Here is a 54,453-nt window from a genome sequence, read left to right as displayed (position 1 = left end):
ACCTGGCCTGTTGCGCTCGGCGTTCAAACATCTGTTCGCGGCGCGCAAGAGCGAATGGGATCGTTTCGACGGTCTGTTCGATGCGTTCTGGCTCGGCAAGCGCGTGCGCTCGCGCTCGCTGGTGTCGGGCGCCGCGCCGGCCGCGAACAGTCCATCGTTGAAGAGCCTGCAGGACGCCAATGCGGGCCAATCCGGCCCGCAGGGCGCGACGGATCAGATCCCCTCCGACGACCCGCCGCGCGATGCCGGCGGCGAAGGCCGCAGCGAGGGCGCTTCGCGGGTTGAGACGCTGGCCGACACCGATTTCCGCAGGCTCGCCGATCCCCAACAGGTCGCGCTGGCGCATGAGGCGGCCGCGCGGCTTGCCAGGGTGATGCGGACACGGCTGACGCGGCGTGATCAGGTCAGGCGCAAGGGCCAGCGGCTCGACCTGCGCCGGACGATTCACCGGAGCATCAGCCATGGCGGCGTGCCGATTGCGCTGGTGCACCGGCGCCGCAAGTCCAAGCCGCTGCGGCTGGTGGTGCTGCTCGACGCCTCCGGCTCGATGAGCGCCTACACGGCGGTGTTCCTGCGCTTCATCCATGGCGTGCTCGACACGTTTCGCGAGGCCGAGGCGTTCCTGTTTCACACCAGGCTCGCCTACGTGTCCGATGCGATGAAGGAGAGGGACGCGGCGCGCGCGCTCGACCGGTTGTCGATGATGGCGCAGGGGGCGGGCGGCGGCACCAGGATCGGCGAGAGCCTGCAGACCTTCAATCGCTGGCACGCCGCGCGCGTGCTCCATTCGCGCAGCTGCGTGATGATCGTGTCCGACGGCTACGACACCGGCGATCCGGCCCTGCTCGGCCGCGAGATGGCGCAACTGCGCCGCCGCTGCCGCCGCATCGTCTGGCTCAACCCGATGCTCGGCTGGGACGGCTACGCGCCGGAGGCGCGCGGCATCAAGGCCGCGCTGCCTCATGTCGATCTCTACGCCCCGGCGCACACGCTGCGTTCGCTCGCGGCGCTGGAGCCCTATCTGGCGAGGTTGTGAGGCCATGTCGTCGCGAGGAACAGACTCATGATGGGCGCCACCGAACTGCTCGATCTGGCCGCGCAGCTCAAGGCCAGGGAAGAAAGCTTCGTGCTCGCCACCGTCGTGCGCACGGTGTCGGTGACCGCTGCGAAAGCCGGAGCCAAGGCGATCATCCGGTCCGATGGCACGATCGTGGCGGGGTGGATCGGCGGCGGTTGCGCCCGCGGCGCGGTGCTGAAGGCGGCGCGCGAGGCGCTGGCCGACGGCATCCCGCGCATGATCTCGGTGCAACCGGACAATCTGCTGGCCGAGCTCGGCGTCAGGCCCGGCGAGACCCGCGAGGGCGTGCGCTTCGCCGCCAACATGTGTCCAAGCCAGGGGACGATGGACGTCTTCGTCGAGCCGGTGCTGCCGCATCCGTCGCTGGTCATCTTCGGCGCGAGCCCGGTCGCGCTGTCGCTCGCCGCGCAGGCGCGGCCCCTGGGCTATCATGTCACCCTGGCGGCGCCGGCCGCCGACCTCGTCGCGACACCGGAGGTCGATGTGTGCGTCGATGGCTTTGCGCTGGAGCAGCTGGCCGGCGGCGCCCGCTTCATCGTGGTCTCGACGCAAGGCAAGGGCGATGAAGTCGCCCTGCGTGCCGCGCTCAGCTGCGATGCGACCTATCTCGCTTTCGTCGGCAGCCGCCGCAAGATGGACAGCCTGCGCGACAAGCTGATCAAAGACGGCATCGACGCTGCGCTGCTCGACAGGGTGAAAGCGCCGGCGGGGCTCGATCTCGGCGCCATCACGCCGGAGGAGATCGCGATGTCGATCCTCGCCGAGATCACGCTGACGCGCCGGCGCGGTCAGCGCGGCTGAACGAAGCTCACGGCGTCAGCGGCAGATCGAACGTCACCTTGACACCATCGGTGGCGAAGTCGCGCGTCACCTCGCCCTTCAGTGCCGCGCCGAGAATACGTTCGAACAGCAGCGAGCCGAAGCCGTTGCGCGCAGGCGGCGCGACCGGCGGCCCGCCGCTTTCCTGCCAGGATAATTTGAGGCGGCCATCGTCGACCGTCCAGCTCAGCGCCACGTGTCCCCCGTCATTCGACAACGCGCCATATTTCACCGCATTGGTGATCAGCTCGTGCAGGCCCATCGACAGATAGAGCGCAATCCCCGGCGCAAGCTGCACGGCGGGCCCCTCGACTGCGACGCGGTCGCATTGCAGCGGCGCAAGCTCGGCCTGGACCAGCTCGTCGAGGCCCAGCGCCTCGCGACCGCGATCCAGCGCCAGCGCGTGGCTGCGGGTGAGCGCGGCGATGCGGCCGCGCAGCACCTCGCCGAACTCGGTCAGCGCGGTGTCGGCGCGGATGCTGAGCGCGATGACGCTGTCGACCAGCGCGAGCGTGTTCTTGACCCGGTGATTGAGCTCGTGCACCAGCACGCGCTGATGCTGCTCGATGGTGCGTCTGCGCGCATTCTCGGTGCGCAGCGCGATCTCGTCCATCACGATCTCGCTGAGCTCGGTGAGCTGCGCGATATCCTCCTCGTTCCATGGACGCGGCACGTGGTCGATGGCGCAGAGCGCGCCGATCACCTCGCCGCTCGGCAGCTTCAGCGGCACGCCGAGATAAGCGATCACGCCGAGGCTCGGCACTGCGAGATTGTCCTTCACCAGCGGATGCTCGCTCGCGTCGACCACCACGAGCGGCTGAGCCGTGGTCACGACATGCTGACAGAACGAGTGGCTGAGCGGCGTTTCGCGCAGCGACGCCCACGGCTCGCACAGGCCGACGGAGCTCTTGAAGAACTGCCGGTCGCGGTCGACCAGCGCGATGATCGATGCGGGCGCAGCCAGCAGCCGTGTCGCAAGCCGCGTCACGCGATCGAAACCGGGCTCGGGCGGCGAGTCGAGCAGCTCGGTCTGCAACAGGGCAGCCAATCGGTCTGGCGCGGAGGCGTCGCGATCGGACGTCATGCAACTTTCGTCGGTCTGGCGTTCAGCCGGTGATGGATCTGCACGACGAACCGAACGGGGCGCCAATCCGAGCCGGTCGATCGCGCGGGCACAGTGGTATTCGGCTGGAACGAAGCCGGCACAGAAACTCTTTGAAACCTTTGAAGATGATCTCTCCACGCGTCAAGCACGGGAACGAATCCCGGTTCCATTTAGGTAACCATGGAGCGGAACATGGCTTGACGAAGGCGAACGGCGTGCGCGCCGCAAATTGTCCGCGATCCGTTCTCCATCGAGCGGAATATGCGCGGTCGCGGCCGCAATGATGGCCAATCGTTCGTCAACCGCCCTTGACTGCCCCCGCCGTCAGCCCGGCCACGATCTGACGCTGCGCGAAGACCGTCAGCAGCAGCACCGGCAATGTCACGATCAGGGCCGCTGCGGCGAGCGGGCCCCAGGAGAGTTGGTCGAACGAGATCATGTTGTAGACCGCGACCGGCAAGGTGCGTGTCTCGCGTCCGGCCAGGACGATGCCGAACACGAAATTATTCCAGGAGAAGATCACCGCGAGAATGAAAGCGACGGCCAGACCCGGCTTGGCCACCGGCAATGCGACGTGGCGGAAGACCTGCCAGCGCGTGGCGCCGTCGATCCGCGCGGCCTCCTCGAGCTCGATCGGCGTGGTCTCGAAATAGCCGATCATGATCCAGATCACGATCGGCACGGTGACGACGAGATGGATGATGATCTGTGGCCACAAGGTACCGAGCAGGCCGAGCCATTGGAACAGCAGAAACAGCGGGATCAGGTAGGACAGGCCGGGCGTGATGCGCGCGATCAGGATCACGATCGCTGATTTATGTGCCGCCATGCGGGCGATGCCGTAGCCGGCGGGCACGCCGACCAGCATCGCCAGCGCCGTGGCGCCGCCGGTCACCAGCAGGCTGTTCTTGAAATAGGTGAAGAAGCGGTTGGACGACAGCACATCAGTGTAGTTCTTCCAGGCGAAATGCTCCGGCCAGAACACCGGCGGATAGGCCGCGTTGTCGACCTCGAACTTCACCGACAGCGAGATCATCCAGAGGAAGAACAGGATCGCCGGCGAGACGATGAGGAACACGCCCAGCGCCAGCCCGAGCCGGCCGAGGATGGTGTGCGCGCTCATGTGTCGGTCCCCAGCGCATTCCACTGCGCGCGCCGGCGCAGCACCAGCAGCAATGCGGTCAGCGCCACGATCAGCGCGAAGAACACCACCGCGATCGCCGAAGCATAGCCGAGGTCGTAATAGACGAAGGCGACGCTGTAGAGATAGAGGTTGATGGTCTCCGACGCCGAGCCCGGACCGCCTTGCGTGATCGCAAAGATGATGTCGAAGCTCTTGATCGCGTCGATGGCACGGATCATCGCGGCGATGAACAAGAACGGCATGATCAGCGGCAAGGTGATGTAGCGGAACATCTGCCAGGTCGAGGCGCCGTCGATCTGCGCGCTCTCATAGGGCTCGGTCGGCAAAGAGGCGATGCCGCCGAGCACGATCAGCATGACCAGCGGCGTCCATTGCCAGGTTTCGACCAGCACCAGCGACGGGATCACCGTGCCCGGATGAAACACCCAGAGCTGCGGCGGCAGGCCGACGAGCGACAACAGATAGTTCAATATGCCGAGCTGCGGGTGGAACATCATGGTCCACACCAGGGCGATCGCGACCGGCGTCGCCATCATCGGCATGATGAACAGCGCGCGCAGCAGGCCACGTCCCGGAAAGCGCGCGTGGAAGACCACGGCAGCCAAGGTGCCGAGCACCAGCGGCAGCAGCACCGACAGCGCCGTGTAGGACAGCGTGTGCCCGACCGACTCGACGAAGCGCGGATCGGCCGGCAAGCGCAGATAGTTCGATAGCCCGACGAAGGCCGTGGGCGAACCGACCTTCCATTCCTGGAAGCTCATCCAGATCGTGAACAGCCAGGGAAAGATGATCACCGCGAGCACGGTGACAAGCGCCGGCACCACGAACGGCCAGTAGGACGGCGGCCGCAATGCGCGTTCCGGCGCGGCGGCCTCGCTCGCCGCGCCGGAGACCTGCTCGACGATCGTGCTCACGCTTTCTCGCTGCGCTCCAGGATCGGGCGAAACTGTTCGTGGGCCTTCTTCAATTCGGTCGCGGGATCGGCGCCCGACAGCGTGGCGGTCAGCGCCGCACCGACGAGGTCGCGGAATTCGGCCACCGGAATGATGACGGGCAGGCCGAGCTTGGAGATCTTGCCGGAGTCGATCGCCGATTGCAGCCATTCCTTGGGCATCTTCACGCCGCTTTGGATCTCGGCATCGCCCAGCACCGAGTTGCGGAACGGCACGCCGCCGCCGGCCTGCACCAGCCGCGCGCCCTGCGCCTTGGAGACCATCCATTGGCACAACAGCCAGGCGGCTTCCTTGTTCTTGCACGCCGCGGGAATGCCGACGCCGTCGCCATAGGTCGCCGAATACTGCCCCTTTGGTCCGGCCGGCACCACGGTGTAGCCGACCTTGCCGACGACGCGCGAGGCGTTGGGATCTTCCAGCGGCGGTGCCCAGCCGACGCCGTCGATCCACATCGCCGAGCGCCCTTGCGTGAACGAGGCCATCGACTCCATCCAGTTGAAGCCGGCGACGCCCGGAGGCGCGCAAGTGGTCAGCAGCTTCTGATACAGCTTGGTGGCCTCGATCGCCTCGGGCCCGTCGGTCAGGATGTTGCCCTTGGCGTCGAGGAACTCGCCGCCATAATTGAGGAAGAAGTTGGTCCACAAGGTCATGTTGGCGTTGCGCAGGCCGCGGCCGACGAAGCCGAAGGTGCCGTCCTTGGGATCGGTGAGCTTCTGCGCCGCCACCACCATCTCGTCGAGCGTCTTCGGCACCTCGACGCCCTTCTTCGCCAGCAGCTCCTTGTTATAGTAGAGGATGAAGTAGTCCACCGACCAAGGCAGCGAGAACATGCGGCCCTTGTCGTTGCTGGCGTAAGTCAGGCCGGCGGCTGAGAAATCGCCCGGCACGAGGTCCGGGGCCGTGAGGTTCGGATCCTTCATGAAGTCGGTGACGTCGGTGAGCCAGCCGGCCTTCTCGAACTGCCGCTTTTGCACGTGATAGCTGAGATGCACGACGTCGAAGCTTGGCTTGCCGGACGACAGTTCGATCACCACTTTCTGGCGCTGCTGCTGCTCGGGGATCTGCTCGGATTCCACCTCGATGCCGGTCAGGGCGGTGAATTCCTTGATGTTCTTCTGCAGATTGTCGCCGCGCGGCCCCTTGGCCAGGATCACCTCGAGCTTGGTGCCGGCATATTTCTTCCACTGCGGTTCTGACCAGGCAGGTTGGCCGGTGAGCGCCCATGCGCCCGCTGCTGCCGTGCCCGCAAGCATGTTGCGGCGCGTGATCGCGGTCATCGTGTCCTCCCCAAATGATTCTTGAGATCATTCTTGTTTGGTCGGGAAGTGTAGCGCGATCCAGCGGCGCTGCAACAGGGCGTTGCGCGATGTGCGCAGATGTCACGAGCGAGCGTGATGCGATGCAGCGAGATCGCAGGCGCTTCGACTCAGGTCTGAGCGTCGGCTGTGAAGTCGGCCCGCTCCAACAGCCAGGAGGTGGCAAAGCCGGCGACCAGCCCCCAGAATGCGGCGCCGATATTCAGCAGCGGCACATCGGCTACCGTAACCAGGAAGGCGATCAGCGCACCGAGCGAGAACCGCGTCTTGAATGCGGTCACGAACGCCGTCTGCAGCACCCGCAGCATGGCCAGTCCGGCCAATGTGGTGATCAAGGATTTTGGCGCGATCAACAGCAGCGTCGTGAAGGTCGGCGCCAGCAAGCCGAAGCCGAGCGCCAGCACGCCGACCAGCATCGCGGCGGTATAATGACGCTTGCGCTCGCCGCCGGCGACGACGATCGCGTTGGTCGGGCCAGTGAGGCAGGTCGAGACGCCGCCGACGATCGCGGCCAGCGCCGAGCCGATGCCGCAGGCCACCGTGACGAGGTTGACCGGCGGCTTGTGGCCGGCGGCGCTCAGCACGGCAAAGCCCTGGCCGTTCTGCACCACCAGCACGGTGACTGCGAGCGGCACCACGAGCTCGATCATGGCCGCGAGCGACCAGGACGGCGTGGGGATCACCGGCGTGATCAGCGCGATCTGCAGCGAGGTGCTCTGATCATATTTGCCGAACATGAAGGCCGCGAGCGTGCCGATCACCAGCGCGCCGATGATCGGCGGACAGCGCCGCCCGAGCGCGGGCAGGGCTGTCAGCACCAGCCAGATGATGACCATCGGCCCGGCGATGGCGAAGTCGGCGAGCACGGCGCGGACCAGATCGAGACCGAAGCGCAGGAACACCCCGGCCACCATGCCCATCACGATCGGCATCGGCACCAGCTGCATCGCGCGCTTCACCCAGCCGGAGAGCCCCAGGATCAGCATCAACAGCGCCGTGCCGTAGAACGCGCCGACGACTTGCGCAAAGCTCAGATGCGTCAGCGACTGGCCGACCAGCACGGTGCCGGGAATGGTCCAGAACAGCACCAACGGCTCGCGATAGCGCCACGACAGCAGGATCGTGAGCAGACCGTTGATGAAGAACACGCCGAAGATCCACGACGCGATCTCGGCCTGCGACAGCCCGCCATTGGCGCCGACCGACAGGATGATGGCGACCGGCCCGGTGATCGCGAACAGCCAGCCGATGAAGCCGTGCGAGGCGTAGAGCGGGCCGAAATCGCTGATGATCTGGCCAAGGCCGGGCGGCGGGCCCGCGGGGCGTTCGATGGCATTGAACATGAGGGGCGGGGCTCGGGCCGTGTTCTTGTTGTTGTCCAGGGCGTCTCGTGGGATGTTGTGAACCAACCGCATGAGCTGTGCAAGGCGGCCGATGATCGCCGCGCAGCTGGCGTTCCGCGCGGTGACGACGGTTTCGATTGACGGAGTTGGACTCGTCGAGGCTATCATCGACCGTGAGTTGGTTCATGAGAAAACGTCTCCGCGCCATCTTTGGAGACTTTGTGCCCGCAGAGACCTTGCAGGCGCTCGAGCGGGGCGACGTGTCCATTCCTCCTCTCCAGCGCACGAGAGTGTGTCATGTGCTGCTTCAGGTTCGCGACGATACGAATGAGACGATCGCGAACGATCGCTCCGACGCCATCGAACTGATGCTGCGCGAGGGCGCCATCGTCGAGAGCGTCCTGTCCTCATTCGTGTCGGCTGTCTTCACGTTGGAGTCGGAGACACCTTTGGATCGGATCGGGGCGACGCTCGATCGGCTCGGCTCGAACGTCCGCGCGGTGTATCGCGTGGGCGACTATCTGCGCGGGGTGATCGCGTCACCCAGTCGCTTCGACTACGGCACCGTCGTTCCCAACATGAGTGCGGCGATGGAGAGATTGCTGCGTTTGGAGTTTGGTTCTGTCGAGCGGCTCGACGGTGATATGTGATCGGTGTCGTTCGAGCCCGTCAGGAAAACTCGAACCGTTCAGATCGGAGGCAGATGCACGCGCGACCTCAGGCGGCCTCGTCAGTCATCAGCCTCTTGGCGGCCACCGCAACGATTGTCGTCGAGGATAATGGCCGCGTCGCCTACGCCTATTGGCTGGACGCCGAGGGAGCGATCCGCGGTGACGTCTGGCTCTACAACCGTTGTCTAGCGTGCCGGTCGCTTGAGGAAGGGCAAGATCATGAGTGAAGGATTCCTGTGCGAGTTTGCCCCACCAGACGGCATCGGCAGCGGAATGCGATGGGCGTAGCGGATCGCAGCGCGGCTGATGTCGCGCCGACGAACGGTTCGTTGCGCACGGTCAAGTCGCGCGGTCCTGGCACCCCGATGCTGGTGTCACGCTTGCGCCGGCGCTGACGCGCCGCGCAGGCAACGGTGGCCAGAAAGCCCGGCGCACCGGGGAGAACGCGAAGCAGCCGTTAAAGCCACCGCGCAGGGAGGGCCGGGTCGTCCGGCTGGACCTGTGGTACCTGCCGCCTGCATTTTTTTGAGCAGGCGGGCCACGGGCCTCAGTCGAGGCCCGGCCTTCCCTGCGCCCTCTAAGTCAAGGGCGATGCTGACTCAGAGCTCGGACGCAAACGCGCTGCGAGATCGCAGAAGCTCATCTGCAAGATGCTGTCGGGGATTGTCGCGATGAAAGAGGCACGGCGTTATCACGAACGGCGAGATGTCCGCGTGTGGCACGATGCCCACCCTCCCCTGGAGGGCAGGGGCGCTAGCGAAGCGGATCGTGAAGCGGGGTGGGGTGATCTCTCCGCAAGCACCGGCATCCGTGGCATCACCCCACCCCGCTCGCCCGCGAGCGACCTTCCCCCTCCAGGGGAGGGTGGCCCAGATCGAGGCGATCGCGCGTTAGGAACGAGGTCGGATGAGGCCGGGGGTAATGCTGTTAGTTCAGCAACTCAGTCGAACAGGCTCGACACCGATTCTTCTGCCGCGGTGCGGCCGATGGCCTCGGCGATCAGCGGGGCGATCGGCAAAGCGCGGATGTTCGGGGCGTTGCGCACGGCTTCGGTCGGCATGATGGAATCGGTGATCACGAGCTCCTTCAGGCGCGACGAGGTGATGCGGGTCGCGGCCCCGCCGGAGAGAACGCCATGGGTGATGTAGGCGTAGACATCCTTGGCGCCGTGCTTGAGCAGCGCATCGGCGGCATTCACCAGCGTGCCGCCGGAATCGACGATGTCGTCGATCAGGATGCAGGTGCGGCCCGAGACGTCGCCGATCACGTTCATGACCTCGGATTCGCCGGGCCGTTCGCGGCGTTTGTCGACGATCGCAAGCGGCGTATTGATGCGCTTGGCGAGGCCACGGGCGCGCGCGACGCCGCCGACGTCGGGCGAGACGACCATCACGCTGGAAAGATCGAACCGGTCCTTGATGTCGCGCACCATCAGCGGCGCGGCATAGAGATTGTCGGTCGGGATGTCGAAGAAGCCCTGGATCTGGCCGGCATGCAGGTCGAGCGTCATGACGCGATCGACGCCGGCATGGGTGATGAGGTTGGCGACCAGCTTGGCCGAGATCGGCGTGCGCGAGCCGGATTTGCGATCCTGCCGCGCGTACCCGAAATATGGAACCACCGCGGTGATGCGGCGCGCGGAGGCGCGGCGCAGCGCGTCGGTGATGATCAGGAGCTCCATCAGCAGGTCGTTCGCGGGATACGAGGTCGACTGCAGGATGAAGACGTCGGAGCCGCGCACGTTCTCCTGGATCTCGACGAAGATCTCCATGTCGGCGAAGCGCCGGACCACGGCCTTTGTCAGCGGCAGGCCGAGCTCGGCGGCGATTCCGGCGGCGAGAGCCGGGTTGGAGTTGCCGGCGACGAGTTTGATGGAGCCGTTCTTGGCCGACATCGCGAATTCTCCTCGCGGCTCGCTGGAGACCTTGTTCAGCATATCGGGATATCCGTGGAACCGGCACTGTGTGACGGGCGAGGTGATATCAAGGACACTGCGCGCATGGCAACCCGCCGCAGCTGTTTTCCCGGTCAAAAAGCGGCGCAAATTGCGCCGCTAGCCTAATGGTCGGTGTAGCCCAGGGCGGCGACACTGGTGCCGGCGGTGGAGGGAGGCTCGGTCGTGGCCACCGCAGGGCCGCGGGTGACGGGGGCGGGCTGTGTCGGCGCGGTCTCGGCGGGCGCCGTGCCGTTGAGCATATTGGAGAGCCCGCTGAATCCGGCCTGGGCAATCTTCCGCAACACCATGTCGTCGACGGCGTTCCAGGGGTCTCGGCCGCCGCGTCCGACCGGCTCCTCTCCGGACAGGCGGAGCGCGCGCTGCTGGTTGCGATCATAGACGTCGAACACCCAGGCGATGACGCTCTTGCCGCTGACGACCTGGGCCGAAAGATAGGTGCGGACCCGATAGGCGGCAGGCGCCTCGCGCGACACGATGGCGAGGCTGCGTAGCTTGGACTCGCTGTCGAGCACGTTGACCATGCGGTCGAAGATTTGTGGCGGCGGCCCGTCGATCTGCTCGAAGGCGATGGTCGCGCCGTCGGAGGAGGGCGCCATCGCATAGGCGTTGGCGGGGCCGCTGGTGCCGCTGGTCGCGCAGCCGGCGAGCGTTGCGGCAGACATGATCAAAGCGGCAAGGACGCATGCGTGCTGCGTGGCGCGGCTGATCAGTCGCAATGGTGTCGACGCTCCCCTCATGGATGGGAGCGATATCGTTAAAATCGATTAACGTCTAGGTCGCCACTGCCACAGACCGGGACAGAGTGCAGCCTGTTGTTTAGAAAGGGTTAACCAACCCCCATGCGGCCACAATCACGCCCTGCTTCAGCCCTCGATCATGATCGCGTGGACATGCCGGCCGTAGTCCGGCTCCTTGCGATGCACGGAGCGGCGGTAACTGAAGAAGCGTTCATCCGCATAGGTGTCGAGCCCGAGATCGTCGATCAGCAGCACGCCGGCGCTCTCGAGCCGCATCCGGATGAAGCCGCCGAGATCGAACATCGCGTGACCCTTACGCTGCGAGGGCAGGAAGAAGCGGGCGTGCTCGGCGTCGTCGTCGATGAAACGCGCGACGAATTCGGCGCCGACTTCGTAGCTTTGCTGGCGGATCAGAGGACCGATCGCGGCGATGATCCGGCCGCGCTCGGCGCCGAGTTCCTCCATCGCCTGCAGCGTGGCCTCGAGCACACCGGTCAGCGCGCCCTTCCAGCCGGCATGAGCGGCGCCGACGACGCGCTTCTCCGGGTCGGCGAACAGGATCGGCCCGCAATCGGCCGTGGTCACGCCGATCGCGAGATTGGGCGTCGCGGTCACGAGCGCGTCGGCCTTCGGCCGGACAGGGCCGTCCCAGGGGACGGTCGCGATGACGACGTCGGGCGAATGGACCTGGTGCAGGCTGAGAAGCTGGTCCGGCGCGACGCCGAGCCGCTCCGCCATCCGGCGGCGATTTTCCCGCACGCTGTCGGGACTGTCATTCGATCCGAGCCCGCCATTCAGGCCGGCATAGATGCCGTCGGAGACACCGCCCTCGCGGGTGAAGAAGGCGTGTCGCACGCCGGGAATCGCGGACATCACATCCGATGACACCAGCATCATGCCCCTCCTGGTTTTCCGCCCGTATGTTCGTCGCTGATTCCAGCCAGAACGGGAATGCTGGCATCGGACAGGCCGAGCACCTTGAACAGCGAGCCCATGCCGCCGCGGCCGCCCTCGATCAGGCGTTTCAATCCGCTTGCGATGTCCCGGGAAATGTCGGGCGAGGCCTTTTGCATCAAGGTCAATGCGCGCGTCTCGATGCCGAGCCGGCGCAGGAACTCGCTTTGCGTGATCGGCCCATGGACGCGGGCGCCGACGGCGTCCGCCGCGCGCGCCAGCGCCTCGAAATCGACATGCGCGGTGATGTCGGCGAGCCCCGGGGTTTTCAGGGGATCGGCAAAGCTGTGCCGTGCGATGGCCTGGAACGTGTCGCCGACATCGCTGCGGACATGACCATAATCGATGATTACGGCGGCGCCGCGCTGTTCGCGGATGCGCTTGGCGATTGCCATGATCTCGTTGTTCGGGCGCCATTCGAAGATCGCCCCCAGCGGCGCCGCCCGCACCAGCGGCGGCAGCAGCAGCTCGAATCCCGGCGTGGGCTCGGCCGCCGTGCCATAGGCGAAGTTCTCCTCCGCATCGAGCTCGACGACGCGCTCATGCCACCCGGTCTCGCGCTTCAGCATCTGGTGGATCGGCAGCACGTCGAAATATTCGTTGGCGAAGATGACGCTCGGGCCCTCCGGCACGTCGTCGAAGCTCTCATGCCAGGTGATGTTGCGCAGGCCGGTCAGGGTCGCCTTCTGCTTCTCGCGCAGCACCGGGTTGATCTCGACCATGTGCACGGAGATCGTCTGGTACAGCGGCGGCAGGACGCGCAGCGCCCGCAGCGCGTCAGACATCATGGTGCCGCGGCCGGGGCCCAGCTCGATCAGGCGGAACTGCTGGGGCGAGCCGGAAGCTTTCCAGACCGAGGCCGCCCACAAGCCAAGCAACTCGCCGAACATCTGGCTCACTTCGGGGGCGGTGGTGAAGTCGCCCTCGCGCCCGAGTGGATCGCGCGAAATGTAATAGCCGTGTTCCGGATGCATCAGGCACAGCTCCATATAGCGCCAGACCGGCATCGGCCCGGACGCTTTGATCACCCGCTTGATCTCGGAGTGGAGCGGCGACAGTTCGATCACGGATTGGCCTGCAGCGAGGGAGTGGCTTGATGCGGCTCAGGCTTGCGCAGCGCCCGCACCACCAGGATCGCACCGACGATGAGCATCGGCACCGACAGCAGCATGCCCATGGTGAGTCCGCGCCAGAGGAAACCGAGTTGCGGGTCCGGCTCGCGGAACAGCTCGCTGACGATGCGCGCGACCCCGTAGAGGCCGATGAAGCTGCCGAGGATCAGGCCTGGACGCTTCAGTGCGCCGAACCGGATCATCACGGCGAGCACGATGAACAGCACGATGCCCTCGAGTCCTGCTTCATAGAGCTGGCTCGGATGCCGCGGCAGGTGGGCGCGGTCGGTCGGGAAGATCATGGCCCAGGGCAGGCTCGGATCGGCCGCGCGCCCCCACAATTCGCCGTTGATGAAATTGGCAATGCGGCCGAGCAGCAGGCCGATCGGCGCGACCGCGGTGGTCAGGTCACCGAGCGACAGGATCGGCAGGCCATTGCGACGGCTGAACCAGATCACCGCGATCACGCAGCCCACGAAGCCGCCATGGAAGGACATGCCCCCCTTCCAGAGCTCGAAGATCTCCAGCGGGTGATCGATGAAGAACGGCAGATTGTAGAACAGCACATAACCTGTGCGGCCGCCGAGGATGATGCCGAGCGTGACCCACAGAATGAAGTCGTCCAACTGCGGCAGCGAGACCGGGGCGGGGCCGCCCCACAGCCGGTCTTTCCCGAGCAGCGAGCGGGCATAGAGCCAGCCAATGACGATGCCGCAGATATAAGCGAGCGCATACCAGCGGATGGCGAACGGGCCGATCGCAATCGCGATCGGATCGAACACGGGAAAGTCGATGAGGAGAGGCGTCATTCACTGGCTTTCGTGGGCACGGCGTCCCGCTTCAGGTGCATGCGGGCTTCGAACGGCCCCGCGTGACCATGCGCGGCGCGATGCGGTCGCTGGGCCGCTCATACAGCGCGGCCGGCCAGCACAACAAGTACGATGACAAGGAAACCGCGGCGTGACAAGACGGGCCCATCTTGAAGGCGGCCGGACGGATCGCCATTCTGTCTTCCATCATCGTGCTCGTCGCGGGACGCGGAGTTTTTAGCATGACCCAGACCAACAACCGGTTTTTCGATGAACTCGGCCGCCTGATGAACGATGCCGCCGGGGCCGCCCAGGGCATGAAGCGGGAAGTCGATTCCGTCATCCGCAATCAGGCGGAAAAGATCCTGAACGACCTGGACATCGTGAAGCGCGAGGAGTTCGAGGCCGTCAAGGACATGGCGCGGCTCGCCCGCGAGGAGAATGAGGCCTTGAAGGCGCGGATCGCCGCGCTGGAGGCCAAATTGGGCGGCGCCGCTGGCGGCCAGCCGGGCGGCGGCAGCGCGGATGGCTGACGCTGCGGCCGGGTCATCCCAGGCCGGGCCGGGAGGAAGGGGCAGGCGGCCCCTTCATTTCCTTGTCATTTCGGCGGTTTGCCGCTAGAACGCCGCCACGTCCGCGGCCCCCGCACCCCTGGAGGCTTGCCGAAGGACGTCCAGCAACGGGCCGCATTGCGGCCTTTAACTTTTTAAAACAAGGACTTAACACGATGGCGACCGTCAGAGAACTGAAGGCGACCGCCCGTCCGTCAGTCGGCAAGGGGGCCGCACGGGCAGAGCGTCGCGCCGGGAGAGTGCCCGGAGTGATTTATGGAGACAACCAGCCCCCGCTGCCGATCTCGGTCGAGGACCGCGAGCTGCGCCAGCGCATCCTGGCGGGCCGGTTTCTGACCACGATCTTCGACATCAGCCTCGACGGCAAGAAGCACCGGGTGATCCCGCGCGACTTCCATCTCGATCCGGTCAAGGACTTCCCGATCCACGTCGACTTCATGCGGCTCGGCCAGGGCGCGACCATCCGCGTCAGCGTGCCGCTGCATGTGGTGGGTTCGGAAGGCGCGCCGGGCGTGAAGCGCGGCGGCACCGTCAACATCGTGACCCACACGCTCGACCTCGAATGCCTGGCGGAGAATATTCCGCAGTTCATCGAGGCCGATGTCAGCGCGCTTGAGATCAACCATTCGCTGCACATCTCCGACGTCAAGCTGCCGACCGGCGTGAAGACGTTGTCGCGCGAGGACGCGACCCTCGTCACCATCGTGCCGCCGTCGGGCTATGGCGAGGAGCAGAAGGCCGCTGGTGCGGCGGCTGCTCCGGCCGCGGCTGCGCCTGCTGCCGCTGGCAAGGCTCCCGCCGCTGCCGCCAAGGCCCCGGCTGCCGCGGCCAAGGCACCCGAGAAGAAGAAGTAAGCCTGTGTGCTTCCGGCTGGCGCGGGCGATGCTCGCGCTGGCCGGGACACCGGCATGTCCGGATGCCGCGCCATGCTGATGTTTGTTGGTCTCGGCAATCCCGGCGCGAAATATGCGCGCAACCGGCACAATATCGGTTTCATGGCCGTGGATGAGATTTCGCGGCGTCACGGCTTTTCGCCCTGGCGCCGCAGGTTTCAGGGCGAGACCTCGGAAGGCATGCTCGATTCCGAGCGCGTCATCCTTCTGAAGCCCACGACCTATATGAACGAATCCGGCCGCGCTGTGCAGGAAGCGGCCGGTTTCTTCAAGCTCGGCGTCGGCGACGTCACCGTGTTTCAGGACGAGTTGGAATTGCCGCCCGGCAAGCTGCGCGTGAAGGTCGGCGGCGGCATCGCCGGACATAACGGGCTGCGCTCGATCTCGGCGCATCTCGGCAATGACTACCGCCGCGTTCGGCTTGGTATCGGTCATCCCGGCGTCAAGGAGCTGGTGCATGGCCACGTGCTGTCGGACTTCGCCAAGTCCGAGATGCCGTGGGTCGAGGCGCTTTGCCAGGCGGTGGCCGACAATGCGGGTTTGTTGACGGGCAAGCGCGACTCCACCTTCGCCAACAAGGTGCATTTGGCGCTGCAGGCCAAGGGTTTTCTGGACAAGGGCGACGCCGGCGCCGCGTGAGCGCCCAGGCTGTGGCCCTGAGAGGATGCGGGACGGATCATGGGATTCAAATGCGGAATTGTCGGGTTGCCCAATGTCGGCAAGTCGACTCTGTTCAACGCACTGACGGAAACGGCCGCGGCGCAGGCCGCGAACTATCCGTTCTGCACCATCGAGCCGAATGTCGGTGAAGTTGCCGTGCCCGATCCGCGGCTCGAGAAGCTCGCGGCGATCGCCAAATCGGGCCAGATCATTCCGACGCGGCTGACCTTCGTCGACATTGCGGGCCTGGTGCGTGGTGCGTCCAAGGGCGAGGGCCTCGGCAACCAGTTCCTGGCCAACATCCGCGAAGTGGACGCGATCGCGCATGTTGTGCGCTGCTTCGAGGATTCCGACATCACCCATGTCGAGGGCAAGATCGCGCCGCTCGCAGACATCGAGACCATCGAGACAGAGCTGATGCTGTCCGATCTCGACAGCCTCGAGAAGCGCGTCGACAACCTCGCCAAGAAGGCGAAGGGCGGCGACAAGGACGCCAAGGAACAGCATGATCTCGTCACCCGCGCCCTGGTGCTGTTGCGTGACGGCAAGCCGGCGCGGCTGCTGGAGCGCAAGCCCGAGGAGGAGCGCGCCTTCGGCATGCTCGGACTGCTGACATCGAAGCCGGTGCTCTATGTCTGCAATGTCGAGGAAGGCTCGGCCAAGGACGGCAACAGCTTCTCGCAGGCGGTGTTCGCGCGGGCCAAGGAGGAGGGCGCGGTCGCCGTCGTCATCTCCGCCAAGATCGAATCCGAGATTGCAACGCTGTCGCGCGAGGAACGTGCCGACTTCCTCGAGACGCTGGGTCTTGAAGAGGCCGGGCTCGACCGGCTGATCCGCGCCGGCTATCAGCTGCTCGATCTGATCACTTATTTTACCGTCGGTCCGAAGGAGGCGCGTGCCTGGACCATTCACCGCGGCACCAAGGCGCCGGCGGCGGCCGGCGTCATTCACACCGATTTCGAGAAGGGCTTTATCCGCGCCGAGACGATCGCCTATGCCGACTACGTCGCGCTCGGCGGCGAGGCAGGGGCGCGCGAAGGTGGCAAGCTCCGTCTCGAGGGCAAGGAGTATGTCGTCGCCGACGGCGACGTGATGCACTTCCGCTTCAACAACTAGCGCCTTTTGGGGCGGCTACATCCGCCCCTGCTCGCGGATCGCGCCGAGGTGCTCGTTGATGCGGAAGACGATCAGGACGAACTCGGCAATGATGCGCGAGAACACCATGCCGACGATGATCCCGGCCAGCGACGACAACAGCATCAGGAAGCCGCCGAACGGGCTGATGGCCATCTCCGACAACCCCGCGAAAATACCGCGGATTCCGGAGAGGATGATGAGCGCGATCACCAGCCAATAGAAGGTCTTGATGATCGTGGGCGTGATGAAGCGGTCCCACTGGAACAAATCGCGAAATTCCAACATCCTGATCCCCCAGCAAATTCCGAATCGCAGGCAAGTCCGTCTTTAAGTCGTGCTCGACTCTTCCGCCAGATGACGATCAGGCGCGGTCGACATCGTTCTCGGGATGGAGGGCCTCGTGGCGCTCTTGTGCGACCGCACCGGGCGTCAGCCATGCGAGCGGCCCGGTTGTGATTGCTGCAAAGTGCGGCCACAATCGGGCTTCTCCCAGCCAATCTTGTCCCCATGACCCTCACCTTCGAAGATTTTCCGCAAGGACATTTCGGCAGTTTCGGTCCGCGGTTTGTCTCCCGCGACGAGATCATCGCCTTCGCGTCGGAGTTCGATCCGCAACCGATGCACCTCGACGAGCAGGCCGCCCTGCAGTCGATGCTCAAGGGCCTCTCGGGCTCGGGCTGGCATCTCTGCTCTTTGATGATGCGGATGATGTTCGACGGCTTCATTGGCCGGACCGCCTCGCTCGGCTCACCGGGAGTCAACGAGGTGCGCTGGCTGTCGCCGTTGCGGCCGGGCGATGAACTGATGCTCGATGTGGAGGTCGTAGAAGCACGGGTCTCGCAAAGCCGGCCGTCGACCGGCATCGTCACGTTCAAATGCAGCGTGAGCAACAAGTCTGGCGAGACGCTCTGCGAGATGGTGTCGCCGATCATCGTCGAGCGGCGTGATGGCAGTGGGAGGGCCAGCTGATGCGCTTCTTCGAGGACCTCCAGCTTGGACAGCGGCGCGAACTCGGAACCTACACGTTCACCGCGGAAGACATCAAACGTTTCGCTCGGCAATTCGATCCGCAACGTTTTCATCTCGACGAGGACGAGGGCCGTAATTCGCTGTTCGGCGGATTGGCCGCATCCGGTTGGCATGTCGGATCGGTCTGCATGAAACTGATTGTTGCCGACAATCAGCGGCTCGCAGATCTTGCACGCACGCGCGGCGAGCCGATCGTTCTCGGCGGCCCGTCGCCTGGCTTCAAGGATCTGCGCTGGTACAAGCCGGTGCTCGCCGGTGATACGATCACCTACTCCAGCGAAATCGCTTCGTTGCGTGCATCCGCCTCGCGTCCCCAGTGGGGGATTCTGCAAGTGCGCAACATCGGCATCAATCAACGCGATGAGTTGGTGTTCTCCGTGCTCGCGTCGGCCTTTGTGCCGCGGCGGAACAATGGTTGAGGCGAAAAGGTCACGCTTGGTGGGATTTGTCGGCCCGGAACGAAGTTCGCGCTAACGCATTCTGAACCCGGACTCTATAAGACAGCCATCCAGGGATCAGGATTTGGGGTGAGTAAGCATGGCAGATCGGAGCGGTCTGAAACTCCTTGGCTTTATCTTTGCCAGCGTGACGCTCGCGGTGATGCTTGCGACCGGGATGGTCGTGAAGGGCTATGCCGACGGTTCGTATTCGTTGGAGACGTCAGCCTCGATCGAGGAGTGATCGTTAAGACTTCGTTAAGGTCGCGCGCGCGGCGCATCGACCAAACGGCCCGGCGGTTGACGCGGACGACCCCGACCGCCACGGGATTGACCCGATCCGATGACGCGGATCGCCTCGGTCTCAGCAACCACCGCCCTTGGTGCGGTGGACGAGGTTGAACCTTCCTCGGCCTGTTGCCTTTATCAAGATCAGCCCTGACGACGCGCCCGGCGGACGATGGGGCGCGTCATTGCCGGCGACATCCCTTCGCTACAACGAAAACCGCCGCGCGAGGCCACGCGCGACGGTTCTCGATGAACTCTCAGGAAGGGCTCAGCTGTTGCGCAGGCCGTCGGCCGCGCGCTTCCACTGCGTCACATTCTCGGCGATGGCGCGGGTGGATTTCATCGCGGCCTGACTGAGCTGGGCGTAGCTCGCGATCTCGCGCTGAACGCGCTGGCCTTCAGCATGCAGCAGTTCGCGCAGGCTCTCGAGCTCCCCGATCAGGTTCTCGATCTCCGACAGCGAGGTCCCCGCGACGCGCTGGATCAGCGACGTGACGCTGTTGACCGCCGCATCCGCATCGATCGCAGGCTCAGCTGTGGCTGCTGCTGCGGTGGCATTCGGACGGCGCAGGTAAGCGATGTCGTTACGGACGAAATCACGAATGCCGGCCTCGACTTCGGACACTGCCGCCAGATCCGGATCCAGCTCGGTTTCAGTTCCCTCGATCTTGTCCGGACGGATAACATTCATCGGCTCATTCCTCATTTCGCGTTCAAGCGAGCGCGGTGTCCCCGCACGACGAAAACCTAAAACCTATCAGTGCGGCCAAATTGGGCCACATCGCGGCGAAGCTGCGGCAGCGGTTCGATCATTCGTGGCAAGTCGCCACAATTGTCAAGCTCACCAGCTCCGTTTGAAGCCGGCGGAGATACTTTTGCTGGTGCCGCCTTGCGCCGTCTCGCCGATCGAGCCCGATACGCTGAGGCCATCGGACAGCTTCTGCTCGGCGCCGATCTTGCGCAGCCATTTGTCGTCACTGGACGACAGCGTCTGCCCGGCGGTGACACTCGTACCAGTATCCTGGATGGATAGTTTCGCGGATTGTTCGGTATCGAAGCTGCGACTGGAGCGCGGCGCTGCGCCCGGAATCGGCACCATGCCCTGTTGCGTGACATTGTAGCCGTTCTGCAGAGTCAGATTGTAGTGATCAATCGGCACCGCCTTGGTGATGGTGGTGCCGATCCGGCTCTGGTCCGAGCTGGGATCGACGCGCGCCTCGATTGCTGTCTTGTCCCAGATGGAGCCGGCGCCCGGTGCGGTGACGGCGGCCCAGGCCGAGCCGCCGGATTGCGGAGCGTTGCCGCCGTTCTCGGCTTTCTCGGCCAGCAGTTCGGACATCGTTGTCGGTTGTCGCGCGACGGTCATGTCAGCGCCGACGCGCGCATCCCAGAACGGTGAGACCGATTGCTTGACTGACACGCCTGTTGCAGCGCCCTTGTTCTGGTTGGCCCAGTCAAGCGCGGCGGCCTTTTCTGCGGCGGCTTTTCGTTTCGCGGCTGCGGCTTCAGGCCGGTCGAGAAAGGTCGTCTCGTCGATCGCGAGTTGAGTCCAGTCGAGCTTGCTGACGTCGATATCCTGCATCGGATCGACGGCCGCTGCTTGATTGTCCGGTCCATCCTCGTCGCCGTCCTGAGGCGCGGGGGCGATTTGCTGCCACGGCGTGATTTGCAACTGTGGCGTTGCCTGCATCAATGTCTGCGCCTGGGCGGCGGCCGCAGTGAGCCCAAAGCTGGCTGTGATAACCGCCAGCGCGCGACCACACGATATCATGAGAGCAACCCCCGCCGCCCGAACCTGTCCGTCGGAATATGGTTGAATCTTGGCGCAAAATTATGACCGCACCAATCACGATGTGTTTGGTTGTATATCAAATTTATACAACTCTGCGACGGAAGGTCAGGCGAAGCTGCCGATCCGCGGCAGGTCGATCGGATGGCCCAAGGTCTGCTCGACCAGATCGAAGGTGTCGATCAGGATCCGCAGCCGCGCCAGCTTGCCGGCGCGAAACTGCAGGAATTGCGCGAGACGTGTTGTGATCGGCTTGTCCGAATGCTGTGTGGTCATCGCGCAGCGGACCATGGTGGCGGCGGTGCTGTCACCCAGCATCAGGGTCTCACGCTCCAGCTTCCGGATGCGCACATGGTCGGCGATCTGGCGGATGGCATCGAGCACGGCCTCTTTGCCGAGCCGCGCGCCGAGGAAGGGAAACATGTCGATCGGGCCGTAGATGGCCCAGTCGATGTCGTCGTCGATGAGTTCGGCGAGCGGGTCGAAATGGCGTTCGTTGATCGCGCGATGCAATGCGTGCGACAGACGCCAGAGGCTGTGCTCCGTCATCCTGATGGTGATCCTGATCTGGCTTGCAAGGCGGCGCACCAGTCTGCAGGCGACATCGTCGATGGAGTCGCGCCGGGCACCGAATCTCATTCCGCTGCACCAGATACGCGAAACAGCGACACACGCAAGGCTTGTTTTCGCATCGCACAAATGCGTGTCCGTGTTGCGATGGCAAGGCTTCCGGCATTCACGCCTCGTTAACGCCCTCGTGACCCATGCGCTGACGCGCAATGGTTGCCTCATGCTCGCGTAAGGCGGCCATGCCGAACAGGGTTGCCCCGCCGAGGCCGCCGATCAGTGCGCCGAGCGGCATGAAGGTGAAGACCACCAGCATGCCGGCGTAGCCTTCGAATTCGCTGCTATTGAACAGCTGGATCCACCCCAGTCCGAGGCCGATGCCCACCGTGGCGCCGCCCACGACGCCCATGATCAGTCCCGCTATCGCGAGGAACGCGATTCTCATCTCAGCCATGCCCCATCAACCGCCCGCTGATGGGTTCGGGGCGCAGAGGCGAGGTTCAATGAGCGGAACCTGGTGCCAGTGACGTTTGCGTGATCGGCGGTGATCCGCGTCGCGCTGGCCTCAGGGGCGGGCGGTGCCTGCGATCAGCAGCCGGCCGAGATCGCATTCGAGCACCTGCTGCACCAGGTCGAATGTATCCATGATCTCGCGGATACGGCTGATGCGGCCGTCGCGCAGGGTGTAGAAGGCGGCGAGGTCGTATTGCACGATGCGGTCATTGTCGCGTTTGCGGAGGAAGATGCGCAGGTCGGCGGCAACCTGGTCGCCTTCGCAGATCATGGTCTTGATCTCGTGCCTGACATCGGCATAGCGGCTGCGCGTCATCTCCCACATCTGCCGCACCTCGGCCTTGCCGACGCGGCGGCCGAGATGGGGAAAGATGTCGATCGGCGCCGAGGCGAAATGCTCGATGTCCTCGCTGCAATGGGCCAGGACCGCGTCGAAATCGCCGGCGGCATGGGCCTCGAGCAGCTTGCGCACGCGCTGCTTGTTGATGTGCTCGATCATCCTGTCTCCATGACGGGAAAGCCCACGCTTGCACCGGACTTTCTGAAGAGGGGGGCGCGCGACCGTCAATCGGCTCTCGTCACGTCCGGCCGCGAAAAGCGCCGGCACGGTGAACAGAAGCTTGGCGACCCGCAGCAGGCGCGGTCCGTTCTCTCAAGGCGTAGGTCACCCGCGCGGCCAAAAGGTTCGCGCCCGCCGCGGCGTCATGGTCCCCCGCGGAACCGGGTTGCGCCCCCGTCGTTAGACCGCAAACATCTGCGGAGCTCGATCATGAAGACCATGCTTGCCATGTCCGTCGCGGCGCTGGCGCTGCTTTCCACCCAGGCTGCCGAGGCCAAGGGCTGCATCAAGGGCGCCATCGTCGGCGGCGTCGCCGGCCATTATGCCGGTCACCACGGCATGCTCGGTGCCGCCGCCGGCTGCCTCTATGGCCGGCATCGCGCCAAGGAGCAGGATCGTCAGCAACAGCAGACCCAGGTGAACGGCCAGGGGCGGATGTAGCTCGCGCCAGCCCGGGCGTGCGTTCATCCGGCGCCTCCCTTGAGCGTGAGTGACAATCGTCACGTTCGACGCAGCCCGTGTGGCTTATTCGATTGCGATCCGGTCCTCGCCCCGAGGACCTCCGCAACTGGATGTTCGTCATGCTTGCCGCTTCGTCTCCCAGCTCGTCTGCGCCGAAGGCGCCCACCCTCAATCTGTTGGAAGGAATGGCGCTGACTGCGTTGTTGCAGGCCATCCCGACCTATGCCGGTGCCGCGCTGATCCTCAAGGTCGCGCACAGCAGCGCCTTGCGACCGGGCATCATCGGCTTCGTGACGATCGCGACGGTCATCCACGTGCTGCTGACCGCGCTGCTGGGACCGCGCCATCCGCGCCTGTTCAAACAGGCCTATGCTGCGGAGTTTTTCGATGCCTCGCTCGGCCTCGCCGACAAGGTGCTGCGCTGGCGCACGCAGCCGAAGGTCTCGCTGCAGCTGTTGACGTCGACCGTGATGCTCTCGCTGCTGTCGATCGCCGCGCTCACGATGGGGTGAGTGGCCGCCCGCCGCTCTCGATCCTCCTCAACGTGTCAAACAGCCCGCTCTACGCAGCTTGCTCGCGAGCTGAGCGCAAAGCGTATCGCTACCTCCGCTGTATTCCCCCGCGAAAGCGAGGAATCGAATGCGCTGCGGCCATCGATGTCGCACAGCCGTTTCAGCGTACCGGATCGCCTCGTCAAGCCGGACGATGACAGCTCAGTTGTTGCGATCGGCCCGCCCCGCACGCCGTCATTGCGAGGAGCGCAGCGACGAAGCAATCCAGAGTCCAGCTCGCGACTCTCGATCGCTTCCGCCTTCGCTCTGCGAGCCGCCGCGGACAGGTCGCTTTGCTCGCAACGACGGCTGCGGCTTCTTTCATGACGATCACCAGCTTTCCTCCGTCGTTAAACGTCCATCCGCAGCGCACGTCCGCGATCTCGCGGCGCGTTTTGCGTCCGAGCTTTGATTTCGTCTTCGCCCTCCAGACAGAAGGGGGCAGGGAAGGCCGGGCGCTGGCCGCGCCCGTGGCCCGCCTGCAGAAAAGAAAGCAGGCGGCAGTCACCACAGGTCTGGCCGAAAACGTCCGGCCCTCCCTGCGCGATGGCTTTACGACTTATACGCGATCTCCCTGGGGACCGGCTGTCTTGCCCCCATCACCCGCCGGCAGCGCTCACCGCAAACCTGCAGGCTTGACCTCAGCACCGGGAGGCCAGGACCACGCGACTTCACCGTGCGAGCCGGATCGTTCGTCGGCGCAACCATCAGTCACGCTGCGACCCGACACGCCCACCGCATTCCGCTGCCGACGTCCGTGACGACCGCGATACGTCCCCTCCGACGCAACGGAACGGGATGGACCATAATGCTGATTTGGCGAAGCCGCCAAAGGATTTATTTTTATCCGAAGGGCTGGACGGCGTTTGCAACGGGCGGGCCGATTTGCCCGACGGGCGGGTCAAGCCCTCAGCCCCTCTCGGGGGGACAAAGGCACGCGGCCTTCGTTGGCGCTGCACAGATAGGCGGAGGGCCCGCGTGTCTCTGACAGGACAGGTGCTGATGATGCGGTGCAGAGGCCCTACTGGCCTGTTGCGCGGCGCCTGATCAGGTCGCCGAGATCGACGGCCGCCCTGTCGTTTCGGGGTGATTCCTGCTATTCGGTCCTTGAATGAGTCGGTGGTAGTTTATCAAATTTTGTAATTCGTTTTGCATTGAAGTTCGTCTGTCTGTTTCGCCTCAACGGCGTCGTTCTGGTCACGGGCCCGGCAGCTGTTTCGAGTGGGTCATTGGGCTGCTTGTCCTCGCAGCGTCACTTCATCACCACCCAATCTGAAAGGGACAGTTCGTTGAAGACAATTCCATTGATCGTTTTGCTCTCGACACTGACGGCAACGGCGCTGCACGCCGAGGCACGCAATGACACACCGCAGGCCTTGGCCTGCATGAAGAAATACGGCTTCACTCCGGAGCAGTGGCGCGCCTATGCCGTACCGGCCGAAAAGGCCGAGCCATATCGATTGTGCCGGGACAGCGGCGGTCGCACAGACGCAGGCAAGGTCAAGGCCGCCTGTCTGGCGCAGGCGGGCGTCACCGCTCAGCAATGGAAGAACATGCAGGCCAGCGAGGCTCAGGGGGCGGCCTACAAGAGCTGTATGGCAGGCCACGGCATTGAAGTGACCGTGCGCCGCCGCAATGGAACGACGTTCTGATCAGCTGCTTGCTGTTCCGAGTGAGCCCTCAAGCTGCGTCTACCGCTTCTTCCACCCGCCGCGCTTTCCCGGAGCACCGCCGGTCGAGCGCGGGGCGGGGCCGAATTCGGGGCCGGACTCGCGGGAGTTGGTCGGCTGGATGATCTTGCTGCTGCCGCCGAAGGGCTTTGGCGGCAGCTTGGCATTGGGACGGTAGGGCAGGGATTCCGGGCCGTGCATCTCGTCGAGATGGGGCTTGTGGACTTTGGAGGCGCTGCGTGAGCCGCCGCTGAGGATATCGTCGAGCGATGGCGCGAGCGGGTCGCGGTTGCCGGACTTGCCACGGCCGCCGCGACTCGTGGGCCCCCCTCCCTGACCCTCCCCCACGAGGGGGGAGGGAACGGAGGGACCGCCGGTGCGGGACGAGGAGCTCCGGGCAGAGCCCCGTCCCTTCATCGCTGTGGTCGGCAAATTGGCGGCGTCGCCGTATTTCCTGGTGCCGGCATAGGCGCCGGCCTTGCCCTGCACGGTGCGCTGCTTGGCGGTGGGATCGTCGACGACGGCGAGCTCGGTGGCGCGCAGGCGCTTGACCTCGTCGCGCAGGCGGGCCGCCTCTTCGAAGTTGAGATCCGCGGCGGCTTCGCGCATGCGGGTTTCGAGATCGGCCAGCACGGTCTCGAAATTGTGCCCGATCGAGATCACGTCGTCGGTGGTGGTGCCTCCGCCGGTCTCGACCAGCACGTGGTCGCGCTCATAGACCGAGTTGAGGATGTCGCCGATCGACTTCTTGACGCTCTCCGGCGTGATGCCGTGGGCCGTGTTGTACTCGACCTGCTTCTCGCGGCGACGGTTGGTCTCGGCGATGGCGCGCTCCATCGAGCCGGTCATCTGGTCGGCGTAGAGGATCACCTTGCCGTCGACGTTGCGGGCGGCGCGGCCGATGGTCTGGATCAGCGAGGTCTCGCTGCGCAGAAAACCTTCCTTGTCGGCGTCGAGGATGGCGACCAGCGCGCATTCGGGAATGTCGAGGCCCTCGCGCAGCAGGTTGATGCCGACCAGCGCATCGAACGCGCCGAGCCGGAGGTCCCGGATGATCTCGATGCGCTCGATCGTGTCGATGTCGCTGTGCATGTAGCGGACGCGGATGCCCTGCTCGTGCAGATATTCGGTGAGGTCCTCGGCCATGCGCTTGGTCAGCACCGTGATCAGCGAGCGATAGCCCTTCTGCGCGGTGGCGCGGACCTCGCCGAGCAGATCGTCGACCTGGGTGCGGGCGGGACGGATGTCGACCGGCGGGTCGATCAGTCCGGTCGGACGGATGACCTGCTCGACGAACACGCCACCGGCCTCGTTCAGCTCCCAGCCGCCGGGCGTCGCGGAGACGGCCACCGTCTGCGGCCGCATCATGTCCCATTCCTCGAACCGCAACGGGCGGTTGTCCATGCAGGAGGGCAGGCGGAAGCCGTATTCAGCCAAGGTCGCCTTGCGGCGGAAGTCGCCGCGGAACATGCCGCCGATCTGCGGGATGGTGACGTGGCTCTCGTCGGCGAACACCAGCGCATTGTCGGGCACGTATTCGAACAGGGTCGGCGGCGGCTCGCCGGGGCGGCGGCCGGTCAGATAGCGCGAATAGTTCTCGATGCCGGCGCAACTTCCGGTCGCTTCCATCATCTCGATGTCGAAGGTGGTGCGCTGCTCCAGCCGCTGCGCCTCCAGCAGGCGGCCCTGGGCGTGCAACTGGTCGAGCCGGATCTTGAGCTCGTGCTTGATCGACTTGATCGCCTGCACCAGGGTCGGCCGCGGCGTGACATAGTGCGAATTGGCGTAGACCTTGATGAATTCGAGCTCGTCCTGCTTGTGGCCGGTGAGCGGATCGAACTCCTCGATATTCTCGACGGTGTCGCCGAACAGGTTCACCCGCCAAGCGCGGTCCTCGTAGTGCGCCGGGAAGATGTCGACGACGTCGCCGCGCACCCGAAAGGTGCCGCGAGTGAAATCGTGCTGGGTGCGCTTGTATTGCAGAGCGACCAGATCGGCGATCAGCTGGCGCTGGTCGATGCGCTCGCCCTTCTTCAGCGCAAAGGTCATCGCGGTGTAGGTCTCGACCGAGCCGATACCGTAGATGCAGGACACCGAGGCGACGATGATGACGTCGTCCCGCTCCAGCAGCGCACGCGTCGCGGCGTGGCGCATCCGGTCGATCTGCTCGTTGATCGAGGAGTCCTTCTCGATATAGGTGTCGGTGCGCGGGACGTAGGCCTCGGGCTGGTAATAGTCGTAATACGAGACGAAGTACTCGACCGCATTGTCCGGGAAGAAGCTCTTGAACTCGCCATAGAGCTGCGCAGCGAGCGTCTTGTTGGGGGCGAGAATGATCGCCGGGCGCTGTGTCGCCTCGATCACCTTGGCCATGGTGTAGGTCTTGCCCGAGCCGGTGACGCCGAGCAGCACTTGGGTGCGGTCGTTGCGATTGATGCCCTCGACCAGTTCCGCGATCGCCTGCGGCTGATCGCCCTTGGGCTCGTAGGCCGATTTGATCTCGAAGCGGACGCCGCCTTCCGACTTGTCCGGGCGTGGCGGCCGATGGGGCGTCCACAGTTTCAGCGAGCCGTCGTCCCTGCGGAACTCGGGGCGGCCCTCGCGGATCAGGGCCTCCAGCGCCTCGGCCGTGGCCTTGACCCCCAGCGCCTCCATCTTGTTGCGCGGCGGTCGCGCCAGCGCCTCCTCGTCATCCTCGGCGGTCGGCAGCCCGAGCTGCCGCGCCAGCTCGGGATCGAGCGTCGGGATGGTGGCGGCCGTGCCGTATGTCGCCTGCGGAGCTTCAGCGAGGCCGGTCAGCGCCTGGCTTTCATCCGTGGTGCTCGACCCGTCATCTCCCGGCGTCGCGGCGGCGCCGTCCGCAGCCGCGAGCGGACGAGCTCCAGCCGGCGGGGGATTGGGCCGCAGCGGCATCGGATGGTCGGCTGCATCGCGGCCGGCGATATCGGCCCCCTTGCCTTTGGTCGACGCGCGGGCACGATGCGCGGCCGCCTCGCCGCCGCTGCGACGGTCCCACGAATTGTCGGGCGGCGGCTTCAATCCCGTTGAGGAACCGATGCCGCTCTCGCCCCGATTGATGGCGGGGTTGAGCAGTTCGGCGAGCGCCGGCGCGATCGGCTGCACGTCCGGGCGGTGCGCTTTGGATTTCGGAGTTCGGCCAGGCTTCTTGGGAGTGTCGGAGGTCTTCGCCATGCGCCGAATATGGGACCGGAGGCGCCGACATGAAAGAGCGATTGCACGACAGCCAGCACCTTGCTGACAGCATGGTGGCAGCAGCACGGCTTGTGGACAAGTCGCCGGCGCAGGGCGCCCGGCGGTGCCGGATCATCCCCGGACGGAGTGGCGGCGCCGCAGGGCGCCGCCACGACGACGCTAATGACGGGTCGGAGGCTCGACGATGTCGAGATGGACGCCCTGGCAGGCGACGCATTGCAGCGCCCAATACTCGGAACCGCCGCGGCCATTGATGACGCTCAGAATGCTCAGTTCCCCATCGCAATCAGGGCATCGCGTTCGAACGGAGTAGGTCAGGTGTTTGAGGGCAGGCTCAGCCATGAATTGCAGTCCGCATTACCAATACGCTTGGCATTTCGAATGATGGGTATGAATGCTCGGATCGACGTGGCTTCGGTAAGCTCCTACTGTCGGAGATTGCTCCGTACCGCGCTATCCGTCTTTTCACGGGGTTTGGTCGATATCTTGGATCGGCTGCAAATCCGCCGCACTATGACCACCGCGTGCGGAACCGGTCGATATGACTCTTGGCGTCGGCCACGGCCCTATCTGCATCCGACCATGCAAAGCCGACCTCGACCGAGGGAAACGAAACACCATTAATCACCACAGGAGACATATCGACGCGGCGGATTCGTGCGTGCCACAAGCCGCGCCCTGCTTCGAAGGATTCTATGGCAAAATCTTCGTACAAGTTCGTCATTGTCCAGCCCTGGATATGATGAACGGCGATGACAGCATTAATACGTCGAACTACATGTGAACGGGTTCACACCGCTGCATCTTTTTTGCTGGCCTCCTTGCGCTGAGAATTCCGTGTCGCGGACAGTGCCGCCGCCTGCATGATCCAGCGCCGGAAGGCGGTGAAGTCGCGCTGGCCAGCTTGAAAGCTGCGATAGACGAGATACCAACGCTCGCCTTTTGGCACCGTCAGAGCAAAGGGTGCGACCAAACGTCCGGCGGCGAGATCGTCATCGATGTAGGGGCGGATGCCCATCGCGACGCCAAGCCCGTCGATAGCCGCTTGCAGCGCATGGCCGTAATACTGAAACTCCGTACCTCGTGCTGTGATGCGCGAGACTCCGGCAGCCTTCAACCAAAGTGACCAGTCCTCGGCGGCATGGGACACCCGCAGCAGGCTTGGTCCTTTGAGGTCACTCGGTCGCTTCAGGGTTGCAGCCAGCCGCGGCGTGCATACCGGCACGAGGTCGGCGGCAAACAGCGGTTCGGCGACGAGCCCCGGCCAGGCGCCATCGCCCAGTCGGATGCCGCAGCTCCAATCGTCGCCAAACGGCACGGCCGCGCCGCCGGTGGTGATGCGCACCTCGATGTCGGGCTCCTCCTCGCTGAAATCGGCGAGCCGCGGGATCAGCCATTTCATCGCGAAGGTCGGTCCGACGCCCAGCGTCAGCACGCGCATCGACGACGGCGCCATGATCTGCGCGGTCAGGCTGGACAACGCGTCGAAGATCGGGGTGAGCCCGCTCTGATAGGCGCGGCCGGCCGCGGTGAGCGCCAGCCGGTTGGCCTTGCGCTCGAACAGGACGACGCCGAGGCGCTGCTCCAGCAGGTTGACCATGCGGCTGATCGCGGCGGCCGAGACGTTGAGCTCGGTGCCCGCCGCGGCGAAGCTGCCGGTGCGGGCTGCCGCCTCGAATGCCTTGATGCCGTTCAGAAACAGAAGCCGCCGCATGCCAGCCCTCAGGAAAACTGATGGAGGGCAAGATAACTCGGTTTGTGCCGCGGCCGCCAGTGCGACATCCTCGCTTGCAGAGGAGATCAGCCATGTCGCCCGTCCTGATTGCAGCGCTCGGATTACTGATGGTGGCAACGGCCTTTCTGTCGGGTCTGTTCGGCATGGCCGGCGGGCTGATCCTGATCGGTGTTCTGCTCGCGATCCTGCCGCTGCCGGCGGCCATGGTCCTGCATGCGATCACCCAGATGGCGTCCAATGGCTGGCGCGCGGTGCTGTGGCGCCGCCATATCCGCTGGCGGCCGGTCGCGGTGTATCTGATCGGCTGCGCGCTGGCGCTCGGCCTCTGGGCGCTGGTGCGCTACGTGCCGGACAAGCCGGTGGCGCTGCTGCTGCTCGGCGTCACGCCATTCATGGCGCGGCTGTTGCCGGCCGGACTCAGGCCCGATCCGGACAGTGTCTGGCAGGGTGCGATCTATGGCACGATCTGCATGGGGCTGATGCTGATGACCGGCGTGTCCGGTCCGCTGCTCGATACCTTCTTTCTCGGCGCGCGCTTCGACCGCAGGTCGATCGTTGCGACGAAGGCCACGTGCCAGGTCGCAAGCCACCTGACCAAGCTGATCTATTTCGGCGGCATCATCGATCAGGCCGCCAGTCTCGACCCCATGCTCGCGATGATCGCGGTGATGGCCTCGATGCTCGGCACGACACTGGCGCGGCGGCTGTTGGAGTCGATGAGCGAGCAGCAGTTCAGGACCTGGGCGAACCGCATCATCACGGTCGTGGCGAGCTACTACATTCTTTATGCCGGCTGGCTGATGCTGATCGCCCAGCGGTCCATTGCAGCCGAATGAGGACAGCATGAGCACGAATGTGGATCCCCTGGTGCTGGACTTCGTCGAATGGGTCGCGCGCGCGCCGCGCCGCCATGCCGAGGTGATCGAGACCTGGCGCACAAGCTGTCCCCGGCTGACGATCTGGGAGGATGCGGCCGACGCCGGCTATGTGACCCGCACGGCCATCGGCGGCGCAGGGCTGGTCGTCGCGGTCACCGCGGCGGGCGCGCAGCTGTTGCGCGACAATGGCCGCTGCATCGGCTAGAAAACGCCGTGACACGGGGAGAGGCCGGGACATGGTACCGAAGACATGGCACTGAAGCTGTTCGAACTTGTCGGCACCGATGCTGGCCGCCCATTCAGTCCGTTCTGCTGGCGCTCGCGGCTGGCCCTGGCCCATAAGGGCTTGAGCGCGGAGTCGATCCCCTGGCGCTTCACCGAGAAGAGCGCGCTGGCGCCGTACGGATCGGAGAAGGTGCCCGTGATGCTCGACCGCGATCGCGCGGTGGCCGATTCCTGGATCATCGCGACCTATCTGGAGGACACCTATCCGGACCGGCCGTCGCTGTTCGGTGGCGCCGGCGGCCGCGCGATGGCGCGGTTCCTCAACGCGTGGGGCGACATCGCCATCGTCGGCGGCATTTTCCCGCTCATCATTGCCGATATTCCGAACAACCTGGCCACCGTCGACGCCGCTTATTTCCGTCAGTCGCGCGAGGCGCGGTTCGGCAAGCGTCTCGAAGAGATCATGGCGCCGCGCGACCAGGCGGTCGTGGGGTTCCGCAAGTCGCTGGAGCCGCTGCGCCAGACGCTGAAGACGCAGCCCTTCCTCGGCGGCGACGCGCCCAATTATGCCGATTACATCGTGTTCGGCGGCTTCCAATGGGCGCGAGTGGTAAGCCCGTTCCGGCTGCTGGAGGAGACCGACAGCGTCTACGCCTGGCGCGAGCGGCTGCTCGACGCGTTCGACGGATTGGCCCGCAACTCGCCGGGCTATCCGGTCTAGAGCGACGCGCGCGGCCTTCGTTCGCGCCACGCCGCCAATCCATGCTCCAGTTCGCGACCGCCGACGAGGCGCCCGAACTGCTCGCCTTCGACCTGAAGCCCCTCGCCGATGGCCATGTTGAGCCCGCGGGTCGCGGCGGTGATGACGCTCGTGACGGCCTCGGGGCCATGGCGGATGATGCGCTGGGCCAGTTCGCGCGCGGCCGGCAACATCTGGTCGTGTGGCACGACCGCGTTGACGAGGCCGATCTCCGCTGCGCGCTGCGCCGGGATCGCGTCGCCGGTCAGCAGCAGTTCGAGGCCGCGCTTGCGGCCCACCAGCCGCGGCAGCCGCTGCGTGCCGCCAAAGGTCGGAGGCATGCCGAGGCGGATTTCCGACTTGGCAAAGCTGGCGCGCGTGCTCGCGACCGCCAGATGCACGGCCTCCGTGATCTCGCAGCCGCCGCCGAAGGCGAGCCCGTTGACCGCGGCAATGATCGGCTTCGGGAAGGCCTCCAATCGCGATGTCATGGCCTGGCCGCGGCGGACGAAGTCGCGCAAGGCGACGCTGCGGCCATCGCCGACGCTCGCGGCGAATTCGTGGATGTCGGCGCCGGCCGAGAACGCCCGGTCGCCGGCGCCGGTGAGGATGATCGCCCTGACGCCGGCGTCGGTCTCGATGCGGTCGAGCATGGCCATCAGCGCGTCGATCAATCGGTAGCTGAGCGCGTTGAGGCGCTCCGGACGATTGAGGGTGAGCAGGGCGATGCGGTCGGTGATGTCGAGCAGAACGGTGTCGGTCATGGCGGCTCCTCGCGCGCTGGCAGCGAACGCCGGGAGACTAGGCGCCGTGACGCTCAACGTATATTCACTGGTCAGTATACTTAAGGTGCCGTCATGACCCGTTCCTCCGAGGCGACCCGGACGCGCATCCTCGCCGCCGCGAGCCGGCTGTTCTATGCCGAAGGCATCCGCGCCGTCAGCGTCGATGCGGTGGCGGAGAAGGCAGCGATCACCAAGAAGACTCTGTACTATCATTTCCGCAGCAAGGACGATCTGGTCGCGGCCTATCTGGCGGCGCGCGACCAGCCCAATCTGGAGCTGTTCAAGCGCTGGTTCGAGGAGACCCCGGGAGCGCTGCCCGACAAGCTGGCCGGTCTCTTCCGGCAGCTTGCGCGCGCCGCGCGGCATCCCAAATGGCGCGGCTGCGGCTTCCTGCGCACGACGGCGGAGCTGGCCAATCTGCCCGGTCATCCCGCGATCCGAATCGGCGCCGCGCACAAGAAGAAGTTCGAGGCCTGGCTGCAGGCAGTGTTCGAAGCCGAAGGGATCAGCGGCGCCGCCGAGCTCGCGCGGCAGATGCTGCTGCTGCTCGACGGATCGTTCGCGGTCGTGCTGCTGCACCGGGACGCCAGCTACATGGAGAGTGCCGGCGAGGCGGCGCGGTCGCTGGTTGCCGCGGCCCTGCCGCAGCGTTCGCGATCGGGGCCGACGCGCAAGCGGGCCGCTGCGCGCCGAAGCAGCTAGATAATAGTCATGTCGGCGATGCCAGCTGCAGGCGCTCTCCGAGCAGTTCGCGGACGGCGTCGAGATGCGGCAGCACCGCCACGCATGTCGCGCGCGAGCGATCGGTCGGTGGCACGATGTCCGGCACCATCAGCGTGATCGCGCCCGCAGCATGCGCCGCAGCGACGCCGGGATTGGAATCCTCGATCGCCACGCAGGCTGGCGCGCGCGTGCCGAGGCGTTGCGCGGCGAGCAGATACAGATCCGGATGCGGCTTGGCGCGACTGACATCGTCCCGGGTCAATACCGCATCGAACCGATGATCGATGCCGGCCAGGCGAAGATGCTCGGCGGCCGTGTTGCGCGACGACGAGGTCACGACCGCCTTGGGCAGGCCGGCGGCGTCGATCGCATCGAGCAGATCGATGACGCCGCGCTTCAGCGGCATGCCGGCCTGCAGGATCTCGGCGGTCTTGGCGGCAAACAGGCGGTTGACTTCGACGAGCGGAAAGTTGTCGCCGAAATGGTCGCGCAAGGTGCGCTCGTTGTCAGGCCCGGGAATTCCGATCATCGCGTGACAGAGCTCGACAACGCCGTCGTGATAGCCGAGCGCATTCAGCGCTGCGATCGATGCCTCGAGGTAGACCTGCTCGGTGTCGAGCAGTGTTCCGTCCATGTCGAGCAAAACGGCTTCGACGTGCCAGCGCGTCATGAGCGCGGCTCCGCTTCGCCCGCCAACCTGGCCAGGCAGCGCGCGCACAGGCAGTCCTTGAACCGGCTCTGTCCGCCGGCCGGCAGCGGCAGGCGCACGGTTTCCTCGAAGCACCAGCATGCGCCGCCGGGATCGCAGGTGAATTCCGCGCCACACGACTCGCAGCTCAATTGCCGCGCGGTAACCTTTGCTAAACGATTTGTCATGTTCGGAACCACGTCCCGGCAGTCCTTTTCATGTCCGGTTCATCTGCTCCGGCAAGTATAGTCCGTGACAATCTGCCGCGCTATCGCAGTCTGGATGCGGCATGAGCACGCTCCCCGCGATGATCTGCGCAAGGGGGCTCGCTGATGAGGATTTGCCATGGCGCGTGATCCACAAGGCGCTCTGATCGCGCTGAACCGCTTCGGCTTCGGCGCGCGCGGCGGCGCCTCCGGCGATCTGATGAATGCGGCGTCTGATCCGCGCGGCTTCGTCAAGGCCGAGCTGGCCCGTCCGAATGGCGCGCTCCTGGAACTGCCCGGCCTGCAGGCGACGCCTGTCCTCGCCGAGGCCGTGTTTGCCTATCAGGATGAGGTCAAGCGGGCGCGCGAAGCCGCCGCCAAGTCAGATGCGTCGCCGGAGCAGCCGGGCCAGGCGCGCAACCCGCCGGCCACTGGCGCCGATCTGCCGATGGCGTCGCCGTCGCCCGCCGCCCCGCAGGCGGCAAGCCTGTCGCCTCAGGCTGGCGAGGCCGCGCCGGCGATGCAGGCGGTCCAAGCCAAGCCGCAGCCGCAGCAGCCGCCCAACGTTGTCCAGAAGACCTTCCGCACCGAGGCGCTGGCGCGGCTGCAGCGCGCGGTGCTGGCCGATTGCGGCGTGACGGAACGCCTGGTGGCGTTCTGGTCGAACCATTTCTGCATCTCGGCCGGCAAGGGCGAGCTGGCGCGGATGTGGGCGGGGGCGTTCGAGCGCGAGGCGATTCGGCCGCATGTGCTCGGGCGCTTCGCCGACATGCTCAAGGCGGTCGAGCAGCATCCGGCGATGCTGTTCTTCCTCGACAACCAGGAATCGCTCGGACCGGACTCGCGCGCCGGGCAGAACCGCAAGCGTGGTCTGAACGAAAATCTCGCGCGCGAGATCATGGAGCTGCATACGCTCGGCGTCGGCGGCGGCTACACCCAGGAAGACGTGACATCGCTGGCGCGCATCATCACCGGCTGGAGCTTTGCCGGGCGCAACAGCCGCAACGCAGCCCCCGGCAGTTTCGTCTTCAACGCCAATGCGCATCAGCCGGGGCCGCAGACCCTGCTCGGCAAGGTCTATCCGGATGACGGCGTGGCCCAGGGCGAGGCGGCGCTCGCCGACATCGCGCGTCATCCCTCGACCGCGAAGTTCATCGCCACCAAGCTCGCGCGCCACTTCGTGGCCGACGATCCGCCGCCTGCGCTGGTGGCGCGCCTCGAAGCGGTGTTCAAGACCCACGACGGCGATCTCAGGGCGGTGACATCGGCGTTGATCGATGCCGACGAAGCCTGGTCGGCACCGCTGACCAAGATCCGCTCGCCTTACGAGTTCCTGATCGCAGGCGGCCGGCTGCTGTCGCGCGTGCCTGAAGATCCCGGCTTCTATCTCAACGCTCTGAATACGCTCGGCCAGCCCTTGTGGGCGCCGGCGGGGCCGAACGGATTTGCCGACACCAATGCGATGTGGGCGGCGCCCGAAGGCATGAAGCTGCGGCTCGACCTCTCGGCGCAGCTCGCGTCGCGTCTCGGCAACAATCTCGATCCGCGCGACATGCTGGAGCTCGTCGCGGGCGACGCCGCCTCCGCCGATACAAGGCGCACGATCGAGCGCGCCGAACAGCGCCAGCAGGCGCTGGCGCTGCTGCTGATGTCGCCGGAATTCCAGAGGAGATGACAATGGAGCAGATCAGGACGACGCTGTTGAGCTCGCGGCGCCACGTGCTGCTGGCCGGCGCCTCCTTTGCGGCCTGGGCCTATCTGCCGAAATTCGCCCGCGCCGCCGATCAGCGCGATCCGCGGCTGATCGTGGTGATCCTGCGCGGCGCGCTCGACGGGCTCGCTACCGTCGCGCCGATCGGCGATCCCGATTATGCCGGGCTGCATGGCGCGATCGCGCTGACCGCCGACGGGCCGCATCCGGCGCTGCCGCTGGATGCGTTCTTCGCGCTGCATCCGTCGATGCCGGAATTTGGGCGCATGTATCGCGACCAGCAGGCCGCGGTGATCCATGCGGTCGCGACGCCCTATCGCGAGCGCTCGCATTTCGATGGCCAGGATGTGCTCGAAAGCGGCTTCGCAGGGCCCGGCCGGGTGCAGTCCGGCTGGCTCAACCGCGCCCTGGAGGCATTGCCGCGTGGCGTGCGGGTGTCGAGCGCGCTCGCGGTCGGGCCGACCGCGCCGCTGGTGCTGCGCGGTGCCGCGCCGACCGTCGGCTGGGCGCCGGTGACGTTGCCGCAAGCCGACGACGACACCGCGATGCGGCTGGTCGAGCTCTATACGCATCGTGATCCCGCGCTGGCGGCGGCGCTGTCGCAAGGGCTGAAGCTGGAGAAGGTCGCGTTCGGCGACGACATGAAGCCGAAGCCGGGCGGCAACCAGATCGCGGCGATGCGCCAGGTGGCGCGCGGCGCGGCGAAGCTGATGGCCGCGGATGATGGTCCGCGCATCGCGGCGCTGGCGTTCGACGGTTGGGACACCCATGCCAATGAAGGCGGCGCGGTCGGCCGGCTGGCGCAATTGCTGTCGGGCCTCGATGGCGCGCTCGCCGAATTCGAGAGCGGGCTGGGCGCGCGCTGGCGCGATACGGTGGTCGTCGTCGCCACCGAATTCGGGCGCACCGCGAAGATCAACGGCACCCAGGGCACCGATCACGGCACCGGCACCATCGCGCTGCTGGCCGGCGGCGCAGTCAAGGGCGGCCGGGTGATCGCCGAGTGGCCGACACTCAAGACCGCGAGCCTCTATCAGGGCCGCGACCTCGCGCCGACGACGGATCTGCGCGCGGTTTTCAAGGGCGTGCTCGCCGATCATCTCGGCCTCGGCGAGCGCGCGCTCGGCGAGAGCGTGTTTCCGGACAGTGCTGCCGTGAAGCCGATCAAGGGGCTGGTGGCGTAAAGCGGGACGCCCCATCCGAGCCTCTCGCAATGGCCGACGATCGCCGCAGGCGCATCGCGCGGCGAAGTCTGCTATTCCTGAACGCAGCGGCACATCATCCAGGAGATCAGCATGTTCATCGCCATGAATCGTTTTCGCGTCGCCAAGGGCTCGGAGTCTGCCTTCGAGCAGGTCTGGCTGTCGCGCGACAGCCATCTCGACAAGGTGCCCGGCTTTGTCGAGTTTCATCTGCTGAAGGGACCGGAGGCCGAGGACCACACGCTCTATGCCTCGCACACGATCTGGGCGTCGAAAGCTGCCTTCGAGGATTGGACCAAGTCGGAAGCCTTCCGTGCTGCCCATAAAGGGGCCGGGGACAACAAGCCGCTTTATCTCGGACCGCCGCAGTTCGAAGGCTTCGAGGTGCGCCAGACGGTCGGCGGAAAGAAGTAGGACGTCGCTCGGGATCGCATTCGGCTGAGGCAATCCCTTCACGCAAAAAAATGCGGCCCCGGTCAGAGACGGCGACTGACGGGGACCGCTGAACGCGTGATCGGTGACGGGGGGTGATCAGGCGCCCCTTGAAGGGTAGGCCCGTGACGTGACCATTGCATGACAGCGGGTCTACAACGTCTTGCGATAGACGATGAAGCCCGAGCGCTCGGCGACCTTGTTGTAGAGCGCCTGGGCTGTGGTGTTGGTCTCGTGCGTCTGCCAATACGCCCGCGGAGAGCCGGCCCGCCGCGCCTCTGTGTAGACCGCTTCGATCAGCGCGCGACCGACACCCTTGCCGCGTGCGGCTTCGCTCGTGAACAGGTCGTTGAGATAGCAGATCGGTGCGATCGTCGTGGTGGTGCGGTGAAACAGGTAATGAACGAGACCGATCAGCTTGCCGTCCTGCTCGGCCACCAGCGCATGCACCGGCTCATCAGCATCGAAGAAGCGCGCCCATGTTGTCGCGGTCACCTCGGGCGGCAACGCGGTCGGTCCCGAACGGCCATAGAAGCTGTTATAGCCGTCCCACAAAGGCAGCCAGCGATCATAGTCCTCGTGCGCGATGGCACGTATCATGGGAGAGGAATGCATCAATGAGCCGCCATCGGTTGCTATGCCAAAGGCTCTCTCGATACGTCCTGCATCGCTTGTGATCAATCCATGATCAATCAGTAAGTCCGTTCTCTGTTGGAAACTGCGTCAGTTGCGCTTGAACCGTTCCGCCGCCTTCACTGAGCGGAGAGAGCGAAAGCTCGCCCTTCCGCTCGATCAGGATCAGCAGTGACGCCGCCAGCAGGATCGCGAGTGCCAGGGTCACGGCAACGATTACGACCGTTGATTTCATCGCCATTTGGAGCGCGAGACAATCATCGCCTGTTGTCGCGAAAACTGCGAAGGGTTTTCAAAAAAGTCTGCGGCTAAGTCGACATCAGGGCGCGGATGGAGAGCGTCGCGATGGTGACGATGCTTATGCCCAGCGATAGCGTGCCAGCTGCGATGCAGGCGGCGACGATGCTGGTCAGCCGCGGCGACAGAGTCAGCGTTGCATTGCCGTGAAAGCCGCCGGCGCGAAACGAGCCGTCGGGACGTTCAAGCAGGGACAGCGAGGAATGACCTCGGATCCCTGACAGACTCGGAACGGAAGCACGATGCCACCCATACATGACCTCGAATCCCTCACCCCTACATGCGCGAGCGAATCACTCGCGGAGGTAAATTCTGCAGTAATGACAGGCAGGAATGCGGCGGTGGCGGGCCAAAAGCGGCAAAACAATGGCGCTGGCGGTATTTGTTCCCACCATTCCGTGTGTTTTCTCCGCTATTCTACGGGCGGTCGGTAGTCTTACGGATCTCGCGCGATCGGTGTCCGCTCAATCGTAATCGGCGGCGATGCCGGCGGAGTCGATCATCGCCGGTTGCCAATCCATGGCGACGAAGCCCGGCGCCTGCTCGACCCGCCGCAGCCAGCTGCGGATTCTTGGAAAGGTCGACAGATCGAAGTCGCAGCGGTCGGCCACATGCGTGTAGCCGTAGAGAGCGATGTCGGCGACGGTCAGCTGCCTGGCTGCGAAGTAGTCGTTGGTCTTGAGATGATTCTCCATCACCTGCAGCGCTGCATAGCCGCGCTCCATCCAGTCCTCCAGTGCATGTGTCTGCAGGTCGCGCCCGCCCTTCACCAGCAGCAGCCAGAAATAGGCAGCCCCGATGTTGGGCTCCAGCGCGTGCTGCTCGAAGAACATCCATTGCAGCGCCTCGGCGCGCTCGATGCGCGATTCCGGCACCAGCGGCGTGCCGCCGGCGACGTACCACAGGATCGCATTGGACTCGGCGATGTAACGATCCTCTCCGACCTCGAGCAGGGGCACCTGGCCACTGGGATTCTTGGCGAGGAATTCAGGTGTGCGGCTCTCCCCGCGCAGAATGTCGATCTCGATCGCCTGATAGGGCGCGTTCAGCAACGCCAGCGCAAGGCGAACCTTGTAGCTATTGCCTGAGCGCTGCATGGAATAGAGCTTGTACATCCGGCCAATATCGAGTTCGAGGAATCGTTCAGTCGCAGAATCATGCATTCGGACGCCAGATCGTCCCGCAATGCGGCCAGACAATGATGCCGAAGGGCCGAGGCCGCAAGAGCCGGCGGATGGAAAAAGTCGAAAAGCGCTACTGCAGTGCACGCGCAGACAACAACTTTCCAACAGCGTCAAACAATCGAGATCACGCTTGTGCGATGCGCGCGTGTCCGCTGATCTCGGAGGCGCGATCACCCTGCGCGCGGAGCAGAGTGAGGGCGAACAGCGCGATCAGCACCATGAGGCCGAGCGGCACCGTGGTCAGCCCGGCGACGCTACGCGACAGCAGCGGCACGATCCAGGCTGCGCCGAGCGCGCTGATCTCATAGTCGCGAAAGCCGCATGCGAGGCCGTGACGAACGAAGAAGATGATCGCGACCGCCGTGACCACGAGGTCGTAGTCGAGCACATAGGGGGTTGCCAGCAGGCTTGCGCTTGCCAGCGCCGAAGCCTTGAGATCGAAGGCCGCTTCGCTCCGCCACAGCCAGGCGAGGCCGGTCGCGAGCGACAGGGCCATGATGGTCTGCACCGTGTAGGCGGTCTTGACATCGGCGCCCCAATGGCGCGCGGCTGAGAACGCCGACTGGATCTTTTCCCAGCCCGTGCCGCCTTGTTCGAGCACCACGTTCTGTGTGAACGTCATGGACTGAAAGAAGGCGTGCCAGACATCGCCGCCGAGCGCAGCAAAGCTGATCACAACCAGGGCGGAGACGGTGATGCCGGCTGCCGTGATCGTCGACCAGCGTCCGCCTGCGACGAGAGCCACAGGGATGAGCATGCCGAATTGCGGCTTGTAGGCGAGAAGCCCGATCAGAATTCCGGCCACCCACGGCCTGCGTTCGATCAGCAGCAGCGCACCACCGAGCAGTGCCGCCGTGAAGAAGGCGTTCTGCCCATGGCCGATGTTTACGAACACCGCCGGGAACGCGGCTGAAACCAGCAGCGTCTCGGGGCGCGGCAGGATCGCGCGCATGACGGCAAGGTAGGCAAGCAGGCTCGACACCACCCACAGCGCGAGCCCGCCGGCATAGGGCAGCATGGCGGTGATGGCGGCGACGGCGAAGAAGAACGGCGGATAGTGCCAGCCGAAGAACGGCACGTCCCGGCCATGGAAGACGGCCTTTTCCGTCGCGTGCTGCAGCGGCGGATCGTAGGCGTCAGCCGCCTTGCCCTGAAGGGTCAGCACGCCTGCCGCATAGACGTTGGAGAAGTCCGTGCCGATCGGCTTGCCGTGACGGTCGATCAGTCCGTCGGACAGCGCGATCCAGCCGGCGATCGTGGCCATGGTGAAGGCCAGCAGGATCCAGCTGTAGGACTTGATCCGCGCGGCCGTCAGCCAGTCGCCGGATCGCAGGGCGCACCCGATATCGGTCATCTCGGCCTGAAGAAATGGACAATCGTTCAGGCAGCCTAGCGGGGCGGCTTTAACGTTCTCTAAAGTCTTGGGAGCCATGTGCCCAAGCTTCTTGCGATGCCGCGCTGCGGGCCTTAAAAGCAGGCGTTTCCCTGACATGACCGGTCGTGGCCCGAATGGGGTGATCCACGACGCCTGCATAGGAGCTGATGATGTCCTTTCTCGCCGCTGCGCTCGACCGTGTTAAGCCGTCCGCGACCATCGCGGTCACGGATAAAGCGCGTGTCCTCAAAGCGGCGGGGCGCAATGTCATCGGCCTCGGCGCCGGCGAGCCGGATTTCGACACGCCTGACAACATCAAGGACGCCGCCATCAAGGCGATCCAGGCTGGCAAGACCAAGTACACCGCGGTCGACGGCATCCCTGAGCTGAAGGAAGCCATCATCGGCAAGTTCCAGCGCGAGAACGGGCTCACCTACAAGCCGAACCAGGTGATCGTCGGCGTCGGCGGCAAGCAGGTGCTTTATAATGCACTGATGGCGACCATCAATCCGGGCGACCAGGTGATCATCCCGGCGCCGTATTGGGTCAGCTATCCGGAGATGGTGGCGCTCGCCGGCGGCGAGCCCGTGCCGGTGGTCTGCACGGCCGCCCATGGCTTCAAGCTGCAGCCGGAGGCGCTGGAGAAGGCGATCACGCCGAAGACCAAATGGCTGATCCTGTGCTCGCCGTCGAACCCGACCGGCGCCGCCTATACCAAGGCCGAACTGAAGGCGCTCACCGAGGTGCTGGTCAAGCATCCGCATGTCTGGATCATGACCGACGACATGTATGAGCACCTCGTCTATGACGACTTCGTCTTCACGACTCCGGCGCAGGTCGAGCCGTCGCTGTTCGACCGTACGCTGACCGTGAACGGCGTCTCCAAGGCCTATTGCATGACCGGCTGGCGCATCGGCTATGCCGGCGGCCCGGCCAACCTCATTAAGGCCATGGCGACGATCCAGTCGCAGTCGACCTCGAATCCGTGCTCGATCGCGCAATGGGCGGCCGTGGAGGCCTTGAACGGTCCGCAGGATTTCATCCCGGCGAACAACAAGGTGTTCAAGGAGCGCCGCGATCTGGCGGTGTCGATGTTGAACCAGGCGAGCGGCATCGAATGCCCGCGGCCCGAAGGCGCGTTCTATGTCTATCCGTCCTGCGCCGGCACGATCGGCAAGACCGCGCCGTCCGGCAAGGTCATCGACAATGACGAGACATTCGTCACCGAGTTGCTGGAAACCGAGGGCGTGGCCGTGGTGCACGGCTCGGCCTTCGGCCTCGGCCCGGCGTTCCGCATCTCCTACGCCACCAAGACGTCGGATCTCGAGGAGGCCTGCAAGCGCATCCAGAGGTTCTGCGGCAATCTGAGGTAATCCGGCAACAGCCGCTCTCGATTCTCCTGCAGCCAAGTTCCGCACCAAAAGGCGCCATGTTTTCAACATGGCGCCTTTCTCTTGTCGGGCGGCAAGTGTGCTGGCTTGGGGTTGGAGTGGGATGCGGCTGCTCGTGCTGTCGATCGTGTTGCTCGGGGTGCTCGCCCCGCTCGCGCAGGCCCATGCAGCCCGGCCCATGCGGGCCGGCGTGCTCGAATGCGAGGGGCGCAGGACCTCGGGCAAGCTCGTGATGTCCCAGGCTCGACTGCGCTGCGTGTTTCGCAGCGAGGGCCGCCAGCCGGAGCGCTATGTCGCCAAGGTCCGCCGCTATGGTCTTGATCTCGGGCTGACCGACGAGACCAGGATGGCGTGGGCGGTCAACGCACCCGTCAACGATTTCGGTCGCAGTGAGCTGCGCGGCCGCTATGGCGGCCTGACCGCCAACGCTGCCGCTCTGGTCGGCTTTGGCGGCAGCTTGCTGTTTCGTGATTCTGGCCGCACGACCGCATTGCAGCCGATCAGTCTCCAGGGGCAGACCGGCATCAATCTGGCGGCGGGCGTTACCGAAGTCGAGCTCATGCCGCTGCTGCCGATGCATCCGAGCCCGAGCCGTTCATCGTCCTACTTCTCGCGCTTCTATCGCTGAGCGTCGACCCGTCTGCAGCGAACCCGTCGCAACAGCGTTCGCGACAACGGCCGCGGCGCCTGAGCCTCAGTGGCAAATCTGGTGCGGCGGTACGGCTTGTGCCATAGATGTGACAGCTCGTGATCATGGTTCGGTCGACGGGTCTGCATCACACCTTCATCTCAGCCGGAGTTTCTTCATGCGCTCGACCCTCCTCGCCGGGCTCACTGCTGCGGTTCTCTGCATGGCCGGCGCCGCCCAGGCGCAAGATCGCGTACGCGTCGGCGTGCTCGAATGCCGCGGTGGCGCCAGCATCGGCTTCATCGTCGGTTCGGTCACCCATCTCGGCTGCGTGCTGCGCGCCGACGGGCTGCCGGAGGATCGCTACGTCGCGACCATCCGCAAGGTGGGCGTCGATCTCGGCATCACCCAGGAATCGCTGCTGGCCTGGGTGGTCTATGCGCCGGTGGCGCGGCTCGGGGCGGGCGATCTCTCGGGGGACTATGCAGGCGCGCAGGGATCGGCCTCGGTCGGCGTCGGGCTCGGCGGCAACGTGCTGATCGGCGGCTCGGCCAATTCGATCGCGCTGCAGCCGCTGAGCGTCCAGGGACAAGTGGGGCTGGCGGTATCAGCCGGTCTGGAAAGTCTCGAATTGCGCCCGGGACGTTGATCCTGCCTTTGCCGTGACCACCGCTCTTCCCGCTATCGTGCGGGAAGAACGGTGCGTTCTCCGCAGTGCAGCAACGTTTTTCGCGGGTCTCCTGCTTGCCAAAGCGGCAGACCAGGCAGAGCATTCGGCTTTGCCGACCCAATCAAGGGCCGAGCTCCACAATGAGGAGGCGGCGAATGGGACAAGACCTGAGAAGTCCCCGAGGTCCACGGTGCATTGCGCTGGTGGGCCCTTTCCAAAGCGGTAAAACCACCCTGTTGGAGGCGATCCTGGCACGGACGGGCGCGACTCCGCGCGCCGGCAGCGTCGATGCCGGCACATCCGTCGGCGATGCCAGCGCGGAGGCGCGTCATCACAAGATGAGCGTCGCAATGACGGCGGCGACGACCACCTTCATGGGCGACAGCTACACATTCCTCGACTGTCCCGGCTCGATCGAATTCGCGCACGACATGCGCGCGGCGCTGCCAGCGGTCGATGCCGCGATCGTGGTCTGCGAGGCGGATGAGAAGAAGCTGCCGCAATTGCAGATCATCCTGCGCGAGCTCGAGGAGCTGCGGATTCCGCGCTTCCTGTTTCTCAACAAGATCGACCGCGCCAATGCGCGCATCAGAGAGACGCTCGCAACCCTGCAGCCGGCGTCGCGCGTGCCGCTGGTGCTGCGCCAGATCCCGATCTGGAACGGCGAACTGATCGAGGGCTTCGTCGATCTCGCGCTGGAACGCGCCTTCATCTATCGCGAGCACAAGGCGTCCGAGGTGATTGCGCTCGAGGGCGGCAATCTCGACCGCGAGAAGGAGGCGCGGTTCTCGATGCTGGAGAAGCTCGCCGATCACGACGATTCGCTGATGGAGCAGCTGCTGGAGGACATCCCGCCGCCGCGCGATGCGGTGTTCGATGATCTCGCGCGCGAATTGCGCGATGGCCTGATCTGCCCGGTGCTGCTCGGCTCGGCCTTGCGCGAAAACGGGGTGCTCCGGCTGATGAAGGCGCTGCGCCACGAGGCGCCCGGCATCGCGGAGACTGCAAAGCGGTTCGGCGTGACGGAGACCAAGGAGGCGCTCGGCTACGTCTTCAAGACGCTGCATCTGCAGCACGGCGGCAAGCTGTCCCTGACGCGGGTGCTGTCCGGCCATCTCGACGACGGCGCCACGCTGCATGCCGCTTCCGGCGAGGCCGCGCGCATCTCCGGCATCCTCGCCGCGACCGGTGCCTATGACAGCAAGCGCGCCGCTGCGGAGGCCGGCGATACGGTCGCGCTCGGCAAGCTCGACGTGGTCAAGACTGGCGACACGATCGCGACCGGCAAGACGGCGCCGCAGGCATTGGTCAAGATCGATCCATGGCCGCCGGTGCTGGCGCTCTCGATCGCCGCCCTCGACCGCAAGGACGACGTCAAGCTCGGCCAGGCCCTGCAGCGGCTGCACGAGGAGGATCCGTCGCTGACCATGGTGCAGAACCCGCGCACCCATGACACGGTGCTGTGGGGGCAGGGCGAGATGCATCTCCGCGTCGCGCTGGAGCGGCTGCGCGACCGTTTCGGCGTCCATGTCAAATCGCAGGCGCCTGCGATCGGCTATCAGGAGACCATCCGCAAGCCGATCACCCAGCGCGGCCGGCACAAGAAGCAGTCCGGCGGCCATGGCCAGTTCGGCGACGTCGTGCTCGATATCAAGCCACTGCCGCGCGGCGAAGGTTTCCAGTTCACCGAGAAGGTGGTCGGCGGCGCGGTGCCGCGCAACTACATCCCGGCGGTGGAAGAGGGCGTGGTCGACGCCTTGGCACGGGGGCCGCTGGGCTTTCCCGTGATCGATGTTGCGGTCACGCTCACCGACGGCTCCTATCACAGCGTCGACTCGTCCGATCTTGCGTTCCGGACCGCTGCAAGGGTCGGTGTCAGCGAAGGACTGCCGCAGTGCCAGCCGGTGCTGTTGGAGCCGATCCACACCGTCGAGATCGTCTGTCCGACCGAGGCGACCGCCAGGATCAACGCGATTCTGTCGGCACGGCGCGGCCAGATCCTGTCGTTCGACACCCGCGACGGCTGGCCGGGCTGGGACTGCGTCCGCGCCATGATGCCGGAGGCGGAGATCGGCGAATTGATCGTCGAACTACGCTCGGCCACCGCCGGCGCAGGCAGCTTCACCCGACAGTTCGACCACATGGCCGAGGTGACGGGCCGCGCCGCCGACCACATCATTGCTTCGCACCGCGACGCGGCGTAGCGGCATCGCCGCAACCAAGCCTGAAGCTGGCCGAGCCTTTGCGGCTCGGCCACGGCTTGTGATGGGCAGGGCTCCGATCGGCATCGGGGCGGGCCGGAGCCGGCCGCAATGCGGCAAAATGTGCACTTCTGCACCTTCAGCGGCCGCGAGTTGGTGCTATGATGCAGGGCAGCGGAGCTGATATTCCGCCGCCATCCGCTGATGCAGGTCAGCAGCTCATCCCATGCGTGTGCGGCGGGTTCCCGGCCGGGAGGGCCCCGCGTTATCCCGCGCGGTTGTCCGTCCCCGCTCAAGTGTCCCGTGACCAAAAAGCTCCCGCACGCTCCATTCTATCTGCGCGCCGCCGACGCCACTGAAAAGCTCCGCCGGCGTGCTCTGCTCGGTTACGCGATCGCCATCGGTGCGACATTCATTGCCTTCGTGCTGCGGCTCGCTCTCGTCGATACGCTTCCGGACGGGTTTCCCTATCTGACCTTCTTCCCGGCCGTCATTCTGACGGCGTTCTTCTGCGGCTTCGGGCCGGGCGTGCTCTGCGCCGTGCTGTCCGGCCTGCTCGCCTGGTCCGTCTTCATTCCGGGCTCCGGCTATCAGACTGCGCTCGCGCTCGGCTTCTACGCGATCATCGTCGCGGTCGACATCACGCTGATCCACATCATGCATGAGGCGGCCCAGCGGCTGCGGCAGGAGCGGGCGGTTTCCGAAAGCCTTTACGACAACCAGAGTGTGCTGTTCCAGGAGTTGCAGCACCGGGTCGCCAACAACATCCAGTTCATCGCCGGGCTGCTGATGATGCAGAAGCGGCAGGCGATCGCCGATCCCAGCCGCGCGATCGGGATCCTCGACGAGGCGCAGGCGCGGCTGCAGACCATCTCCCGGATCCACCGCATGCTGCACGATCCCGGCCGGATGGACGTGGACATCGGCCCCTATCTGCAGGAGATCTGCAACGATGTCCTGGACTCGAGCGGTGCGCGCGAGGTGACCTGCGTGGTCGATTTCGTGCCGGCGAAACTCGATCTGACACGCCTGACGGCGTTGTCGCTGCTGGTTGTGGAGTTGGTCACCAATGCGTTGAAACACGCCTTTGGCCCGGGACAAGCGGGGACCATCCGGGTCAACATGCGGCCGCTCGATGCCACGCATTACGCCTTGACGATCTCGGACGACGGCCAGGGCATGTCGGCGGATGCCGATCCCGGCGCGGGCGATAGCCTCGGCTGGCGGATCTGTCAGGGCTTGGCGGCCCAGCTCAACGGCAGGTTGACCTACAGCAGCGATGGCGGGACGACGGTCCGGCTCGAATTCCCCCGATGGGGTCCGACCTGAGCCGGCGTGACGGCACAGCAGCCGCGGGCGATCCCCGGCGCGGCGCTTGCTTTTGGATCGATGTGATGTATTTTACATCATTGTCTTTGTCTCATGCATCAATTATGGTGTGTGCTACGTGAGGCCATCGTGATCACGTCGTTCCAGATGCGAGCAGCCCGGGCGCTGCTCGGGATAGATCAGAAAACCTTGGCCGAGCTGGCCGGCGTGTCGCTGCCGACGATCCAGCGGATGGAAGCCTCCACAGGCAACGTCCGCGGCGTGGTGGACTCGCTGACCAAGGTCGTCGATGCGCTCAATCGTGCGGGCGTGGATCTGATCGGCGAGCATGCCCGCAGCGAGGATGGCGGGCGTGGTGTTCGCCTGAAGGACCCGGGATCGCCCCGCCGCTTGGGCCGTCAAACTGACATTGCGCGCGATAGCGCGGGTTGAGGCCTGTCGCGCGGCACGGGGGTCTGAAGCTCCGTGTGAGACGCATCGTCGGTGGTCGTCCGCCCCGATGGCGCGACGGGAGCGTGATGGGCATGAGCATCGCAAGCGAGCATAATGCGCGGGGATCGGTCGGACGTCATCAGCCGACCTTCGCGGAGCTGTATTCACCGAAACTTTTGACGGTCCTGCGCGAAGGCTATGGCCTGGCCGATCTGCGCGCCGATGCGCTGGCGGGCTTGACGGTCGCGATCGTCGCTTTGCCGCTGTCGATGGCCATCGCCATCGCCTCCGGTGTTTCGCCCGGCCGTGGCCTCTACACGGCCGTCGTCGGCGGCTTCCTGATCTCGCTGCTCGGCGGCAGCCGCTTCCAGATCGGCGGCCCGGCCGGCGCCTTCATCGTGCTGGTCGCCGCGACCGTCGACCGCCAGGGCCTCGACGGCCTGCTGGTCGCCACCATGATGTCCGGGGTGATGCTGGTGATCGCCGGCTATTTGCGGCTCGGCACCTACATCAAGTTCATTCCCTATCCGGTCACGGTCGGCTTCACCGCGGGCATCGCGGTCATCATCTTCGCCAGCCAGCTGAAGGATCTGTTCGGCATCACGCTGCCCGGCAAGGAGCCGGGCGAGCTGATCCCCAAGCTGGTCGCGCTCGCGCATGGCGCGCCGACCGCGAACATCCCGGCGGTTGCGCTCGCCGTGATGTCCATCGTCATCATCGTCTGGCTGAAGCAGCTGCGGCCGACCTGGCCCGGCATCCTCATCGCGGTCGTCATTGCCGCCATCATCACCTTTGCGCTGCAGCTGCCCGTGGAGACCATCGGCACGCGCTTCGGCGGCATTCCGCGCGAGCTGCCGGCGCCGGCGCTGCCGGCATTTTCGCTGGCCAAGGTCCAGGCGGTGTTTCCCGATGCGATCGCCTTCACGCTGCTCGGGGCGATCGAGTCGCTGCTGTCGGCCGTCGTCGCCGACGGCATGACCGGCCGGCGCCATCGCTCCAATTGCGAGCTGGTGGCGCAGGGCTTCGCCAATATCGGATCGGCGCTGTTCGGCGGCATCTGCGTCACCGGCACCATCGCGCGCACCGCGACCAATGTCCGCGCCGGCGCGCGTGGGCCCGTGTCGGGCATGCTGCATTCGCTGTTCCTGCTGGTGTTCATGCTGATCGCCGCCCCCTTGGCGAGCTACATCCCGCTGTCGGCGCTCGCCGCCGTGCTGGTCGTGGTGGCCTGGAACATGGCCGAGAAGCACGAATTCCTGACCCTGATCCGCTCGTCCTGGGGCGATGCCACGGTGCTGCTCGCCACCTTCGGGCTGACGATCTTTCGCGACCTCACCGAAGGCATCCTGGTCGGCTTCGCGCTCGGCGCCGTGCTGTTCATCAACCGCATGGCGCAGATGACCGGGGTCGAGGACGGCACGCCGCTGGTCGCGCAGGACCGCGCCGATTTCGAGGATGGCGCGCGTGTGCCGTATGATGCCAAGCTCAGCGCCGACAAGGATGTGCTGGTCTATCGCATCACCGGCGCGTTCTTCTTCGGCGCGGCCTCGACGGTCGGCACCGTGCTCGATTCCATCGCCGACCGGCGCAAGGCCTTCGTGGTCGATTTCGCCGCGGTGCCATTCCTGGATTCGACGGCGGCCAATGCCATGAGCCGCGTCGCCGCCAAAGCCAAGCGCCAGGGCATCCGGCTGTTCATCACCGGGGCCTCGCCGACGGTGCGCCGGGCCTTGCTGACCCACGGCGTGCGGCCGCCGCTGGTGCGCTACCGCGAGACCATCGAGCGCGCCGTGGCCGACATCAAGGGCCGGGAGACGGCGGGCGAGGAGATCGCCGACGGGCTGGCGGCGAGCTGACCGTCGCGGTCTCGGGCAATTGTCACCCGCGGGACTTGGCCGGCGGGCTGGGCCGGCGAGCATTGACTCCGGCCGGAGCTTGTCCGATGTCAGCGCCATGACCCTCGCTGCCAAACCCCGCGCCGCGTGCCTGATCGGGTGGCCTGCCGCGCATTCGCGCTCGCCGCTGATCCATCATCATTGGCTGCACAAGCTCGGCATCGCCGGCGGCTACACGATCGAGGCCGTGCCGCCGGAAGAGCTGGCTGACTTCGTGACGCATCTCCACGGCCGCGGCTTTGTCGGCGCCAATGTCACGATTCCGCACAAGGAGCGGGTGCTGGAGCTGACCAAGCCGGACTCCCGTGCCCGCGCGGTCGGCGCGGCCAACACGCTGTGGTACGAGCACGGGATCTTGCGTGCGACCAACACCGATGTCGAAGGCTTCGTCGGCAATCTCGATGTCGCGGCGCCTGGCTGGGACCGCACCGATGTGGCGCTGGTGCTCGGCTCGGGCGGCTCCGCCCGGGCCGTCGTGTTCGGCCTGCTCGAGCGCGGCATCGGCCGTGTTCACGTCATCAATCGCACCGCCGCGCGCGCGCAGGCGCTGGCCGATCAGTTCGGCCCCCGCGTCGTCGCCGGCGGCTGGGAGCAGGTCAGCGCGCTGCTGCCGCAGGCCGGGCTGCTCGTCAACACGACCTCGCTCGGGATGCATGGCCAGCCGCCGCTGGCGATCGAGATCGGTCGGTTGCCGGAGCAGGCCGTCGTGGTCGACATCGTCTATGTGCCGTTGGAGACGCAGTTGCTCGTGGCTGCCCGCGCGCGCGGACTGCGCACGGCGGACGGCCTCGGCATGCTGCTGCATCAGGCCGTGCGCGGCTTTGAATTGTGGTTCGGCGAGCGTCCCCAGGTGACGCCTGAGCTGCGCGCACTCGTCGAGGCCGATCTCCGCAACAGATAGCGGTCTCCCGGCTGTCGAGATCGGCCCGCGATGCAATATCGCCGCAATGCCACGGTCGATTTGGTCGATCCGGCGAGCTAGAACGACGTCCGGATTTTGAGGACGGATGATGCGGCGATTGGCGATCGGTATTTTGGTCTTGGTGCTGCTCGGCGTGGCGCCCTGCAGGGCCGCGAGCCGGATCGCTCTGGTGGTCGGCAATTCGGACTATCAAAGTGTCGGCAAGCTTGCCAATCCGGCCAATGATGCGCGCCTCGTCGCCGAGACCTTTCAACGCCTGGGCTTCACCCTGGTCGGCGGAGCTGCACAGCTCGATCTCGACAAGTCGCGTTTCGACCAGGTGATCCAGACCTTCAGCAAGCAACTGCTCGGTGCTGAGGTCGCCGTGTTCTACTACGCGGGCCACGGCATCCAGGTGCGCGGCACCAACTACCTCGTGCCGATCAGCGCCAATCCGGCGCGCGAAGCCGATGTCGATTTCATGATGGTCGATGTCGGCCTCGTGCTGCGCCAGATGGAAGCGGCCGGCACCAAGCTGAACATCGTCATCCTCGATGCTTGCCGTAACAATCCGTTCGGGGGACGCGGCCTGCGATCGAGCGATGGCGGCTTGGCGCAGATCCGCGCACCTGAAGGCACGATCCTGTCCTACGCGACGCAGCCCGGCAATGTGGCGCTCGATGGCGATGATGGACACAGCCCGTACACGCGCGCGCTGGTCGATGCGGTGCAGCGGCCAGGGCTGGACGTGCTGCAGGCCTTCAACCAGGTCGGCCTTTCCGTGAAGAAGGCCACGGCCAGCGCGCAGCAGCCCTGGGTCGCTTCGTCCCCGATCGATGGCTCCTTCTACTTCGCGGGGCCTGCGGACGGGCAGTTGGCTGCTGCACCGGTCGCTGCAGCCGTCTCACCGCCACCAGCACAGGCGCCGGCCATGGCCAGCGCGCCGCGATCGGCCGAGTTCGTATTCCCGGACTCCGACCAGCGCTTGCTGTCCGCCGCCGACCTGCAGGGACGTACGAAGGACGAGCTTCGCATTGCCCGCAATGAAATCTTCGCGCGCCGCGGACGCTATTTCTCCTCGCCCGAGCTGACGGCCTATTTCGGCAGGTTCTCCTGGTACGTGCCGCGCACCTGGGATCCGGTCTTGAGCCCGGTCGAGGCCGCCAATGTCGATTTGCTCGATCGCGCCGAAAATGGCGGGACCAGCGGATTCATCTTTCCCGACTCCGACCGCCGCCTGTTGACCGCGGCCGAACTGGCGCGGCTGTCCAAGGCCGAGTTGCGGCTGGCCAAGAACGAAATCTTTGCCCGGCGCGGGCGCTTCTTCGATGCGCCGGACCTCAAGGCCTATTTCGGTCGCTTCGCCTGGTATGTGCCGTCGACCTGGAATCCGACCCTGACTGGGGTCGAGGAGGCCAACGTCAAGCTGATTGATCAGATGAGCAGGCGGCCGTGACCCGTCCCTCGGCTCTGCGCCTCCTGGCGATCGGCGTCTGCCTGCAGTGGCTGTCCGCGTCGGCCGTGCGCTGCGAAACGATCGGCAGCATGCTGGACCGGCTGGTGCAGGCCTATCCGCAAGCGCTGGCCGGACATGACGACGAGGTCGTCATCTGGCGCGACGGCACGCGCATGCCGGTCGGCCAACTCGATCCGGAGCGCCCCTTCGCCGACAAGCTCCGCAACGCGACCATCCTCGATCAGCTCAGCCTGTCCTATCCGCTTGGCGCGCCATCGCCGCCCGCCGTCAACGCCGATCCCGGGCGCTTCAGGAACGAGGCCTTCTTCAAGAAGATGTATGGCGACTGCAACGCAGGCGGCGTAGCCGGGCATCTCGTCTCGATCACCTGGCTGCCGAAGAGTTTTGGCAAGACAGTCAAGGTGACGCGCATCAATGGCATTGCCGAGCGGCTGACGGAGATATCCAGGGAGATCGACGATCTCGACCCCAAGATCAAGCGCGCCGCCTTTCCGATCGCGGGCGTTCTGTCCTGCCGTCCGGTGGCCGATACGGGCCGGATGAGCATGCACGGCTATGCGGCGGCGATCGATCTGAACCTGGACTATTCCGACTATTGGCTGTGGAACGCCAGATCGTCCGTGTCCATTCCCTACAAGAATCGTTTTCCGCAGCAGATAGTCGAGATCTTCGAGCGGCACGGATTCATCTGGGGCGGCCGGTGGTATCACTACGACACGATGCATTTCGAGTATCGGCCGGAGCTGCTGCCGGCGCAGCCGCGCTGAGCGTCTGCCCGCGTTGAGGGGCGTCCGCGAAGGCTCGGTCGGTGGGGCAGTCATTCTCACAATGACTTGAGAATGGAATAAGCGCCGCCGACAAGCGTCTCATTCCACGTATTCTCGAGCGGGATCGCGTGCGGCCCCGCATGAGAGGCCTAGCCAGACAGCCCCTGGAGTCCCCTGCATGTCCTTCCGTTTCGCCCTGATACGCCCCGCTGTTGCATTTGCCATGGTCGCAACGACCTCCATGCTTGCCATCGCGCAGCAGGCCCCCGTGCCGACGCGCGTCCGCGGCGCCGTCGAAAGCGTGGACGCGGAAACGATGACGGTCAAAGCGCGCAGCGGCGAGATCTTCAAGCTGCGCATGGCGGGCGATCTGCGCGTGTCCGGCGTCGTCAAGGCCGACCTCGCCGACATCAAGCCCGGCTCGTTCATCGGCGCCACCACTGTGCCCGGGCCGGACGGCGCGCCGAAGGCGGTCGAGATTCACATCTTCCCGGAGGAGATGCGCGGCACCGGCGAAGGCTCGCGGTCGTGGGACCTGAAGCCGAATTCGAGCATGACCAACGCCACAGTGTCCGAAAGCTCGGTGTCGACCGACGGCCATACGCTGCTGGTCAAATACAAAGGCGGCGAGAAGCGCATCGATATCGCGCCCGAGACCCCGATCGTTACCTTCGTGCCCGGCGACAAGTCCGAGCTGAAGGCCGGTGCCAAGGTGATGGCCACGATCAAGCAACTGCCCGACGGCTCCTTCGAGACCAGCCGCGTCAGCGTCGGCCGCGACGGCATCACACCGCCGATGTGATCCAGCTCATCTTTGCCGACGCCGCATCCTGACGAATGTCCGAGCGGACGAGCGACGCTGTCATGCTCCGCGAAGGCGGAGCATCCAGTATTCGCGGCAGACGATATCGAGCTGAACCGTCACGGCGTACTGGATCGTCCTTCGCGGACGATGACAGCGGGGGTCTCAATGTCCCTATCAACAGGACACAGACTTTGGAATCGGCCGTCTAGCAGGCTGTTGAAAAAGGCGCTGGCCACAAGCTTCTGATCGTGATTCTCTTGGATGCGGATGCTTCGTGGGGAAGACGATGCGGGGAAGTGACGAACGATCTGGGGCGCTGTTCAGCTATGTGGACCTGGAGGCTCGGGTTCGGCCCGACCATCCGCTGCGCACGATCCGGCGGCTCGCCAATGCGGCGCTGGCTGACCTTTCAAGGGACTTCGAAGCGCTCTACACCGCGTTCGGCCGGCCGTCGATCGCGCCGGAGAAACTGCTGCGGGCGATGCTGCTGCAGGCGTTTTACGGCNGGGCGTCGATCAAAAGCTTCCGCCGCAAGGACGGCGGCGATCAGGACAATGACGGTCCGGGCCGCAACGCCGAGCGCAGCTTCCACAAGGAAAAGCGCAGCAACGAGACGCATCAGAGCACGACCGATCCCGAGGCGCGGCTGTACAAGAAGGGCGAGGGCCAGCCGGCGAAGCTCTGCTACATGGCTCATACCTTAATGGAGAACCGCAATGGCCTCGCCGTGCTGGGCGGCGTCAGCCAGGCAACCGGCACCGCGGAGCGGGATCAGGCGCTGGAACTGATCGACCGCCATCGCGGCG

General features: G+C 65.4%; 59 protein-coding genes (1 of these 59 only partly in view). 32 read left to right on the top strand and 27 right to left on the bottom strand.

The window, feature by feature from the left end; genetic code table 11:
- Both HL671_RS24255 and HL671_RS24250 read left to right on the top strand, forming a co-directional pair.
- Positions 1 to 1,036 carry the 3' portion of a vWA domain-containing protein gene (locus HL671_RS24255; RefSeq protein WP_041750471.1) on the top strand. 170 nt of this gene lie to the left of the window's left edge, so the window shows 1,036 of its 1,206 coding nt (coding positions 171-1,206); the start codon falls outside the window, past its left edge; its stop codon occupies positions 1,034 to 1,036.
- 27 nt (positions 1,037 to 1,063) lie between these two features.
- Positions 1,064 to 1,879: an XdhC family protein gene (locus HL671_RS24250; RefSeq protein WP_012041991.1), complete on the top strand. Its 816-nt coding sequence runs from the start codon at positions 1,064 to 1,066 to the stop codon at positions 1,877 to 1,879.
- Positions 1,880 to 1,886: 7 nt separating this feature from the next.
- Here the strand turns inward: HL671_RS24250 and HL671_RS24245 are convergent, their stop codons facing one another.
- The 5 genes from HL671_RS24245 to HL671_RS24225 form a co-directional block, all read right to left on the bottom strand.
- Positions 1,887 to 2,981 carry an HWE histidine kinase domain-containing protein gene (locus HL671_RS24245; protein WP_012041992.1) on the bottom strand — a complete coding sequence of 365 codons (1,095 nt, stop codon included), beginning with the start codon at positions 2,979 to 2,981 and terminating at the stop codon, positions 1,887 to 1,889.
- Positions 2,982 to 3,300: 319 nt separating this feature from the next.
- A complete protein-coding gene (locus tag HL671_RS24240) occupies positions 3,301 to 4,125 on the bottom strand; it encodes a carbohydrate ABC transporter permease (RefSeq protein WP_012041993.1) in 825 nt (274 codons plus the stop codon).
- Positions 4,122 to 5,060, bottom strand: coding sequence for a carbohydrate ABC transporter permease (locus HL671_RS24235; RefSeq protein ID WP_012041994.1), 939 nt, complete (start codon positions 5,058 to 5,060; stop codon positions 4,122 to 4,124). The genes HL671_RS24240 and HL671_RS24235 overlap by 4 nt, the downstream gene beginning before the upstream one ends.
- Positions 5,057 to 6,376 (bottom strand): ABC transporter substrate-binding protein, encoded by a 1,320-nt coding sequence (locus HL671_RS24230; protein ID WP_172239377.1) that lies wholly within the window; start codon positions 6,374 to 6,376, stop codon positions 5,057 to 5,059. Before HL671_RS24230 ends, HL671_RS24235 begins: the two co-directional genes overlap by 4 nt.
- A gap of 149 nt (positions 6,377 to 6,525) precedes the next feature.
- Positions 6,526 to 7,758, bottom strand: a complete 1,233-nt coding sequence (locus HL671_RS24225; protein ID WP_172239374.1) for a benzoate/H(+) symporter BenE family transporter — start codon at positions 7,756 to 7,758, stop codon at positions 6,526 to 6,528.
- Between the two features lie 185 nt (positions 7,759 to 7,943).
- On the opposite strand from HL671_RS24225, the gene HL671_RS24220 reads away from it, so the two are divergent.
- Entirely contained in the window at positions 7,944 to 8,408 is a 465-nt protein-coding gene (locus HL671_RS24220; protein ID WP_012041997.1) for a hypothetical protein, read from the top strand.
- 961 nt (positions 8,409 to 9,369) lie between these two features.
- Here HL671_RS24220 and HL671_RS24215 read toward each other — a convergent pair.
- The 5 genes from HL671_RS24215 to lgt form a co-directional block, all read right to left on the bottom strand.
- Positions 9,370 to 10,323, bottom strand: coding sequence for a ribose-phosphate pyrophosphokinase (locus tag HL671_RS24215; RefSeq protein WP_012041999.1), 954 nt, complete (start codon positions 10,321 to 10,323; stop codon positions 9,370 to 9,372).
- Between the two features lie 164 nt (positions 10,324 to 10,487).
- Positions 10,488 to 11,048 carry a hypothetical protein gene (locus tag HL671_RS24210; RefSeq protein WP_374050110.1) on the bottom strand — a complete coding sequence of 187 codons (561 nt, stop codon included), beginning with the start codon at positions 11,046 to 11,048 and terminating at the stop codon, positions 10,488 to 10,490.
- 201 nt (positions 11,049 to 11,249) lie between these two features.
- Positions 11,250 to 11,996, bottom strand: a complete 747-nt coding sequence (gene pgeF, locus HL671_RS24205) for a peptidoglycan editing factor PgeF (RefSeq protein WP_374050111.1) — start codon at positions 11,994 to 11,996, stop codon at positions 11,250 to 11,252.
- A 20-nt stretch (positions 11,997 to 12,016) separates the two neighbouring features.
- The gene (locus HL671_RS24200) at positions 12,017 to 13,144 is read right to left on the bottom strand and encodes a class I SAM-dependent methyltransferase (RefSeq protein ID WP_012042002.1); all 1,128 of its coding nucleotides are present in this window, start codon (positions 13,142 to 13,144) and stop codon (positions 12,017 to 12,019) included.
- Positions 13,141 to 13,998 carry a prolipoprotein diacylglyceryl transferase gene (gene lgt, locus HL671_RS24195; RefSeq protein WP_012042003.1) on the bottom strand — a complete coding sequence of 286 codons (858 nt, stop codon included), beginning with the start codon at positions 13,996 to 13,998 and terminating at the stop codon, positions 13,141 to 13,143. Before lgt ends, HL671_RS24200 begins: the two co-directional genes overlap by 4 nt.
- A gap of 242 nt (positions 13,999 to 14,240) precedes the next feature.
- Here lgt and HL671_RS24190 point away from each other — a divergent pair, with 242 nt between their 5' ends.
- The 4 genes from HL671_RS24190 to ychF all read left to right on the top strand — a co-directional run bounded on the left by HL671_RS24190 (position 14,241) and on the right by ychF (position 17,239).
- The gene (locus tag HL671_RS24190) at positions 14,241 to 14,531 is read left to right on the top strand and encodes an accessory factor UbiK family protein (protein ID WP_012042004.1); all 291 of its coding nucleotides are present in this window, start codon (positions 14,241 to 14,243) and stop codon (positions 14,529 to 14,531) included.
- Between the two features lie 194 nt (positions 14,532 to 14,725).
- Positions 14,726 to 15,424 (top strand): 50S ribosomal protein L25/general stress protein Ctc, encoded by a 699-nt coding sequence (locus HL671_RS24185; protein ID WP_083780625.1) that lies wholly within the window; start codon positions 14,726 to 14,728, stop codon positions 15,422 to 15,424.
- 72 nt (positions 15,425 to 15,496) lie between these two features.
- A complete protein-coding gene (gene pth, locus HL671_RS24180; RefSeq protein WP_172239365.1) occupies positions 15,497 to 16,102 on the top strand; it encodes an aminoacyl-tRNA hydrolase in 606 nt (201 codons plus the stop codon).
- Positions 16,103 to 16,141: 39 nt separating this feature from the next.
- A complete protein-coding gene (gene ychF / locus HL671_RS24175; RefSeq protein ID WP_172239362.1) occupies positions 16,142 to 17,239 on the top strand; it encodes a redox-regulated ATPase YchF in 1,098 nt (365 codons plus the stop codon).
- A gap of 15 nt (positions 17,240 to 17,254) precedes the next feature.
- Here the strand turns inward: ychF and HL671_RS24170 are convergent, their stop codons facing one another.
- Entirely contained in the window at positions 17,255 to 17,545 is a 291-nt protein-coding gene (locus HL671_RS24170) for a DUF4282 domain-containing protein (RefSeq protein ID WP_041750474.1), read from the bottom strand.
- 222 nt (positions 17,546 to 17,767) lie between these two features.
- Between HL671_RS24170 and HL671_RS24165 the strand changes: the two genes are divergently transcribed.
- From HL671_RS24165 to HL671_RS24155, 3 genes are all read left to right on the top strand, one after another.
- On the top strand, positions 17,768 to 18,229 hold the full coding sequence (locus HL671_RS24165) for a MaoC family dehydratase (protein ID WP_172239359.1): 462 nt from the start codon (positions 17,768 to 17,770) through the stop codon (positions 18,227 to 18,229).
- Positions 18,229 to 18,708: a MaoC family dehydratase gene (locus tag HL671_RS24160; RefSeq protein ID WP_172239356.1), complete on the top strand. Its 480-nt coding sequence runs from the start codon at positions 18,229 to 18,231 to the stop codon at positions 18,706 to 18,708. Before HL671_RS24165 ends, HL671_RS24160 begins: the two co-directional genes overlap by 1 nt.
- A 118-nt stretch (positions 18,709 to 18,826) precedes the next feature.
- Positions 18,827 to 18,970 (top strand): hypothetical protein, encoded by a 144-nt coding sequence (locus tag HL671_RS24155; RefSeq protein WP_041750475.1) that lies wholly within the window; start codon positions 18,827 to 18,829, stop codon positions 18,968 to 18,970.
- Between the two features lie 312 nt (positions 18,971 to 19,282).
- Here the strand turns inward: HL671_RS24155 and HL671_RS24150 are convergent, their stop codons facing one another.
- The 5 genes from HL671_RS24150 to HL671_RS24130 form a co-directional block, all read right to left on the bottom strand.
- A complete protein-coding gene (locus tag HL671_RS24150; RefSeq protein WP_012042011.1) occupies positions 19,283 to 19,705 on the bottom strand; it encodes a hypothetical protein in 423 nt (140 codons plus the stop codon).
- A 150-nt stretch (positions 19,706 to 19,855) separates the two neighbouring features.
- Positions 19,856 to 20,785, bottom strand: coding sequence for a hypothetical protein (locus HL671_RS24145; protein WP_012042012.1), 930 nt, complete (start codon positions 20,783 to 20,785; stop codon positions 19,856 to 19,858).
- Between the two features lie 126 nt (positions 20,786 to 20,911).
- Complete coding sequence (locus tag HL671_RS24140; RefSeq protein WP_012042013.1) at positions 20,912 to 21,352, bottom strand: nuclear transport factor 2 family protein; 441 nt, start codon at positions 21,350 to 21,352, stop codon at positions 20,912 to 20,914.
- Positions 21,353 to 21,539: 187 nt separating this feature from the next.
- Entirely contained in the window at positions 21,540 to 21,815 is a 276-nt protein-coding gene (locus tag HL671_RS24135; protein ID WP_012042014.1) for a hypothetical protein, read from the bottom strand.
- A 120-nt stretch (positions 21,816 to 21,935) separates the two neighbouring features.
- On the bottom strand, positions 21,936 to 22,382 hold the full coding sequence (locus HL671_RS24130) for a nuclear transport factor 2 family protein (RefSeq protein WP_012042015.1): 447 nt from the start codon (positions 22,380 to 22,382) through the stop codon (positions 21,936 to 21,938).
- A gap of 270 nt (positions 22,383 to 22,652) precedes the next feature.
- Between HL671_RS24130 and HL671_RS24125 the strand changes: the two genes are divergently transcribed.
- The 3 genes from HL671_RS24125 (at position 22,653) to HL671_RS24115 (ending at position 25,107) form a co-directional block, all read left to right on the top strand.
- On the top strand, positions 22,653 to 22,883 hold the full coding sequence (locus HL671_RS24125; RefSeq protein WP_172239353.1) for a hypothetical protein: 231 nt from the start codon (positions 22,653 to 22,655) through the stop codon (positions 22,881 to 22,883).
- A 206-nt stretch (positions 22,884 to 23,089) separates the two neighbouring features.
- On the top strand, positions 23,090 to 23,416 hold the full coding sequence (locus HL671_RS24120) for a hypothetical protein (protein ID WP_012042017.1): 327 nt from the start codon (positions 23,090 to 23,092) through the stop codon (positions 23,414 to 23,416).
- A gap of 1,328 nt (positions 23,417 to 24,744) precedes the next feature.
- On the top strand, positions 24,745 to 25,107 hold the full coding sequence (locus HL671_RS24115; RefSeq protein WP_148221419.1) for a hypothetical protein: 363 nt from the start codon (positions 24,745 to 24,747) through the stop codon (positions 25,105 to 25,107).
- Positions 25,108 to 25,146: 39 nt separating this feature from the next.
- Here HL671_RS24115 and uvrB read toward each other — a convergent pair whose 3' ends face one another.
- The 3 genes from uvrB to HL671_RS24105 form a co-directional block, all read right to left on the bottom strand.
- On the bottom strand, positions 25,147 to 28,317 hold the full coding sequence (gene uvrB / locus HL671_RS24110) for an excinuclease ABC subunit UvrB (RefSeq protein ID WP_172239350.1): 3,171 nt from the start codon (positions 28,315 to 28,317) through the stop codon (positions 25,147 to 25,149).
- A gap of 532 nt (positions 28,318 to 28,849) precedes the next feature.
- Positions 28,850 to 29,062: a hypothetical protein gene (locus tag HL671_RS38975; protein WP_041750477.1), complete on the bottom strand. Its 213-nt coding sequence runs from the start codon at positions 29,060 to 29,062 to the stop codon at positions 28,850 to 28,852.
- 66 nt (positions 29,063 to 29,128) lie between these two features.
- Entirely contained in the window at positions 29,129 to 30,052 is a 924-nt protein-coding gene (locus HL671_RS24105) for a LysR substrate-binding domain-containing protein (protein ID WP_012042022.1), read from the bottom strand.
- Between the two features lie 92 nt (positions 30,053 to 30,144).
- On the opposite strand from HL671_RS24105, the gene HL671_RS24100 reads away from it, so the two are divergent.
- The 3 genes from HL671_RS24100 to HL671_RS24090 are packed head-to-tail and all read left to right on the top strand — an operon-like array spanning position 30,145 to position 31,897.
- On the top strand, positions 30,145 to 30,909 hold the full coding sequence (locus HL671_RS24100) for a sulfite exporter TauE/SafE family protein (RefSeq protein ID WP_172239347.1): 765 nt from the start codon (positions 30,145 to 30,147) through the stop codon (positions 30,907 to 30,909).
- A 7-nt stretch (positions 30,910 to 30,916) separates the two neighbouring features.
- A complete protein-coding gene (locus tag HL671_RS24095; protein ID WP_012042024.1) occupies positions 30,917 to 31,156 on the top strand; it encodes a hypothetical protein in 240 nt (79 codons plus the stop codon).
- A 45-nt stretch (positions 31,157 to 31,201) separates the two neighbouring features.
- On the top strand, positions 31,202 to 31,897 hold the full coding sequence (locus tag HL671_RS24090; RefSeq protein ID WP_172239344.1) for a glutathione S-transferase family protein: 696 nt from the start codon (positions 31,202 to 31,204) through the stop codon (positions 31,895 to 31,897).
- Here the strand turns inward: HL671_RS24090 and HL671_RS24085 are convergent.
- Positions 31,894 to 32,679, bottom strand: a complete 786-nt coding sequence (locus HL671_RS24085; protein WP_172239341.1) for a crotonase/enoyl-CoA hydratase family protein — start codon at positions 32,677 to 32,679, stop codon at positions 31,894 to 31,896. The genes HL671_RS24090 and HL671_RS24085 overlap by 4 nt on opposite strands.
- Before the next feature lie 93 nt (positions 32,680 to 32,772).
- On the opposite strand from HL671_RS24085, the gene HL671_RS24080 reads away from it, so the two are divergent.
- A complete protein-coding gene (locus HL671_RS24080; protein WP_172239338.1) occupies positions 32,773 to 33,402 on the top strand; it encodes a TetR/AcrR family transcriptional regulator in 630 nt (209 codons plus the stop codon).
- 7 nt (positions 33,403 to 33,409) lie between these two features.
- Here the strand turns inward: HL671_RS24080 and HL671_RS24075 are convergent, their stop codons facing one another.
- A complete protein-coding gene (locus tag HL671_RS24075) occupies positions 33,410 to 34,093 on the bottom strand; it encodes an HAD family hydrolase (protein ID WP_041750479.1) in 684 nt (227 codons plus the stop codon).
- On the bottom strand, positions 34,090 to 34,311 hold the full coding sequence (locus tag HL671_RS24070; protein WP_041750480.1) for a cysteine-rich CWC family protein: 222 nt from the start codon (positions 34,309 to 34,311) through the stop codon (positions 34,090 to 34,092). The genes HL671_RS24075 and HL671_RS24070 overlap by 4 nt, the downstream gene beginning before the upstream one ends.
- A 145-nt stretch (positions 34,312 to 34,456) precedes the next feature.
- Here HL671_RS24070 and HL671_RS24065 point away from each other — a divergent pair, with 145 nt between their 5' ends.
- The 3 genes from HL671_RS24065 (at position 34,457) to hmuQ (ending at position 37,644) form a co-directional block, all read left to right on the top strand.
- A complete protein-coding gene (locus tag HL671_RS24065) occupies positions 34,457 to 35,992 on the top strand; it encodes a DUF1800 domain-containing protein (RefSeq protein ID WP_172239335.1) in 1,536 nt (511 codons plus the stop codon).
- The gene (locus HL671_RS24060) at positions 35,989 to 37,212 is read left to right on the top strand and encodes a DUF1501 domain-containing protein (protein ID WP_172239332.1); all 1,224 of its coding nucleotides are present in this window, start codon (positions 35,989 to 35,991) and stop codon (positions 37,210 to 37,212) included. The genes HL671_RS24065 and HL671_RS24060 overlap by 4 nt, the downstream gene beginning before the upstream one ends.
- Before the next feature lie 111 nt (positions 37,213 to 37,323).
- Positions 37,324 to 37,644 (top strand): heme-degrading protein HmuQ, encoded by a 321-nt coding sequence (gene hmuQ / locus HL671_RS24055; RefSeq protein WP_012042032.1) that lies wholly within the window; start codon positions 37,324 to 37,326, stop codon positions 37,642 to 37,644.
- Positions 37,645 to 37,815: 171 nt separating this feature from the next.
- Here hmuQ and HL671_RS24050 read toward each other — a convergent pair whose 3' ends face one another.
- The 5 genes from HL671_RS24050 to HL671_RS24030 all read right to left on the bottom strand — a co-directional run bounded on the left by HL671_RS24050 (position 37,816) and on the right by HL671_RS24030 (position 41,130).
- Positions 37,816 to 38,277 carry a GNAT family N-acetyltransferase gene (locus HL671_RS24050; RefSeq protein ID WP_172239329.1) on the bottom strand — a complete coding sequence of 154 codons (462 nt, stop codon included), beginning with the start codon at positions 38,275 to 38,277 and terminating at the stop codon, positions 37,816 to 37,818.
- Between the two features lie 73 nt (positions 38,278 to 38,350).
- The gene (locus HL671_RS24045) at positions 38,351 to 38,536 is read right to left on the bottom strand and encodes a hypothetical protein (RefSeq protein ID WP_012042034.1); all 186 of its coding nucleotides are present in this window, start codon (positions 38,534 to 38,536) and stop codon (positions 38,351 to 38,353) included.
- A gap of 67 nt (positions 38,537 to 38,603) precedes the next feature.
- Positions 38,604 to 38,849 carry a hypothetical protein gene (locus HL671_RS24040; RefSeq protein WP_012042035.1) on the bottom strand — a complete coding sequence of 82 codons (246 nt, stop codon included), beginning with the start codon at positions 38,847 to 38,849 and terminating at the stop codon, positions 38,604 to 38,606.
- Between the two features lie 207 nt (positions 38,850 to 39,056).
- A complete protein-coding gene (locus HL671_RS24035; RefSeq protein WP_012042036.1) occupies positions 39,057 to 39,707 on the bottom strand; it encodes a glutathione S-transferase family protein in 651 nt (216 codons plus the stop codon).
- 193 nt (positions 39,708 to 39,900) lie between these two features.
- Positions 39,901 to 41,130 carry a glycosyltransferase family 87 protein gene (locus tag HL671_RS24030; RefSeq protein WP_172239326.1) on the bottom strand — a complete coding sequence of 410 codons (1,230 nt, stop codon included), beginning with the start codon at positions 41,128 to 41,130 and terminating at the stop codon, positions 39,901 to 39,903.
- A 191-nt stretch (positions 41,131 to 41,321) separates the two neighbouring features.
- On the opposite strand from HL671_RS24030, the gene HL671_RS24025 reads away from it, so the two are divergent.
- The 12 genes from HL671_RS24025 to HL671_RS23970 all read left to right on the top strand — a co-directional run.
- A complete protein-coding gene (locus tag HL671_RS24025; protein ID WP_041751331.1) occupies positions 41,322 to 42,524 on the top strand; it encodes a pyridoxal phosphate-dependent aminotransferase in 1,203 nt (400 codons plus the stop codon).
- A gap of 121 nt (positions 42,525 to 42,645) precedes the next feature.
- Positions 42,646 to 43,170, top strand: coding sequence for a DUF992 domain-containing protein (locus HL671_RS24020; protein WP_172239323.1), 525 nt, complete (start codon positions 42,646 to 42,648; stop codon positions 43,168 to 43,170).
- Between the two features lie 178 nt (positions 43,171 to 43,348).
- Positions 43,349 to 43,819, top strand: coding sequence for a DUF992 domain-containing protein (locus HL671_RS24015; RefSeq protein WP_012042040.1), 471 nt, complete (start codon positions 43,349 to 43,351; stop codon positions 43,817 to 43,819).
- Positions 43,820 to 43,995: 176 nt separating this feature from the next.
- The gene (locus HL671_RS24010) at positions 43,996 to 46,044 is read left to right on the top strand and encodes an elongation factor G (RefSeq protein ID WP_172239320.1); all 2,049 of its coding nucleotides are present in this window, start codon (positions 43,996 to 43,998) and stop codon (positions 46,042 to 46,044) included.
- Between the two features lie 300 nt (positions 46,045 to 46,344).
- Positions 46,345 to 47,370, top strand: a complete 1,026-nt coding sequence (locus HL671_RS24005; RefSeq protein WP_172239317.1) for a sensor histidine kinase — start codon at positions 46,345 to 46,347, stop codon at positions 47,368 to 47,370.
- 129 nt (positions 47,371 to 47,499) lie between these two features.
- The gene (locus HL671_RS24000) at positions 47,500 to 47,802 is read left to right on the top strand and encodes a helix-turn-helix domain-containing protein (protein WP_041751332.1); all 303 of its coding nucleotides are present in this window, start codon (positions 47,500 to 47,502) and stop codon (positions 47,800 to 47,802) included.
- 92 nt (positions 47,803 to 47,894) lie between these two features.
- Positions 47,895 to 49,658, top strand: a complete 1,764-nt coding sequence (locus tag HL671_RS23995; protein WP_012042044.1) for a SulP family inorganic anion transporter — start codon at positions 47,895 to 47,897, stop codon at positions 49,656 to 49,658.
- A gap of 97 nt (positions 49,659 to 49,755) precedes the next feature.
- Complete coding sequence (locus HL671_RS23990) at positions 49,756 to 50,598, top strand: shikimate dehydrogenase (protein WP_172239314.1); 843 nt, start codon at positions 49,756 to 49,758, stop codon at positions 50,596 to 50,598.
- Positions 50,599 to 50,707: 109 nt separating this feature from the next.
- The gene (locus HL671_RS23985) at positions 50,708 to 52,054 is read left to right on the top strand and encodes a YARHG domain-containing protein (RefSeq protein WP_246579491.1); all 1,347 of its coding nucleotides are present in this window, start codon (positions 50,708 to 50,710) and stop codon (positions 52,052 to 52,054) included.
- The gene (locus tag HL671_RS23980) at positions 52,051 to 52,842 is read left to right on the top strand and encodes a M15 family metallopeptidase (RefSeq protein ID WP_172239308.1); all 792 of its coding nucleotides are present in this window, start codon (positions 52,051 to 52,053) and stop codon (positions 52,840 to 52,842) included. The genes HL671_RS23985 and HL671_RS23980 overlap by 4 nt, the downstream gene beginning before the upstream one ends.
- 241 nt (positions 52,843 to 53,083) lie before the next feature.
- Positions 53,084 to 53,644: a hypothetical protein gene (locus tag HL671_RS23975; RefSeq protein ID WP_012042048.1), complete on the top strand. Its 561-nt coding sequence runs from the start codon at positions 53,084 to 53,086 to the stop codon at positions 53,642 to 53,644.
- Positions 53,645 to 53,933: 289 nt separating this feature from the next.
- A partial coding sequence (locus tag HL671_RS23970; RefSeq protein ID WP_172239305.1) for a transposase occupies positions 53,934 to 54,453 on the top strand: 520 nt, incomplete at its 3' end.

The sequence above is a fragment of the Bradyrhizobium denitrificans genome (assembly GCF_013179005.1).
In the GTDB taxonomy this organism is placed as follows: Bacteria; Pseudomonadota; Alphaproteobacteria; order Rhizobiales; family Xanthobacteraceae; genus Bradyrhizobium; species Bradyrhizobium denitrificans.
This window is presented reverse-complemented; position numbering and strand designations above follow the sequence as displayed.

Bases quoted from the DNA above. Each gene is read 5' to 3' on its own strand.
- HL671_RS24250 (WP_012041991.1), top strand. From the start codon at position 1,064: ATGATGGGCGCCACCGAACTGCTCGATCTGGCCGCGCAGCTCAAGGCC.
- pgeF (WP_374050111.1), bottom strand. From the start codon at position 11,996: ATGTCCGCGATTCCCGGCGTGCGACACGCCTTCTTCACCCGCGAGGGC.
- pth (WP_172239365.1), top strand. From the start codon at position 15,497: ATGCTGATGTTTGTTGGTCTCGGCAATCCCGGCGCGAAATATGCGCGC.
- HL671_RS24190 (WP_012042004.1), top strand. From the start codon at position 14,241: ATGACCCAGACCAACAACCGGTTTTTCGATGAACTCGGCCGCCTGATG.
- HL671_RS24100 (WP_172239347.1), top strand. From the start codon at position 30,145: ATGTCGCCCGTCCTGATTGCAGCGCTCGGATTACTGATGGTGGCAACG.
- HL671_RS24010 (WP_172239320.1), top strand. From the start codon at position 43,996: ATGGGACAAGACCTGAGAAGTCCCCGAGGTCCACGGTGCATTGCGCTG.
- HL671_RS24120 (WP_012042017.1), top strand. From the start codon at position 23,090: ATGGCGCTGACTGCGTTGTTGCAGGCCATCCCGACCTATGCCGGTGCC.
- hmuQ (WP_012042032.1), top strand. From the start codon at position 37,324: ATGTTCATCGCCATGAATCGTTTTCGCGTCGCCAAGGGCTCGGAGTCT.
- HL671_RS24160 (WP_172239356.1), top strand. From the start codon at position 18,229: ATGCGCTTCTTCGAGGACCTCCAGCTTGGACAGCGGCGCGAACTCGGA.
- HL671_RS24065 (WP_172239335.1), top strand. From the start codon at position 34,457: ATGGCGCGTGATCCACAAGGCGCTCTGATCGCGCTGAACCGCTTCGGC.
- HL671_RS24015 (WP_012042040.1), top strand. From the start codon at position 43,349: ATGCGCTCGACCCTCCTCGCCGGGCTCACTGCTGCGGTTCTCTGCATG.
- HL671_RS24225 (WP_172239374.1), bottom strand. From the start codon at position 7,758: ATGTTCAATGCCATCGAACGCCCCGCGGGCCCGCCGCCCGGCCTTGGC.
- HL671_RS24230 (WP_172239377.1), bottom strand. From the start codon at position 6,376: ATGACCGCGATCACGCGCCGCAACATGCTTGCGGGCACGGCAGCAGCG.
- HL671_RS24020 (WP_172239323.1), top strand. From the start codon at position 42,646: ATGCGGCTGCTCGTGCTGTCGATCGTGTTGCTCGGGGTGCTCGCCCCG.
- HL671_RS38975 (WP_041750477.1), bottom strand. From the start codon at position 29,062: ATGACGAACTTGTACGAAGATTTTGCCATAGAATCCTTCGAAGCAGGG.
- HL671_RS24220 (WP_012041997.1), top strand. From the start codon at position 7,944: ATGAGAAAACGTCTCCGCGCCATCTTTGGAGACTTTGTGCCCGCAGAG.
- HL671_RS24155 (WP_041750475.1), top strand. From the start codon at position 18,827: ATGGCAGATCGGAGCGGTCTGAAACTCCTTGGCTTTATCTTTGCCAGC.
- HL671_RS24050 (WP_172239329.1), bottom strand. From the start codon at position 38,277: ATGCATTCCTCTCCCATGATACGTGCCATCGCGCACGAGGACTATGAT.
- HL671_RS24030 (WP_172239326.1), bottom strand. From the start codon at position 41,130: ATGACCGATATCGGGTGCGCCCTGCGATCCGGCGACTGGCTGACGGCC.
- HL671_RS23975 (WP_012042048.1), top strand. From the start codon at position 53,084: ATGCTTGCCATCGCGCAGCAGGCCCCCGTGCCGACGCGCGTCCGCGGC.
- HL671_RS24165 (WP_172239359.1), top strand. From the start codon at position 17,768: ATGACCCTCACCTTCGAAGATTTTCCGCAAGGACATTTCGGCAGTTTC.
- HL671_RS24245 (WP_012041992.1), bottom strand. From the start codon at position 2,981: ATGACGTCCGATCGCGACGCCTCCGCGCCAGACCGATTGGCTGCCCTG.
- HL671_RS24095 (WP_012042024.1), top strand. From the start codon at position 30,917: ATGAGCACGAATGTGGATCCCCTGGTGCTGGACTTCGTCGAATGGGTC.
- HL671_RS24130 (WP_012042015.1), bottom strand. From the start codon at position 22,382: ATGATCGAGCACATCAACAAGCAGCGCGTGCGCAAGCTGCTCGAGGCC.
- lgt (WP_012042003.1), bottom strand. From the start codon at position 13,998: ATGACGCCTCTCCTCATCGACTTTCCCGTGTTCGATCCGATCGCGATT.
- HL671_RS24150 (WP_012042011.1), bottom strand. From the start codon at position 19,705: ATGAATGTTATCCGTCCGGACAAGATCGAGGGAACTGAAACCGAGCTG.
- HL671_RS24025 (WP_041751331.1), top strand. From the start codon at position 41,322: ATGTCCTTTCTCGCCGCTGCGCTCGACCGTGTTAAGCCGTCCGCGACC.
- HL671_RS24080 (WP_172239338.1), top strand. From the start codon at position 32,773: ATGACCCGTTCCTCCGAGGCGACCCGGACGCGCATCCTCGCCGCCGCG.
- HL671_RS24075 (WP_041750479.1), bottom strand. From the start codon at position 34,093: ATGACGCGCTGGCACGTCGAAGCCGTTTTGCTCGACATGGACGGAACA.
- uvrB (WP_172239350.1), bottom strand. From the start codon at position 28,317: ATGGCGAAGACCTCCGACACTCCCAAGAAGCCTGGCCGAACTCCGAAA.
- HL671_RS24215 (WP_012041999.1), bottom strand. From the start codon at position 10,323: ATGTCGGCCAAGAACGGCTCCATCAAACTCGTCGCCGGCAACTCCAAC.
- HL671_RS24170 (WP_041750474.1), bottom strand. From the start codon at position 17,545: ATGTTGGAATTTCGCGATTTGTTCCAGTGGGACCGCTTCATCACGCCC.
- HL671_RS24085 (WP_172239341.1), bottom strand. From the start codon at position 32,679: ATGACCGACACCGTTCTGCTCGACATCACCGACCGCATCGCCCTGCTC.
- HL671_RS24140 (WP_012042013.1), bottom strand. From the start codon at position 21,352: ATGACGGAGCACAGCCTCTGGCGTCTGTCGCACGCATTGCATCGCGCG.
- HL671_RS24045 (WP_012042034.1), bottom strand. From the start codon at position 38,536: ATGGCGATGAAATCAACGGTCGTAATCGTTGCCGTGACCCTGGCACTC.
- HL671_RS23995 (WP_012042044.1), top strand. From the start codon at position 47,895: ATGAGCATCGCAAGCGAGCATAATGCGCGGGGATCGGTCGGACGTCAT.
- HL671_RS24240 (WP_012041993.1), bottom strand. From the start codon at position 4,125: ATGAGCGCGCACACCATCCTCGGCCGGCTCGGGCTGGCGCTGGGCGTG.
- HL671_RS24060 (WP_172239332.1), top strand. From the start codon at position 35,989: ATGACAATGGAGCAGATCAGGACGACGCTGTTGAGCTCGCGGCGCCAC.
- HL671_RS23985 (WP_246579491.1), top strand. From the start codon at position 50,708: ATGCGGCGATTGGCGATCGGTATTTTGGTCTTGGTGCTGCTCGGCGTG.
- HL671_RS24035 (WP_012042036.1), bottom strand. From the start codon at position 39,707: ATGTACAAGCTCTATTCCATGCAGCGCTCAGGCAATAGCTACAAGGTT.
- HL671_RS24185 (WP_083780625.1), top strand. From the start codon at position 14,726: ATGGCGACCGTCAGAGAACTGAAGGCGACCGCCCGTCCGTCAGTCGGC.
- ychF (WP_172239362.1), top strand. From the start codon at position 16,142: ATGGGATTCAAATGCGGAATTGTCGGGTTGCCCAATGTCGGCAAGTCG.
- HL671_RS24040 (WP_012042035.1), bottom strand. From the start codon at position 38,849: ATGTATGGGTGGCATCGTGCTTCCGTTCCGAGTCTGTCAGGGATCCGA.
- HL671_RS23990 (WP_172239314.1), top strand. From the start codon at position 49,756: ATGACCCTCGCTGCCAAACCCCGCGCCGCGTGCCTGATCGGGTGGCCT.
- HL671_RS24090 (WP_172239344.1), top strand. From the start codon at position 31,202: ATGGCACTGAAGCTGTTCGAACTTGTCGGCACCGATGCTGGCCGCCCA.
- HL671_RS24125 (WP_172239353.1), top strand. From the start codon at position 22,653: ATGAAGACCATGCTTGCCATGTCCGTCGCGGCGCTGGCGCTGCTTTCC.
- HL671_RS24105 (WP_012042022.1), bottom strand. From the start codon at position 30,052: ATGCGGCGGCTTCTGTTTCTGAACGGCATCAAGGCATTCGAGGCGGCA.
- HL671_RS24135 (WP_012042014.1), bottom strand. From the start codon at position 21,815: ATGAGAATCGCGTTCCTCGCGATAGCGGGACTGATCATGGGCGTCGTG.
- HL671_RS24145 (WP_012042012.1), bottom strand. From the start codon at position 20,785: ATGATATCGTGTGGTCGCGCGCTGGCGGTTATCACAGCCAGCTTTGGG.
- HL671_RS24210 (WP_374050110.1), bottom strand. From the start codon at position 11,048: ATGTCTGCCGCAACGCTCGCCGGCTGCGCGACCAGCGGCACCAGCGGC.